This window comes from Bacillus sp. PK3-037 (assembly GCF_054161355.1).
In genome coordinates, this window is record NZ_CP096408.1 from 230,685 (window position 1) to 288,355 (window position 57,671).

Genomic DNA, 57,671 nt, shown 5'->3' on the forward strand with positions numbered 1-57,671 from the left:
GACGAAAAGCGACAACACGTTTCATGTGGATCTTCCGAATGGTCTTTATGAGGTGAAGGTGACGCTGGGCAATACGGCGAGGGCAAGCGTGGCGGCGGAGGGTGTGTATCAGGTCATCAATATGACGGGGGACGGTGCGGAGGATACGTTCCAAATCCCTGTCACCGACGGGCAGCTGAATCTGCTGGTGACTGAAGGCAAGGTGGGTACGGCTTTTACGCTCAGTGCCCTGAAGATCAAGAAATTGTCTGATCAGCCGGTGACAAACCGAACGATCTATATCGGCGGCGATTCGACGGTGTGCAATTATTATCCGCTCAACAGCAGCAAGCAGGCGGGCTGGGGGCAGATGCTGCCTCACTATGTCGACAAGCATACCTTTCAAGTGAGAAACATGGCGTCAGGCGGACAGATTGCGAGAGGGTTTCGAAATGACGGACAGCTTGAGGCGATCTTGAAGTACATTAAACCGGGAGATTACTTTATGTTGCAGCTCGGCATTAACGATACAAACCCGAAGCATAATGAATCTGAAGCTGAGTTTAAGGAGATTATGCGTGATATGATTCGCCAGGTGAAAGCGAAGGGCGCGGACGTGATTCTTTCAACACCGCAAGGCCGGGCGACAGACTTTACTTCTGAAGGCGTCCATTCGTCTGTAAACCGATGGTACAGGGCTTCTATTTTGGCTTTGGCCGAAGAGGAAAAAACAAGGCTTATTGACCTGAATGTCCTCAGTTCATCTTACTTTACATCGATCGGTCCGGAAAAAACGCTCGCGCTTTATATGGATGGCGATACGCTTCATCCGAACCGATCGGGGGCCGATGCACTGGCGCGATTGGCCGTTCAGGAATTAAAAAGACAGGGAATTGATGGCTTCTAAAACGTCATTTTTCGGCAAAACACATACACCGCCGTTAATTAGAGTATAATGAGAACATCTGCAAGAGACAGGAGTTTATACATGAGTCATTTTAAAAACTATCAAATCAGTCACGACATTTTACGAGCATTGGAAGGACTGGGGTATACAGAACCGACTGAGGTGCAGCGAAACGTGATTCCGGCAGCCCTTGAACGAAAAGATCTTGTCGTCAAATCACAGACGGGAAGCGGGAAAACGGCTGCGTTTGGCATTCCTCTCTGCGAGCTGGCGGATTGGGACGAAAACAAGCCGCAGGCGCTTATTTTAACTCCGACCCGTGAGCTTGCCGTGCAAGTAAAAGAGGATATCACGAACATCGGAAGATTTAAACGAATCAAAGCGACAGCTGTATTTGGAAAATCATCCTTTGATAAACAAAAAGCCGAGCTGAAGCAAAAAAGCCATATCGTTGTCGGCACACCGGGACGCGTCCTGGATCATATTGAAAAAGGCACGCTGCCGCTGGATCGCCTTTCCTATCTGGTCATTGATGAAGCGGATGAGATGCTGAATATGGGCTTCATTGATCAGGTGGAGGCGATTATCAAGCATCTCCCGACCGAGCGCACAACGATGCTGTTTTCTGCGACGCTGCCAGAGGATATTGAGAAATTAAGCCGTCAATATATGCAAAAACCAGAGCATATCGAAATCAAAGCGGCCGGCCTTACCACAAGGAATATTGAACATGCGGTGATTCAAGTCAGAGAAGAGCATAAATTTTCTTTGCTGAAGGATGTGCTCGTCACTGAGAACCCGGACAGCTGTATCATTTTCTGCCGGACGAAAGAGCATGTGAATCAGCTGACCGATGAATTGGATGACTTAGGATATCCATGCGATAAAATTCACGGCGGGATGATTCAGGAAGACCGTTTTGACGTCATGAATGAATTTAAAAGAGGCGAGTACCGTTATTTAGTCGCGACAGACGTCGCCGCGCGGGGGATCGATATTGAAAATATCGCCCTTGTCATCAACTATGATTTGCCACTTGAGAAAGAAAGCTACGTACACCGTACAGGACGGACAGGGCGAGCCGGAAATCAGGGAAAAGCGATTTCATTTGTGGCGCCGTTTGAAAAGCGGTTCCTGACTGAAATAGAAGACTATATCGGATTTGGGATTCAGAAATTGGAAGCCCCATCCCAAGAGGATGTCGCAAAAAAGAAACCGGATTTTCTCGCTAAACTGAAAGACCGTCCGGCGATCAAAAAAGACAAGAGCGAAGAGCTGAATAAAGACATTATGAAGCTGTATTTTAACGGCGGAAAGAAAAAGAAAATCAGAGCCGTTGATTTTGTCGGAACGATCGCTAAAATCGACGGGGTTTCTGCCGATGACATTGGCATCATTACAATCATGGATAACGCCTCGTACGTGGAAATTTTAAACGGAAAAGGCCCTCATGTTCTCAAAGCCATGAAGAATACAACTGTCAAAGGGAAAAAGCTTAAGGTGAATAAAGCGAATAAATGATGAATGACCTGCTCCAGTTAAAGGGGCAGGTCGTTTTCGTGATGGCTGACATTGGTGCTGTTTTCTTCCGGAACAAAGGCAAGAATCACAATGCCAATCACAAACAAAATGATCAGGCTGAACACCGCGGTCGATGATTTTCCGGTAAGCTGGGCGGTAACGGCGATGAGCAGCGGCCCCATAATCGAGGCGAATTTTCCGAAAATGTTGTAGAAGCCGAAGAATTCATTTGCATGGTGTTTCGGGACGAGCTTGGCGAAATAGGAGCGGCTTAATGCTTGAATACCGCCCTGTGAGGTGGCGACAAGCATGGCCAGTATCCAAAAATCAATCGTTGTCTCCATAAAATAGGCATACACGCAGACGATCATATAAATGACGATCCCAACGTACAACATTGTTTTCCCCGTGAATCGTTCCGCCAGTCTTCCGTATAAAATGGCAAACGGCGCGGCGACGACCTGAGTGACAAACAGGATGATCAGGAGACTTGTGGAGCTGATGCCCAAATCTGACCCGTAGGAGGTCGACATCGTAATAATGGTGCCGACTCCATCGATATAAAAGAAATAAGCGAGCAGAAAGAGGAACAGCGCCCGGTACTGCCGGATCCGTTTCATCGTTTGCCCGAGGCGTTTAAAGCTGTTGGCTATGATGCGGGGTTCTCTTTTGATGTAATAGCGCTGATGAACGTGTTTCAGCATCGGAATGGTAAACAGTCCCCACCAAGCGGCCGTTATAAAAAAGGACAGCTGGCTTGCGCCAGACACAGACATCGGAATCGTTTCTGCTTGTGCGAGCAGGATGACGGCGATGCTGAGGATAAATGGGATCGTGCTGCCGATATAGCCTAAGCCAAAGCCGCGAGCGGAAACAAGATTCATTCGCTCCTCAGGCGTGACGTCAACGAGGAAGGCGTCGTAGAATACATTGGCGCCGGAAAAACCGACAGCCGATATGGTGTAGAACAGCAGCAAAAGCAGCCAATGTTCACTTGGAATAAAGGCAAGCGCCGCGGTGCTGGCGACACCCGCTGACACAAAGAAGCCGAAGAACTTTTTTTTGCAGCCTTCATAGTCGGCGATGGTTCCTAAAATCGGGCCCAGCATGGCGAGAATAAAGGTAGAAATCGCTATCGTATAACCTAAATAAGCAGTTGATTGAGCAGCGCTGACACCGCCTTCCGCAGCGGCTGATTTATAAAACAACGGAAATACCGCGGTTGTGACGACAATTGAATAAGCAGAGTTTGCCCAGTCATATACAACCCAGCTGTTTTCTTGTTTCGTAAAACGTTTCATCTGCAGAGCCCCTCCCCAGTAACGATACTTCTATTGTACGAGAAACCGCATAGAAAAGGATGGAACCGCGGTCAATTTTTACAAAATGTTTATGTTCTATAAAGGTCAAATAATACTTTTGGTTTATTGCTGACACATCATATATCTGGTACGATTTAACTATATTTTGCCGTATTTTCCAGAAGAGTTTCAGTAGAGAGGAGACAGAGCATGAGGCGAATAGGCTTGTTGAAAAGCCTGCTGGTCGCTGTTCTTGCGATGAGCGCATGTGAAAGCGAAAGCAATGTTCAGAACGCCGCCCATCATGATCAAAAGACGATCAAACAAAGCATGATAAAATCACTGGGCAGCAAGAAAAAGCAAGACTTTCAGACCCTATCAAACGATATGCAGCTGGCGGTTGTTTTCAGTTCTATGATATACGTAAGCGAGACGTTTGATTATGGGATCGGCAACCCTGAATATTTCATTCGCAGCAGCATGACAGAAGAGGAAGCAGATATAGCGAAGAAAAATCTTGAATCCATTAAACTCGAAAACGGCCGGCTCAAAAAACAAAACAGCGAGGCATTCGCAATGCTTCAGAAAACCCGCAATCAAGAAAAGAGCCGCAATGAGAATCAGCAGCTTTAAGACAATAGAGACACCTTTTTTGAGATTACCGGCAGCATGATCGCGCTCATCAATCAGGTCACACCGAAAAACGCTAAACAAACAAGAAAACAGCTGGATCAGCTGAAAAAACAATATACGAAATACAATGCCGAAAGCATCAACCTAATGAATGGCATAGTCAAGAAGCAGGGGGCAGATAAGGAATCCTTTGAACGCCATCTTGAGGCGCTGCTTCAGAAACAGAGCGGGCAGACGGTGCTGAGTGAAGTATATTGACCGGATCGCTGCTCTTTCCCTGAAGATATTGACCTAGTACATAAAGAATGTACAATCAAGGTGTAGTCCACCGTTATAAAGAAGACGTGGCGCTGTTTGCTGAAATGGGCTTTACAGCATACCGTTTTTCTATCGCCTGGACGCGCATTTTCCTGATGGCGACGGAGACATCAATCCAAAGGGGATTGAATTTTACAGCAATCTGATTGATGAGCTGCTCAAATATAAGATTGAACCGATCGTCACGATGTATCACTTTGATCTGCCGAATGCATTGCAGGAAAAAGGAGGATGGTCAAAGCGATCTGCAATTGAGAACGTTATTCGAAGGTGCTGTTTGAACAATTCGGTGACCGTGTCAAGTACTGGCTGACAATCAATGAACAAAACATGATGATCCTGCATGGAAGTGCGCTGGGCACACTTGATCCGAATCTGAAAAACCCGAAAAAAGAACTGTATCAGCAAAATCACCACATGCTGGTGGCACAGGCGAAGGCTATGAATCTATGCCATGAGATGCTGCCGGAAGCCAAGATCGGTCCAGCTCCGAACATTGCGCTGATTTACCCGGCATCTTCAAAACCGGAAGATATTGTCGCAGCCTTCAACTACAATGCAATCCGCAACTGGCTCTATTTTAGATATGGCGGTTCACGGGCGTTATAACACGACAGCGTGGGCATATATGAAAGAATAAGGCTATACGCCAGTCATTGAAGATGGTGATATGGAGATTCTGCGATCTGCGAAGCCTGATTTTATCGCATTTAACTACTACACATCTCAAACGGCGGAAGCAAGCAAAGGCGACGGCTCGGACGAAGCAGCGCGCGGAGGAGACCAGCATTTGAAAACGGGAGAAGACGGCGTCTACCGCGGCAGCGCCAACCCGAACCTGAAGAAAAACGATTTCGGCTGGGAAATTGATCCGGTTGGCTTCCGTTCCACACTTCGTGAAATCTATGACCGCTACCAACTGCCATTGATCATCACAGAAAACGGGTTAGTCGCTTTCGAACAACTCGAAGAAAACGATACGGTTAATGACGATTACCGGATTGATTATGTAAAGCAGCACATTGAACAAATTCAATGGGCGATGACAGACGGCGTTGACGTATTCGGCTACTCACCGTGGTCTGCGATTGACTTAATTTCCACCCACCAGGGCTGTTCTAAACGATACGGCTTCATCTATGTCAATCGTAATGAATTCGACCTGAAAGACCTGCGCCGTATTCGCAAGAAAAGCTTTTATTGGTATAAAGAGCTGATTGCTTCAAATGGCGCGTTATTGATCCGATAGAAAAAATAAACAATTTATGAAAATAAATATATTTATGTAAATGATCCGAGCCCCTTGCCGATATGTATAGTATAAAATTGGGAAGGGGTTTGTATATGAAGAACAAAAAAATTGTTTCACTGCCTTTTTTTTGTACTGTGTTGCTTGTTGTTTTTAGTTTATGTCTGAATTCAAATGCTGCCTCAGCGCAAAGTGTGTTAAAAGATAAACCAATTATGGAGCAGCAGGAAAAACTGAAAAAACAAAAGGAAACTGAGGGTGTTTCATTAAATCAAGCGAAGCAAGTAAGCTTTAAAACGGACAATAAAACAGAAAAGATGAAAGTGAAGAAACCTTCGAATGAGAATGGTTTTAAAACAAGTTCCATGTACAGCTCCGATGACCAGGTTTTCAATACAACCTCTGTCCTTGATGAAAATAATCCTGATGATATGTACTTTTTCAGTACTTCGTCAGATCGTACCCTTATCACAAGAATTCTTTCAGACAACAGCGATTACCATCTGAAATTGTACGTTGTCAATTGGGATACAGGAGAAGCTCAGCCGTCTAATATATCAATGGAAGCAGGAAACTTAGTGCTTTTAAAAGAGCTTCCCGCTGGCGATTATATGATCCGGGTTTACTCTGAAGGAACGACGGGAGATTCATATAACATTCAGTTAAACGCGAAAAACCCTTCAAATTATTCAAGTGTAAAATCGGTAACGTCTAATTTACAAGCCTTTGTTGCTGAGTATGGAGACGGTTCCGTTTATGCTAATGGTACACTGCTGTACAATTCTAATACGAAAACATCTTCATTAGACTGGGAAAGAGAATATTATTTTTCCTATGGAGGCGGGTATAATCAGCGCACCCATTCCATTTCTGATGTGAAGGTTAAAAATATTTCTGACCCTGTCACTTATCATTCGAGTTATGCAAGTTCAAGCTCAGCCATCATGGTTTACTTAGACACAGGCACGCTTTTTATGCATCATGTATCAGCTTATCAGTCCGGGATAGGTTATGATGATTCTTTCCTTGATACGTTAGGTAAAAAAACACCTAGAAGGCTTGATGCGGATGATCAAAACTATGGTGATCATATTTTAATCGTTGATGTAAAAACCGGAAAAGCAATCGACTTTTTCAGTGTTTTAAATTACTACTACGCATCAGGCGTTGAAAGCTTGCCAGTCATTTCGTATATTCAATAAGAATTCACTTGGCTATTTCATTACAATGAAATAGCCTTATTTTAATTTGCCAGCGGAATGACTAGTGTTTTTGAACTCTTCAAAAATGTTATCTTGCTTATCAGGTTCAGGCTGATTCATTGTATTTGGAGCTGGGACATTCATCATTTTCTTAAAATCACCCATGGTTAGCGGCTTCTTGTCATCACGTAATTCATATCCTAATTGGCCGTTTGCCTCAATCGTTGCATTCTTAATGTCCTTTATGCTGGAGATTCCGTGAAGCCTCATTCGCATTTCAAGCTGATCAACTGTCAGCCTCAGTTTTTTCATATTTTCTATATTGAGTTTACCATCTTCAACGACTAATTTTGCTTTGCCGGTTATGAACTTTTCCATCCAATTGGCCTTCACCTGAAACCATTCCATGAGTATTAGCGCCACAGTAAAAATACTGGCTGCCACAAGGGTTTTCCATAAACTTGTCTCTATAATCGGCTGGACAATAATTGTTCCAATTGAAATCATCACCACAGTTTGTGCTAACGTCATTTGAGAGATTGACTTTCTCCCCGATATTCTGAGCAATATGATCCCGGATATAATTAAAATGAGTGCTTCCCAAGCAAAATTCATGCAATCACCTTTTTGATTTTTCCATAGTATGATCCAGGCTTTTCGTATTATACAGAACAAAAGGATTTCCGCTAGCGGAAATCCCTTCTCGTTAAAACGAAATAATCCCAATCAAAAGCGCCGCAATCGTCATCACAATGGTTGTTCCCACGGCCCATTTGATCGTGAATTTTTGATGGTCGCCAAAGCTGACGCCCGCCATTCCGACCAATAAATAAGTGGAAGGAACGAGAGGACTGAGCAAATGCACAGGCTGGCCCAGCAAAGAGGCTCTGCCGATTTCTGCGGCATCTATTCCGTAAGTGGCGGCGGCTTCTGTGATGATCGGCAGAACACCGAAGTAAAAGGCGTCATTCGACATAAAAAAGGTAAATGGCATGCTGACGATGGCTGTAATCAAGGGCAGATGCGGGCCCATGGCGTCAGGGATGAGTGATACGAGAGAATGCGCCATCGCGTCTACCATTTTTGTGCCCGACAAAATGCCTGTGAAAATGCCGGCGGCAAACACCATGGAGACAACGTTTAACGCATTTCCTGCATGCGCTGAGATCCGCTTTTGCTGCTCTTTTACATTTGGATAGTTCACCATCAAGGCGATAGCAAATGCGATCATAAAAAGAACAGGAAGCGGGAGCAGGCTGGTGATCAAAGCCGCCATCAGCACGACAGTCAGCAGCAGATTAAACCACTGGAGAGCGGGGCGTTTGAGCGGCGCTGTATCCGGATCGGACGCGTGCTGGTGTTCAATTGAAATGACGCCGAGCCGTTTCCGTTCTTTTTTTCCAAGAATATAGGCTACGGCAAGCACCCAGAAAATGCCGGCGATCATAGCAGGAATCAGCGGCGTGAAGACTTCTGACGTGTCCAATTTTAGAGAAGCCAACACCCTTGCAGTCGGCCCTCCCCACGGAATAATATTCATGACTCCCGACCCGAGCATTGCAATTCCCGCCAACACCAGCCGGTTCATGCCGAGCCGTTTGTATAGCGGAAGCATCGCAGCAATGGTAATCATGTACGTTGTTGTCCCATCTCCGTCCAGCGAAATGGTCATCGTCAACACCGCTGTGCCGACAGCGATTTTTAATGGATCTCCTTTGACAAGGGATAAGATTTTGGCAATAAGCGGATCGAACAAACCTGAATCAATCATGATGCCGAAATACAGGATCGCAAATAATAGCATGATGCCTGTCGGAGCGAGGCCTGTTACACCCTGAATCATCATATCGCCTAGGTCTTTGCCGAATCCGCTGATCAGGGCAAACACAACAGGAACGACAATCAAGGCAATAAGAGCGGAAAGCCGGTTGGACATAATAAGGTACATGAAGACAATGATCATCACAAAACCAAGTATGGCAAGCACGATATGACCTCCCCATTCAACAGCACAATTTTAGTAAGCGCTTCCACCTTTCAAGAAGGCTTATTTCAAATATTTATGACCTCATGTTGACAAGTAGACCTAAAAACCTAGAGAGCAGATGAGCAGTTTATATGCAGATCACCACGGGTAAATGTGCTGTAGAATGTTTATTTTTTGAGATCTGGAATAGGAAAAGGGGGAGCAGACATGAGTGATGATCAAAACAAACGAGTCAATGAACACTCAAAAGACGAGCAGCTCGAACAGTACAGGGTCGATAACAGCGGAAAGAAAATGACGACAAACCAAGGCCTACGGGTGTCTGAGGACGAACATTCGTTAAAAGCCGGAGTTCGCGGCCCGACGTTGATGGAGGATTTTCACTTTCGGGAGAAGATGACCCATTTTGACCATGAGAGAATCCCTGAACGGATCGTGCACGCGCGCGGGTATGGCGTGCATGGTTTTTTTCAGGTTTACGAGCCGATGACAGAATTCACCCGGGCGAAATTTCTTCAGGACCCTTCGGTGAAGACACCCGTATTTGTCCGGTTTTCAACAGTTGCGGGCTCCAAAGGCTCCGCTGACACGGTGCGTGACGCCAGAGGCTTTGCGACGAAATTCTATACCGAAGAGGGAAACTATGATCTAGTAGGCAATAATATTCCGGTGTTCTTTATTCAGGATGCGATCAAGTTCCCTGATTTGGTGCATGCGTTTAAGCCTGAACCTCACAATGAAATGCCTCAGGCCGCGACTGCCCATGATACGTTTTGGGATTTTGTCGCCAATAACCCTGAGTCGGCTCACATGGTGATGTGGACGATGTCTGACAGAGGCATCCCTCGCAGCTACAGAATGATGGAAGGCTTCGGCGTTCACACGTTCCGATTTGTCAATGAACAAGGAAAGGCGCGTTTTGTGAAATTCCACTGGAAGCCGGTGCTCGGCGTGCATTCTCTCGTATGGGATGAAGCGCAGAAAATTGCCGGAAAAGATCCTGATTTCCACCGCCGAGACCTGTGGGAAACGATTGAAAACGGCGGCGTTGTTGAATATGAGCTAGGCGTGCAGATGATAGATGAAGAAGATGAATTCAACTTTGATTTTGATATTCTTGATCCGACGAAGCTTTGGCCGGAAGAGCTTGTACCGGTGAAGATCATTGGGAAAATGACGCTGAACCGTAACCAGGATAATGTGTTTGCGGAAACGGAACAAGTCGCATTCCACCCGGGAAATGTCGTGCCGGGCATCGATTTTACCAATGACCCGCTATTGCAGGGACGGCTTTTCTCTTATACCGACACACAGCTCATCCGTCTTGGCGGCCCGAACTTTCATGAGATTCCGATTAACCGGCCGGTATGTCCGTTCCATAACAATCAATATGACGGCTATCACCGGATGACAATCAATAAGGGGCCGGTCGCTTATCATAAAAACTCTCTGCAAAACAATGACCCGTCGCCTGCTACAGCCGAAGAAGGCGGCTACGTCCACTATCAGGAGAAAGTCGAGGGCAAAAAAATCCGCCAGCGGAGCGACAGCTTCAACAATTATTACTCACAGGCGAAGCTGTTCTGGAACAGTATGTCTCCTGTCGAGAAGCAGCACATCATCTCTGCTTTCTGCTTCGAGGTCGGGAAGGTCAAAAGCAAGGACGTGCAGCGGAAGGTCGTTGACGTCTTCAGCAATGTGGATACAGGCTTAGCAGAAGAAATCGCCAAAGGAGTGGGCGTGGCGCCGCCGGCGAAACGGAAAGCATCAAAAGAAATTCTTACCTCACCTGCGTTAAGCCAAGCCCGTACAGTGAAAACAGCGTCAACAAGAAAAGTCGCCGTTCTCGCCGGCAATGGTTTTGATGAAAAAGAACTGCAAACAGTGCTGGACGCCTTAAAACAAGAAGGGATCACAGCGGATATCATCAGTCAAACGCTGGGATACATCACAAGCGGCGCCGGACAGCAGCTTGAGGTCAGCGGCACCTTCCTGACGACAGACTCTGTTCTGTATGACGCGGTTTATGCCGCAGGAGGACCTGAATTAAAAGAAGATAAACAAGCGATGGCGTTTATCAGAGAAGCCTACAATCACTATAAGGCGGTCGGCGCGGCAAACGAAGGAGTTGACCTCCTCAAATCGGCTGTCGGCACAACAGAGGGGCCGGGCGTTGTGTCAGCAAAAGACGAAGATGATTACACCAGCTTCAGCAAAGCGTTTATCGAAGCAGTTGCCGCCCACCGCCATTGGGATAGACGAATTTGATTCGCTCCTGTATCTTAGAGGAAGATACTTTTCATAAGGAGCATGACATATGAACGAAAAACAGCTCGCAGAGGCTTACGAGCGCGACGAAAATATGATGATATTAGTGTTCGCCCAATGGTGTGTGAACCATGATCTTGATCCGTTGGAGCTATATGCCAAAGCATATCCGCAGCAAAAGCTGAATGAAAGCTTGAAAAAAACAGTGGAAGAACTGATCGTGCCGAAGAACGAATCAGAACACATACCTGACCAGACCGTCATCGCTGTGTTGGAGATGTTTGGGAATATTGATTTGGCACAAGCGGTTCACGAAGTGATTGCCGGGCGTAACTAGTAAAAAAGAGACAATATATTGTCTCTTTTTTTATTGGGGAAAATCGAGCAGATAGACCTAGAAACTTCTTTTCACTTCTGCAGAAAAAAGGGAATGATAAACAAAGAAGATCAAAAAGGAGGAGATTGTATGAGGTGGAACAAAATGATGAAATTCGCGGTAGCTGCTGCTGTTTTGCTTTTTAGTGTATTTGCATATGCGGCCCCATCTTTACAAGCGGTTCAAGCGAAAACGCCGACTGTCGGCAGCCATACGTACAAAAAGATCAAGGAATTAAAGTATCCTCAGGTGTATCACATCGGGAATGCCGCGTTTGAAAAGAGCATCAATCAAGAGCTGAAAGCCTACATTGAACAATCGTATCAGGAATACCTGAAAAACAAAAAAGCAGGCGAACAGCAGGGATTCAACGCGGAATATCAAACATCCTTCAGCGTCAAATATAATGCGGCGGGCAAGCTCAGCATTCAAACGCTCAATTATATCTATTCAGGCGGCGCCCATGGTTTCACGTCTGTTCAGTCCTTCAACTATGACCTGAAAGCACAAAAGCGGGTGACGCTGAATCAGATTCTGAACACCAAAACAAAAGTCAGCAAAACGAAAGATTACCTATACAGCTATATCAAAAAACATGACACGCTGTTTTTTCCTGATGTAAAGAAAGAGGATATTACCCTTAACCAAGACACAACGTTTTACTTTACGAAAAACGGGATCGCCATCGTCTTCGGCCAGTATGACTTGGGACCTTATGCAGCCGGAATCCGTGATGTGCAGGTGCCTTCCTCTGTTTATCAATAATCAAAAGAGCCATATCCTCTAAAGGGATATGGCTCCATGTTTCTACCACACAAACAGGCCGACAATCGCAGCACTTAGTAAAGATACCGCAATTCCGCTGACGAGTAATTTCCACACGTTTTTCCCGATCACGGTTGACTTTTCGCCGTCAAGGATCGAGTTATACGTTCCGTAAATCATGCCGACTGTACTAAAGTTGGCAAATGACGTCAGGAATGTCGTCGCCACCGCAACTGTGTGAGGCGGTAGTGTTTTTAGATTGTTTTTCAAGTCAAGCATCGCAACAAACTCGTTCGTCGCCAATTTCATTCCCATCAGCTGCGCGACATACATCGCGTCGTGTACCGGCAGCCCAAGCAGGAATGCGAACGGACTGAAGAGATAAGCAAAAATCGTCTGGATGGTCAGGCCGTGCACGAAAACGCCAAGAATGCCATTGACTGCTGACGTTAATGCGACATATCCGATCACCATTGCCAAAATAACGATTACCATGTTCATGCCGACAAGCATACTGTTAGAAATCGTAGAGAAAAAGTCTTTCTTCTCTTCTTTAGGCGGCGTATAGATAATGTCTTCATCCTCCGGCACGTGGACAGGATTCAGCAGGTTTGCGATAATCAGCGCGTTTAAGCAGTTTAAAGGAATCGCTGTAAACACGTATGTCGCCGGCACCATGGACAGGTAAGATCCAATAATGGAGCCGCTGATGCTGCTCATGCTCATTAAGCCGAATGTGAGCAGGCGGTTGTTGTTTAATACTGTGAGCTGCTGGCGAATGACTGCCAGAGCTTCTGTATTTCCCAAAAACATCATTTGAATAGAGAAAAAGCTTTCTAATTTCGGTAAGCGGGAAGCCTTTGAGATCACCCAGCCGATTTTATCGATCAGCCAAGGCAAAATGCCGAAATATGTTAAAATATCAAAGAATGTGACGATAAAGATTATTGGAAGAAGTGCACTAAAGAAAAAGTCTACTGTTTCATTCGCCATGACAGATGGGAAGGCAAACGCGATCCCGTCACTGGCACAAGCAATCAGCCAAGTGAAGAAATTTCCAATTTGTCCGATGGCCCAGCTGCCGACTTTTGTCCCCAGCATAAACCAAGTAATCAAAAGCTCCAGAACAATTAACGTAATAATCGGACGCCACTGGATTTTCTTTTTCTGCGGGGAGCATAGGAACACAACTGCCATAATCACAATGAGACCGGCAAGGTTTAATAAAAAGTACATGATAGCAACTCCTATGAGGTTTATTATGGAAATGAAAAAAGCTCTTATCCTTCACAAATTCTGGAAGTGCAGAAAGTGTGAAAAATAAGAGCAAACAGAAAAGAACTTGTCCTTTTCAACTCGTTCAAATTTATTCAAACTTTCTTGTAGTCTAGTTTTTTACGGTTACTAGGTAGAAACAATCAGACCATATTACTGATCATATACAAGAATGTCTTTTTCTAAGATGATAGCAGTATTTTATCCTTTCACTTTTTGAAAATCAACCTTTTTAACTATTTTCAAAATAATAAATTTATATTTCGAAGTCGAGAAAATAAAGGGAAATCATATTGGATTGCTATGCTGAAATTGTGATCAGGAGGGACAAAAATGAAGCATATCATTATCACCGGCACGTCAAGAGGGATTGGGGAAGCATTAGTTCAGAAACTAATACATGCTGACCATCGGCTTTACTGTATTTCAAGACAGCCTAATCAAAAGCTGATCGACTTGGACAGCGGCTTGCAATATTACTCATTTGATTTGAGAGATAGCCGCGGGATCGAGGCGCTCTGTGATGAATTGTTTCAGCACATTAGCCTTGATACGGAGCCGGAAGGCATTTATGTAATCAATAATGCCGGTGTACTGGCGCCAATTGGGCCGATCGATCAAAATAAAACGGAGGACATGATAGAAAACCTGCAGGTCAACTTAATTGCACCTATGGTGATCACTTCCCATTTTGTGAAGCACACGAAGCACATCAAAACGGATAAGCGAATCATGAATATCTCGTCAGCTTCAGCTAAATATCTGCTGCCTTCACAAAGCTGCTACAGCACGTCAAAAGCGGCGCTGGATTCATTTTCTAAAAGCATCAGTCTGGAGCAGGCGGATCAGCCGTATCCAGTTAAAATCGCAGCGGTGTATCCCGGGGTAATTGATACCCAGCTGCAAACTGAAATCCGATCCGTTCGTAAAGAGGATTTTCCTACTGTTGATCAATTTATTCAGTTAGAGAAAGAAGGAAGATTGCAATCTGCTGAAGAAACAGCCCGCTTATTAATTGACCTTCTAAACAGCGAGGAGTTCGGGCAGCCGCCTGTCGTTGAGAATCTGGTTCCTATTTCTGGATGATTGATGTATCATAATAGCGGGGAAACCCTCTATGCAGCAAAAAGGAGTTCTTTTTTATGATTATTCAATTCATTCGTTATAGATAATGACAGGTATAGACGACTTTCCAGACCTGGCCAAAAAGTGAGATAGGCCCAGGTTTATTTGTCTATGCCTTTTTCATTTATTTAAAAACGAATGAATGAGGTGTTTTTTGTGTCAAACATAAAGAAGCATGCTGCTTATATGAAACAATTTGTCTCTCAATTTCGATGCCCGATTTGTGATTCTTCTATGAAAGTCATATCATGGAAAAGTTTGATTTGTTTAACGAGCGGACACACGTTTGATATATCCCGGCATGGGTACGTGAATTTCCTGACAAAGCCGGTCAAAAGCAGCTATCGGGCGGGGCTTTTCGAAGCAAGAAGCCGGCTGATGGCAGAGTATCATTTTTTTGCACCGCTTCATCAGGCAATAGCTGACTTGATCAGTGACCGGAAGTCTGAAAAAGAGACGTTAACCATTTTAGACTGCGGATGCGGTGAGGGGACCCACTTGAAAGCGGTTTGCGATCTGCTTCAAGAGAAGAAAACAGTTCACGGAATTGGGATTGATATTGCCAAGGATGGCATTTTACGGGCTTCAAAAAATAGTGGCGGAATGCTGTGGGCCGTAGCCGATGTAGCTAATGCGCCCTTTCAAGACCGGCAATTTGATGTCATTCTATCGATTTTCTCACCTTCAAATTATGCAGAGTTTCACAGACTGCTGAAAAAAGATGGTTTGGTTATAAAGGTTGTTCCTCAAAAGGAGTATTTAACAGAACTAAGGCGGGTTTTATACGCAGATTCAGATAGACGAACCTATTCCAATACCCCTGCAATTGAGCGCTTTACAACACATTTTCAGCTCGATCATCTGATGAGGCTGCGCTATACCAAAACGCTTCATCAGCAAGGCATAGAATGGCTTCTGAACATGACACCGTTAGCCTGGTCCGCATCGGCTGAAAACATCAACCAGTTTAGAAAAATGGAATCGGCTCAACTGACAGTTGATGTCGATGTATTAATCGGAACAAAATGAGTGAAAGAGGAAAGCTTCCAAAAAGGAGCTTTCCTTTCTTGTTTTCCGCAAAAACGGAAATTTCCACCGGATTGGAATAGTTATCTCGCATTTTCCGTAAATATGGAAGGGGAAAGGCTTGAAATGGTGTTCTGGCAACTGGCACAGAACTTGCATGAGAAATGACGGAAAGGGAGGGGATATTTTGTAAACGCTTTCCTTTTCTCAGACAAGCGGAAAAGAGGGATGTTTGTGGACATTATTATTATTCTTTTGGCTTTGGGTTTGCTGATGTTTGTCGCCTATCGGGGATTTTCAGTCATTTTGTTTGCTCCGATTTGCGCCTTATTTGCTGTGCTGCTGACAGATCCAAGCTTTGTGCTTCCTTTTTTCTCAACCATATTTATGGAAAAGATGGCGGGGTTTATTAAGCTGTACTTTCCAGTATTTCTGCTTGGCGCCATTTTCGGAAAGGTTGTCGAGATGTCCGGCTTGGCGGCTTCCATTGCAAAGACTATTGTCAGACTGGTCGGGGCGAAACGAGCGACACTCGCTATCGTATTGATGGGCGCCATTTTAACGTACAGCGGAGTCAGCCTGTTTGTTGTCGTCTTTGCTGTATACCCCTTTGCGAAAAATATGTTCAAAGAAGCCGACATCCCGAAGCGTCTCATACCGGGAACGATTGCTCTCGGGGCATTTACTTTTACAATGGACGCACTGCCGGGTACACCGCAAATCCAAAATGTAATTCCTACGACGTTTTTCAAAACAGACATTTACGCCGCCCCTTGGCTTGGTATGATCGGTGCGGTGTTTGTGCTGGCGGCGGGTATGTTCTACTTGGAATCGAGGCGCAAAAAAGCAGAGAAATCGGGCGAAGGCTACGCCGGTTTTCAATCGGAGATTTCTGCCGCGCGTGAGCCATCTGATCTTGCCCCGGAACAAAGCCGACCGGTCTTAGAGCCTGACACAAGTAAGGTCCGGCACGCACTCGCTTTTGTTCCTCTTATTCTCGTTGGTGTGATGAATAAATGTTTCACCACGTTCCTTCCCAAATGGTATCCGAATGAATTTGATTTTTCCGCCATAGGATTGGGAGAGTTCGGGAAACTTGATATCTCCTCCGCGGTTGCCATTTGGTCAGTGGAGCTGGCCCTCCTGATCGGAATCATCGCAACCATTTTGTTTGATTGGAGAAAAGTGTTTGGACAGCTAAAGGAAGGGCTGAATGAAGGGATCGGCGGCGCTTTGCTTGCATCGATGAATACAGGCGCCGAGTATGGTTTCGGCGGAATCATTGCTGCGCTGCCGGGGTTTCATAAGCTGAGCAGCGGCATTTCACATACGTTTACGGATCCGCTTGTAAACGGAGCTGTGACGACAACAACGCTGGCAGGGATCACCGGATCGGCCTCAGGGGGAATGGGAATCGCGTTAAGCGCGATGTCTGATCAATATTTGAAAGCGATTCAGACCTATCACATACCGCCTGAAGTGATGCACCGGGTTATTTCGATGGCGTCAGGAGGCATGGATACGCTTCCGCATAATGGGGCGGTGATCACCCTGCTGGCTGTGACGGGTCTGACCCATCGCCAATCGTATCGGGATATTTTTGCGATTACTCTCATCAAAACCGCAGCCCTATTTGTGATTATCGCGATTTACAGTTTGACGGGCCTTGTATAGGACAAAACGAAAGGGGAATCAGATATGGGAAAAGTGCTGTCATCGAGTAAGGAAGCCGCAGAACTCATTCGGGAGGGGGATACACTGATCGCGGGCGGATTCGGCCTGTGCGGAATACCCGAGCAGCTCATTCTGGCGATAAGGGATAAAGGGGTAAAGGATTTAACAGTCGTCAGCAATAATTGCGGAGTTGATGATTGGGGGCTCGGCCTGCTGCTGGCAAACAAGCAAATCAAAAAAATGATCGCCTCCTACGTCGGCGAAAACAAAATTTTTGAAAAGCAATTTTTAAGCGGAGAATTGGAAGTGGAATTGGTTCCCCAAGGGACACTCGCTGAAAGAATCCGAGCAGGAGGAGCAGGCATACCGGGATTTTATACAGCCACAGGCGTCGGAACCACCATCGCTGACGGGAAAGAGCTTAAAACCTTTGACGGACGCACATATGTGTTAGAAAAAGGAATTACTGGGGACGTCGCCATTGTAAAAGCGTGGAAAGCGGACACCATGGGAAATTTAGTTTTTCGGAAAACGGCAAGAAACTTCAATCCGGTTGCCGCCATGGCGGGAAAGATCACAATTGCCGAGGCAGAAGAAATTGTTGAGGCGGGAGAGCTCGATCCCGACCACATCCACACGCCTGGTATTTACGTACAGCATGTTGTGCTCGGCACACATGAAAAGCGGATTGAAAAACGAACTGTTCAGCAAGCGAAGGGAAAGGAGGCGGCACAATGAAGGAAGCCAGAAAACGAATGGTCAAACGTGCTGTAAAGGAAATAAAAGACGGTATGAACGTCAATCTTGGGATAGGGATGCCGACACTTGTCGCAAATGAGATACCGGAGGGCGTGCATGTGATGCTTCAATCAGAAAACGGTTTGCTCGGGATCGGCCCGTATCCGCTGGAAGGAACGGAAGACCCGGATCTGATAAATGCGGGGAAAGAAACGATCACCGCCGTAACAGGCGCATCCTATTTTGACAGCGCGGAATCCTTTGCGATGATACGAGGCGGGCATATCGACCTGGCCATCCTCGGGGGCATGGAGGTTTCTGAGCAAGGGGATTTGGCGAACTGGATGATTCCGGGCAAAATGGTGAAGGGAATGGGCGGCGCTATGGACTTGGTCAACGGGGCTAAGCGAATCGTCGTCATCATGGAGCACGTCAATAAATATGGGGAATCGAAGGTAAAAAAACAATGCTCCCTCCCGCTGACAGGACAGAAAGTCGTTCATCGGCTGATTACTGATTTAGCTGTTTTTGATTTTGATAATGGACATATGACACTGACTGAGCTCCAGGACGGCATCACGCTGGAAGAGGTATATGAGAAAACTGAAGCTGACTTCGTCGTAAGCCAGTCAGTCATCCGGTAAAAATCTTGAGCAGGAAGGTGTATGACATGAAAAAACAAGTCGCTCTTGTGACAGGCGCAGCTGGCGGAATCGGATTTGAAATCGCAAAGGAATTCGCCCGGGAAGGCGCCGATGTCATAATTTCAGATCTAAATCCAAAAGCGTGCGGTGAGGCAGCCGCCAAGCTGAACGAGGAAGGCTTTAGCGCCACGGGCATTCCATGTGACGTGACAAAGGAAGAGCAAATCGCTGATATCGTCCATACTATCAAGACCCGATACGGACGTTTGGATACTCTGGTGAATAACGCAGGCATGCAGCATGTCGCGCCGATTGAAGAGTTTCCGACAGAACGGTTTGAACAGCTTATTCGCGTCATGCTGACCGCGCCATTCATCGCAATGAAGCATGTCTTTCCCCTTATGAAAAAACAGCAGTTCGGCAGGATCATCAATATCGCGTCTGTGAACGGACTGGTGGGGTTTGCGGGAAAAGCCGCTTATAACAGCGCAAAGCATGGGGTCATTGGGCTGACAAAGGTGGGGGCGCTGGAAGGCGCGCCCCACGGGATTACGGTGAATGCACTCTGCCCGGGATATGTGGACACACAGCTTGTCCGCAATCAGCTGAGCGATCTTTCTAAAACAAGACATGTTCCCTATGAATCGGTTCTGGAAGAGGTGATTTTTCCGCTCGTGCCGCAAAAACGCCTTCTCTCGGTTAAAGAAATTGCTGATTATGCCGTCTTTTTGGCGAGTGAAAAGGCGAAAGGCGTCACAGGGCAGGCGGTCGTGCTGGATGGAGGCTACACAGCTCAATAATAGATTGTTGTATTCATAGGAGGCTCTCGTTTATCATAAGATTGAAAGCGATTACAAAATGTGACGGGAGCGACAGGGAGATGAAACATTCTATTAAAAGATTACCCTATGAATGGCTGGATGAAATCATCAACCTTGCGGCGGAATGTATTGTTGTGGTTGATCATGAGGGGAACATTCTCTATATCAATCAGGCGTACTGTGACTTTCTTAAAAAAACAGAAGAAGAAGCGATAGGAAAACCCGTTCAGGACGTGATTGAAAACTCGAGAATGCACATCGTGGCGAAGACGGGGCGGACAGAGGCTGCCGCTATTCATCCGATTAACGGCAGCGAAATGATCGCCAACCGGTATCCGCTCTATGTGAACCGGCAGCTTGTAGGAGCGGTCGGAACCGTTATGTTCCGCAATCCGCAGGAATGGATGGATTATTCAAGAAAAATTAAACCCCTCCTCAATGAACTCAATTACTACAAAAATAGATACGAAAAAGAGCTTTTCAGTAAATACCACTTTGGCGACTTGATTGGAAACAGCTCTCTCTTTATGGAAGCGAAACGGCTGGCTGAACGGGTATCTGACAGCCAATCGGCCGTTTTGCTTTTAGGAGAATCAGGCACGGGAAAAGAGCTGTTTGCCCACGCCATCCATCAGAACAGCCGCCGCAGGTATGCTCCCTTTCTGCGCGTCAACTGCGCCTCGATCCCAGAGCATTTGTTTGAATCAGAAATGTTCGGATACGAAGACGGCGCTTTTACGGGGGCAAAAAAAGGCGGGAAAAAAGGAAAATTCGAACTTGCGCATCAAGGAACCATTTTCCTTGATGAAGTAGGTGATATGCCGCTGCATATGCAAAGCAAAATCCTTCGCGTACTGCAAGAGAAAGAGATAGAGCGGATCGGCGCAAGAAGCCCGGTCCCAATAGATGTACGAGTGATTGCGGCGACACACCGAAACCTCGAAAAAATGGTCCGGGAAGGAGACTTCCGGCAAGACCTCTATTACCGACTGAACGTGATCAAAATTCAAATCCCGTCCCTAAGAGAGCGCATAGAGGATGTTGTGCCGATCGCGGGGCTTCTATTAAAAAAACTTGAACGGAAATTTGGCTTTGATGGCTTGGAGCTTTCTAAAGAAGCAATTGCAGTGCTTCAGAGCTATTCTTGGCCGGGAAACATACGAGAATTGGAAAATGTCTTAGAACGGGCTGTCAACGTCCTCGACGGCAAACGAATCGAACCGAAACACCTGAATCTCACTCCTGAAGATCAACCCATCCAAAGAACAATCAAAATCCGGGAATCTCAATCTATACTGCCATTAAAAGAGACAATCGCTGAGGCGGAAAAAAACGCGATCATCGAGGCGCTTGCCGCAGCAGACGGCAATAAAATAAAGGCAGCAAAGCTATTAGGCATAGGAAAAACAAGCTTATATGAAAAATGCAAAGCCTATCAAATTGAGCAGGCATAAAAAAAACACACTTGCCCCGCCCGGGAATCAAGTGTGTTTTTCTGTTCCTTATTTCCAAACATCGTTAGCGATCTCAACAACATGGCGCAGCTTCGCCCATTGCTGTTCCTCGGTCAGCTTGTTGCCTTCCTCAGTCGAAGCAAATCCGCATTGCGGGCTCAGGCACAACTGATCTAGGCTGACATAACGGGATGCCTCTTCGATACGGCGTTTCACGTCGTCCGGATGTTCAAGCTCACCGAATTTAGATGTCACCAAGCCTAGGACAAGCTGAAGATCAGAGCGTTTCACATAACGGAGCGGTTCGAATCCGCCTGAGCGTGAATCATCATACTCTAAGAAAAGCCCGTCCAGATTCAAGCCGTCAAAAATGGTTTCCGCCGCCGCATCATAACCGCCTTCAGCTGTCCATGTGGACTGGAAGTTGCCGCGGCAAATATGCATGGTAATGGTCATATCATCCGGACGGTCGGCAATTGCGTCATTGATTGACTTCGCAAACAGCTGGCGAAGCTCGTCAGGCGTTGTTCCGAATGCTTCCACTTGTTTCAAGCCTTTTTCAGATAAGAAAACAGCCCATGCCGTATCATCAAGCTGGAGGTAGCGGCAGCCTCTGTCATAAAACGCTTGAATCGCTTTTTTATACGCTTTTGATACATCATGCTGAAAAAGAGCATAATCGTTTTTGTATGCATCCTTTTCCAGTCTGCCGCGGAAAAAGAGCATATTCGGACTCGGAATTGTCATTTTTGGCGTTGCATCACCAGCGATGCCATGTAAAAATGAGTAATCTTCGAGCATTGGGTGATTTGAGAAATCAATATCGCCTGTCACTTTGATGCCGCGTGCTTTTGTCTGCACATTATGGAACTGGATACCCTGTTCAGGTATAAACGGCTCAACGCCATCCAGATTTTCAAGGAAATCAAAATGCCACCACGCTCTGCGGAATTCCCCGTCTGTCACGACGTTCAGGCCGGTTTCTTTTTGTTTTTCCACAATGCGGATGATTTCATCGTTTTCAATCTGGCGAAGCTGTTCGGCAGTGATTTCGCCGGCCGCCCTTTGCAGCCGCGCTTTTTTGACGGGCTCAGATCTCAGCAGGCTTCCGACTTGATCCGCGCGAAACGGCGTTTTTTTTCTCTGAAGCGATTGTTTTTGTTCTGCGGGTGTTGTTTGCTGTGACATGTTGTTCATTCCTTCTTTCCATTCGAATATAAAAAAGCTCTTCCTTTGGATAAGGAAGAGCTTGCGTGAACAATCTCAACCTTATCTTCAAGAGCAAAAATCTGCTCTTAAGGATTTAGCACCATTCTGTTAAACAGCGGTTGCCGGGTATCGCAGGGCCAGTCCCTCCACCTCTCTTGATAAGGAAAACCTTTTTATGAAATTTTCTGATAGTATCTATTATTCACACATTTCTCTTTTCTGTCAATGATAGATTATTTCCACACATCATTGGCAATATCGACCACATGACGGAGCTTCGCCCACTGCTGCTCCTCAGTCAAAAGGTTTCCTTCTTCTGTTGAAGCGAAACCGCACTGCGGGCTGAGGCACAGCTGATCTAAGCTGACAAAGCGCGCAGCTTCGCTGATTCGGCGTTTGACATCCTCTGGGTTCTCAAGCTCTCCGTATTTGGATGTAATCAAGCCCAAGACAATCTGCAGATCCTTGCGTTTGACAAAACGGAGCGGATCAAAGTTTCCGGAGCGGTCATCATCGTATTCCAGGAACAAGCCGTCAAGGTCTAAACCGTCAAGAATCGTTTCCGCTACAGCGTCATAGCCTCCTGATGCTGCCCAAGTCGAGCGGAAGTTGCCGCGGCAGATGTGCATCGTGACCGTTAAGTCGTCAGGACGGTCCCCCACTGCATCGTTAATCGTTTTGGCAAACAACGCAGGCAATGTTTCCGGATCACCGCCGAGGGCACGGACAACATCTCTGCCTTTTTCTTCAAAGAAGAGAGACCATGACGTATCATCGAGCTGAAGATAGCGGCAGCCCGCATCATAGAAAGCGTTAATCGCTTTTTTGTACGCCTGGGCCAGATCATGAAAATATTCCTCCTGATCGGGATATACGCCTTGATCAGCTTTTTCACCGAAAAACAGCATATTCGGGCTCGGAATCGTCAGCTTTGGTGTCGCGTCACCGGCAATCTCATGTAAAAATTGATAATCGGCAAGCGCTGGGGGGTTCGTAAAATCAAGTTTTCCCGTCACTTTGATGCTGCGTGCTTTTGTTTTCGCGTTATGGAACTGAATTCCTTCAGCGGGGATGAACGGTTCCACTCCGTCGAGCCCTTCCAGGAAATCGTAATGCCACCACGAACGGCGGAACTCTCCGTCGGTTACGACGTTTAGGCCGATTTCCTTTTGCTTTTCGACAATGCGGGTGATTTCTTTATTTTCGATATCACGAAGCTGTTCTGCCGTGATCTCGCCGGCCGCTTGTTTTTGCCGCGCCTCTTTTACTGGGGCGGATCGTAATAAACTGCCGACATGATCGGCGCGGAAAGGGGCTTTCTTCTGTTTTTCTGATTTCTGTGCTGCAAGGTTTACTTGTTGAACCATATCATTTCGCCTCTTTTCTAAAAAGTTTGCTGCATGAAAAAAGCTCTTCCTTTGTGCAAGGAAGAGCTTGAACGATCAAATCTCTGCCTCATCTGCAAGAACGCGATGTTCTTAAGGATTTAGCACCATTCTGTGTAAAACAGCGGTTGCCGGGTATCGTAGGGCCAGTCCCTCCACCTCTCTTGATAAGGTATAACTTCATATTTACATATTAATTATCTTAATATTATTACTTTTGGATCAACTGTCAATGCTTTTTAGAAAATACTTTCATCTTCATCGTTATATAAAACCATATCAAGCACGATAGCGATGGCAGTGCAAATCAGAACATCTTCCTCGTTTGCAATCTGCAAGTGATAGGAATCACCCCAGCTGAGCCACTTCTTGCTCACTGACATCCGGACATTTTCTCCGTCCGTCAGCTGGAATTCATCCCTCCATAAGTCACCATCGATTTCCCAGTTAAGGCCGGAAATCACAAATTTCGGTTTGAAAAACGTTACTTTCTTCGTTACCTCACAAACCGTTTTCCCGCCAATTGAAATCTCTTATCGCGGCAAAAATGACATCACTTTTTGCTCAATGGAAACGAGCGTTTTTCCGGATGAATCTGTCATTTGTAATGAGTCCCCTAACGAGAAAAAGCGCCCCTCCACCTTGAAGATTTCTTGTTCATCCCTGTCATAAATGTGAAATGCATCTTTAAGCGAGAACATTTTTTGTTTCATAAATAAATCGATCATTGCTGAAGTCTCCTTTTGGACTTGCCTTATATGAAATTACGGATAGAGGATAAAAAGGTTTCAGGCTCTATCTCAACACAATTTTAAAAGGCTGCGTCATTCAGCAGCCTTTTCGTTTGAAATATAGAATTAGGAAAGATGCATCCGGCGTTTTTGGCGGATGGCGTCAAGGTCGATTAGGTTATTATGATGAGGAACGGGTGCAGGAAGAGGGCTTGTCTTTTGCGGTTTTCGTCTATTGTCTTTGCTGAATGAGAAGAGAAGATAGCCACATAATGCGATGATAATAAATAGGATCATTTTACATACCTCCCAAAAAAAGTTTTGGTATTCTCTATTGTACGGATAAAACGTCTAAAAGTATTCAAAAAATTCTAAATCCACTAATAATAAATGCGTATCCCTCAAAAATCCTTTTCGCCGATGACCTGAAAATAGTCTTACATTAAGCTGGTGTTTTTCCTTTTTAATGGTTCTATAGTTACTATCGACGTTAAAATGAATTTCTTTATATAACTTTTAACCTAAATTTCTGTAATTCAAATTAACTATATATGGATAATGTGTTCTTCTTTGTTTGATGTATACCCTATTTTGAGGAATTGAACACAAAAAACCCAAATTACGGAGCATTTGGGCGGGAATTTGGACTGGTCGGCTGATTTGAGGGGAGTCCGGCGAAGGATCAGAAAAGGCGTTTGAACATTCTTCTTATTTTTTTAAATGGGTTTGATCGTTTTGTTTGCATTTTGAGCGGGCGGGAAATCATCCATTTTTTAAACAGGCTTTTTGCGGCAATTGTGTTCTTCATCTTTGCATTTCCTCCTCATCCTTTGATAGTTGTTTTACGGACAGAGCTTTTAAAATGTTTCATTTTCACGCGAAAAAACCAGTCCTTTTTTGGACTGGTTTTTCAGCTTACGCCTGTTCTTCAAACAGCTTTGCAATCTCAACGATGACATTTACGGCTTTGACCATGTTGTCGGCTGAGATGTATTCAAATTTGCCGTGGAAGTTTTCCCCGCCGGTAAAGATGTTCGGCGTTGGGAGTCCCATATAGGAAAGCTGCGAACCGTCCGTGCCGCCGCGGATCGGAGAGATTTTCGGTTCGATGCCGAGGTTTTCCATCGCTTGTTTGGCAATGTTGACGATTTCGATGACAGGCTCAATTTTTTCTCTCATGTTGTAGTATTGATCGTTCATATCAAGCTGAATGCGATTTTGTCCGTATTCGTTCTGGAGCTCTTCAACGATGCGCTGCATGGTTTCTTTTCTGTTTTGGAAGATGTTTTTGTCAAAGTCTCTGATAATGTAGTGGAGCTTGGTCTCTTCTACATCTCCCTGAATGGAAAGCAGGTGATAGAAGCCCTCGTAGCCCTCTGTATATTCAGGGGCCTCATCTGCCGGCAGCATGCTGTTCAGCTTCATTGCGATCTTCGCAGAGTTGACCATTTTGCCCTTTGCCGTGCCGGGGTGTACATTGTTGCCTTTGATCGTGATTTTCGCCGCGGCAGCATTGAAGCTTTCATATTCAAGCTCACCGAGCGGGCCGCCGTCAACGGTATAGGCAAAGGAGGCATTGAATCGCCCAACATCAAATTTGTGCGGGCCTCTGCCGATTTCTTCATCAGGTGTAAATGCAACTCTGATGGTGCCGTGCTTGATTTCAGGATGTTTGATGAGATAATCCATGGCTGTCATGATTTCAGCGATGCCAGCCTTATTGTCTGCGCCGAGAAGGGTTGTACCATCTGTGGTGATCAGGGTGTGGCCTTTGTAGCCCGATAGTTCAGGGAATTGATCAGGCGATAGGATGACCTGCAGCTTTTCGTTGAGCGTGATGTCTTTTCCATCGTAGCTTTCAACGATTTGCGGATTCACATTTTTGCCGGTAAAGTCTGTGGCGGTGTCGACGTGGGCGAGGAAGCCGATCGTCGGCACGTCTTTGTCAGTATTGGAAGGAAGAGTCGCCATGACATAGCCGTTTTCATCAATGGCTGCGTCTTCCATGCCGATTGACTTTAATTCCTCAACAAGCATGTTTCCTAACGTCAATTGGCCGGATGTGGAAGGGCAGGTGTCGACTGATTCATCGGACTGCGTGTCGACTTTTACGTATGTAGTAAACCGTTCAATGATGTCTTGTTTCATTTCCAATCATCTCCTTTGTTGTATTCTACCATGCCGGGATGAGAGATATCTATTTCACAATGCCGTTTCGGATGGCAAAAACGACTGCCTGAGTCCGGTCTTGGGCATTGCATTTTTGCAGAATTCGATGCACGTGGGTTTTGACGGTGCTTTCACTGACAAAAAGCTTTTCGGCAATATCCTCATTTCTCAAGCCATAGGCCATTTGCTGAAGAACCTCAAGCTCTCTTTTGGTAAATGGCTCTGCCAGCTCTTCAGCATGAGGCTGTTGCTTTGCGCGGAATGTCTCACTGATGATTTTAGCGGCTGTGACTGTTCGGAAAATCGCTTCGCCTCTGAAGGCAGCCCGAATGGCGTCTATCAGTTCTTCAGGAAGCGTGTCCTTCAGCAGGTAACCGACTGCGCCTGCGCGGATGCCTTCAAATACGTATTCTTCAGTGTCAAAGGTCGTTAAAATGACGATCTTTGTATCCGGAAGGGCGGACATAATGTCTTTGGCCGCTTCGATGCCTGAGCAATGTGGCATTTGGACATCCATCAGGATGACGTTGGGTTTTGTTTGCTTTGCCAGTGCAATAATGCCATGCCCGTCGCCTGCCTCACCAGATACGGCCATATCCGGCTGTGCGTTGATAACATAGCGGAAGCCTTCACGAACAAGCGGCTGATCATCGGCAAGTGCGACGCGTATTTTATCTTTGTTCATCTTTTTACTCCTTATTCGTTGTCGTGAGCGGCAATGCCAGCTCAATTTGCAGGCCGCTCGGCTGCACGACGCTGAAAGAAAGGGAACCGCCTGCTTTTTCAGCGCGCTCTTTCATTCCTGTCAGCCCAAATCCGCAAGTAAGATTGCCGGTGAAATGTCCGTCATCTGTGATTGTGACATAGAGGTGGGTTTCGTCGTTAGAAATGACGGCAGCCGCATGGGAAGCGTGAGCGTGACGGATGATATTGGTCAGCGCTTCTTGCAAGGTGCGGTAGATCGTTTCGCTTACGTATTGAGGCCAAGACTCTTCTGAAAGGCCGGCAGTGTCTAAAGAAACGTGCAGGCCGCTTCGTTCCTCCACTTGATGGATCAGCCCCCGCAAAGCGGTAAGGCCAACCATCGATTCACTTCGTCCCATTTGGTGAACGACAGACCGTACCTCCTGAAGACATTCTCTGGCGACAGTCAGTACATTTTGAATGACTTTTTCAGAATTCTCCTTACTGCTTTTCAGGATATAGGGAAGAGACTGAAGCTGAACAATCACAGAAGTCAGCTCGTGGCCGATGCTGTCATGAATGTCTCGGGCAATTCTTGTACGCTCCTCAAGGACCGCGTATCTTAAAGAAAGAACAGAAGCCTCCTGCAGCTCTGCATGCGCTTTCTGGAGTTCTTCATGCGCCTGCTCCAGCTGCAAGTGCATTTTCGCCAATTCAGCATGATTTCGATCAGCCTCTCTTCTCGCTTCTCGCCTGAAACGCATGGAGGAAAAGAAGACGTACAGTCCGATCATGATAGAGATGTTGCCAATGATGGTATTCAAGTTTCCCCCATGTGTGGATAGTACGAATATGTTGCCGCCAATTAAACATGCTGTAAATATCATAGAAAGCCGTGAAGGGAGCCTGAAGGCCGCATAAATCATTAAAAACACAATTAAAAAATAGGCGGCTCCCTGCTCTTGGCCTGAAACAGCCCAAAGGAAAACGGTCAGGAGCCAAAGCCCAATGAATATGCTCAAATTGACAGCAGCGGATGCCACATAGGGTATAATCCAAATGAATGCTAAGTACACTGCAAACACAAACGCTAACAAAATGGGATTAGCTTTGGCTGGGTGAGATAAAAATTGTATGCAATTCAAAATGAGAATAATGCTCGGCACAAGCTTCTTGTAGTGCCGAGCCGGAGATTGTCGGTTCATGCTGGTCCTTCTTTCAGTTATTGAATGGATACTTTGCCAGCGGCAAGCCGTCTGTATGCTTTGTAAAGCATGATATTACGGGCTGTGATAGTGCCGAGGGGAATGAAGAGCATAGAATGAATAATGGCAATAAAAATCTCGTTGCTCTCAGGCAGCCATGTTCTCGCAGCCATACGCAAAGAAAGTATCACTAAAATGAGGATAACACTTCCAAGGGAACCGCGTGAAGTGACCTTTCCGGTTTCCGGATGAATCCTCACGTTTACCATCTTCCCAATGCCAAACCCGCAGGCCAGCCCGATCAGTAATAAGATGCCGCTGATCACCACGTGTAAAACAGAATGAAAATACGCCGGCTGAAATGAAGCTGATACGCTCCATAAGAGCAGCAGCGGAATGATCAGCAACTTTCCGGGCTTTACCGTTCTTTCTCGATACATCGATAAAATAATAAGAATAAAGACAATAAAAATATATGGGCTCATCGCCATGTCATCAAATCCTTTCTGCATTAAGCATAGCGAAAATAGGAAAGAAAAACGTCAACCGACAGATTGATTTTTCAGCAGCTATACTTGTTCGCGCTGCATAAAGGTATGAAAATGCTAATAATATATGAAGAAACTATTAATAAACGATTAAACTTCTTAAAAATGGATGTAGCCCGGTTCTAAACACTATATAATAAAAATAGGTCATTTTTTAGGAGGGTTTACATCATGGCAATACTTGTTACAGGCGGCGCGGGATACATCGGAAGCCACACATGTGTGGAGTTATTGAACAGCGGCTATGAGATTGTCGTTCTCGATAATTTGTCCAACAGTTCAGCTGAGGCGCTGAATCGTGTCAAAGAGATTACGGGAAAAGAGTTAACGTTCTATGAAGCGGATCTATTGGATCGGGAAGCGGTAGATTCGGTTTTTGCAGAAAACGAGATTGAGGCTGTGATTCATTTTGCGGGGTTAAAAGCAGTCGGAGAGTCTGTTGCGATTCCGCTCAAATATTATCATAACAATCTCACGGGAACCTTTATTTTATGTGAAATCATGGAGAAATACGGCGTTAAGAAAATCGTATTCAGTTCTTCCGCAACGGTATACGGCGTACCGGAAACGTCACCGATTACGGAGGACTTTCCATTAGGTGCAACAAACCCTTATGGACAGACGAAGCTCATGCTTGAACAAATTTTGCGTGATTTGCATACGGCTGACAATGAGTGGAGCGTTGCCCTGCTGCGCTACTTTAATCCATTCGGCGCGCATCCGAGCGGACGGATCGGTGAAGACCCGAACGGAATTCCGAATAACCTGATGCCATATGTGGCGCAGGTTGCCGTCGGCAAGCTGGAGCAGTTAAGCGTATTCGGAAATGATTATCCGACCAAAGACGGGACAGGCGTACGCGATTATATTCATGTCGTCGATCTCGCAGAAGGCCACGTTAAGGCGCTGGAGAAAGTATTGAACTCCACCGGAGCTGATGCATACAACCTCGGAACAGGCACGGGCTACAGTGTGCTTGAAATGGTCAAAGCCTTTGAAAAAGTATCAGGGAAAGAGGTTCCGTATCAATTTGCGGACCGCCGCCCCGGAGACATTGCAACCTGCTTCGCAGACCCTGCAAAAGCCAAGCAGGAACTGGGCTGGGAAGCAAAAAGAGGCCTTGAAGAAATGTGTGCCGATTCTTGGAGATGGCAGTCTTCGAATGTGAATGGGTATAAGAGTGCGGAATAAAAATGAAGGCCTTCTCTATAGAGAAGGCCTTTTTTAAAGAACAAGGGTGCCTGTTAAGGGCACCCTTGTTAGCTGTTATTTGATTTTCACAATCACATCATTACTGAATTTAAGTTTCCAAGTTCCTTTTGCATAAGCATCCTTGTCGACTTCAAAAGCTTTCACATCTGTTACTTTAATATTAGGATTTAGATCACTCAATATTTTAGAGTTATCAACTTTTGTCTCAGTTGCATAGGTTGAAGAAGCATCAATATCAGAATCATAAGAAGTGCCATCACCATCAACCAATTTAACAGTTGGAATTGAAAAAGAACTTATCGGCTTTTTGGATACGTTTTTAATTGTATATTGAACAGCTACAATAGTACCTCCATCAGATGCTTTCTTTTCAATAAATTGAGTGCCAACAGAATCTCTGTCTTCTACTTTTGTAACTGTCACTTCAGTTTTCTCAGTCTTAACAGTATCACCGATATTGTATGTTTTTTCAGTTTCAGCTTTGCTGTTGCTTGATGTTTTGGAAGTGGCTTCTGAACCGCCTCCGCCGCCAATCATATTACCGATAATAATGATGACAACAACTGCCAGAATAAACGTAATAATCTTATGTCTCATAAAAAAGTTACGCTGATCCTTACCACAGTTAGGACATTTTTTTACACCTTTTGCAATTTCTTGACCGCAAGCTTTACAAGGGACTAGTTTTCCTGCCATTATATTTCCTCCTATGTCATTAAATACACAAAACATATGTACTATAATGCCTATATTATTTCACTTAGTCAATACAAAATTATCAATTTATTATATTATTTATCATTGTTAGTTATATTTTCTTATAAAAATATATGCTTATTTTCTTATCGTCTATATCATTCATATGTTAATAGCTAATTTGTATTTTCTTGAATTTTACTTGCACTTAAATCTCCGCAAATACCCCTTGAACCTATTTGCTCAGTCCTTTATAATGCTAATATTGGAAAGTGAAAAGGATATGCTAAAACATTGGTTTTCTAGGGTTCCGCAATGCATATTGGCCTGTGACCGAGAGAAAACACATAACAGTCTGGCTGTTATGACACGGTGGGATAAAAGCCCAGGAGTTTCTGCTCTTTTGCGAGAGCGTACTCCTGGGCTTTTTTGTTGATACTATCTGAAGAAGGAGTGTTCTGTGATGAAAAAGAAAATGCTTGATGTGCTGATGCTTGTGATTGGCGCTTTTTTCTTCGCGCTTGCTGTGAATTTATTCGCGATTCCCAATGACCTTGGGGAAGGCGGCGTTACTGGGATTACGCTGATTTTGTATTATGTGTTTCAATGGTCTCCCGGGGTGACAAACTTTATATTAAACGCTTTTCTGCTATTGATCGGATATAAATTTCTCGACGGGAAAACCACGGTTTATACGATTATCGCCGTGGCAGCAAACTCACTTTTCCTGCATTTGACACACGGGTGGAGCACACCGTCTGATGAGCTGATCATTAACACGATTTTCGCAGGGGTGTTTGCGGGTGTCGGCATCGGCATGATCATTCGGGTCGGCGGCACAACAGCCGGTTCCGCCATTCTGGCCAGAATTGCCAATAAATATTTAGATTGGAATATCAGTTATGCGCTGCTCTTTTTCGATTTAATTGTCGTTTTCAGCTCTTATTTTATTATTGGTGCGGAAAAAATGATGTTCACGATTGTGATGCTGTATATTGGAACAAAAGTGATGGACTTCATTATTGAAGGATTGAATACGAAAAAAGCGATTACTGTCATATCGGAAAATAAAGGTGAAATTGCCGAGCAGGTTAATACGCTGATGGACCGAGGCGTCACCATTTTATCAGGAAAGGGAAACTATACGGGCGAGTCAAAAGAGATTTTGTACATCGTCATTAACAAACAGGAGCTTTCTATGCTGAAGAAAATCATCAGAAGCTGTGACAAAAAAGCGTTTGTAATCGTTCATGATGTGCGCGATGTGTTTGGTGAAGGGTTTGTGGATATTTCAAAATAAGGAGGTCCCTCTGCGCAGACGCAGAGGGATCTATTTGTTTAGAACCATTGCTTCTGTATCGCGCTTTATTGCCGTTGCTGTAAACGAAAGAGGACCATCTAATACGAAAAGAAGCTGGAGAACATGTGCATTTCGCCTTATACTGAAAATACATATCCTTACATAGGAGAGGAGACCATATGAAGTCGCTGCTGGCTATTTATCCCGGTTCGATTGTGTCTGACAGGCTTTGTACAAAGGAAGACTGCTTGTGTTTTTTTGATGAAAACAGTCAGAAATATATCTCGATCCCAAAAACGGAGATCAGCCAAAAGGAGACATTGCTGCTCCAGTCATTTTTAACGTTAGCGGAAGAGGCGGATCACATGTCTTTCAAATCGCCGGAAGAAAACAGGTGGTTTGCGTTTCTATTTTCGAAAGGAGAAGTGCCGCCGAATATCAAGAAGAGGACAAGGTTCATTCATTTTCATTTGATCGGCAAAACTGAACGGGCATCATTTGCGGAAGCGATGCGCCATTTTTGGCCGGTGTCTTTTGTGATTGTTTGGATGCATGAGGACAGAGGCGTGATTGTCGAGCAGGAAAGTGAAGCGGCAGCGGGGAAAGACGAATTGGAGTCGCTCGCCAGGGTTCTTGAAAGTGATTTCTACTTCAGTGTCCGTTTTTACGCCGGGAGGTTTTATGAAACAGATGAGCGCTTACGGAAACATTATGCCCGTGAACAAACGTATTTTCTATTCGCTGAAAAGCGGCTGCCGCAGGTTCAGCGTGTGACGTTTGATATCATGTTCCCTTTTTTATTATTAGAAGAAGAAAAGGAACAGCTGAAATCACTGCTTAGTGAAGAAGCTGAGCTATTATTTGAAAATGAACCTGAGCTGAGAAAAACAATCAAGCTGTTTATTGAAAATAGCTCAAACGTGACATTAACAGCGAAAAAACTGCATCTGCACCGCAACAGCCTGCAGTACCGAATTGATAAATTTATCGAGCGGTCAGGAATAGACATTAAAACGTATACAGGCGCTCTGCTTGCGTATTTTATCTGCCTGCAAAGCGAAGGTTCAGAATAAACTGGAAATATGCACGAAAACGGCCGTGTGATTTTATGAATGCTGCCCATTTCAGTGTCGGATAAATGCTGATACACTTGATTTAAGAAAGCGTTTACAATAACAAAGGGGGATGTTAGATGGCTGAATTGCGGATGGAGCACATTTATAAATATTATGATCAGAAGGAAGCGGCGGTAGACGACTTTAATCTTCACATTGCGGATAAGGAATTTATCGTATTTGTCGGCCCGTCCGGCTGCGGAAAATCAACGACACTGCGGATGGTCGCAGGACTTGAGGAAATTTCGAAAGGCGATTTTTATATTGAAGGAAAACGGGTAAATGATGTGGCGCCAAAGGACAGGGATATCGCGATGGTGTTCCAAAACTACGCGCTCTATCCGCATATGACGGTATACGATAATATCGCATTCGGGCTGAAGCTCCGCAAAATGCCGAAGCCTGAAATCAAAAAAAGAGTGGAGGAAGCCGCTAAAATTCTCGGGCTGGAAGAATATTTGCACCGCAAACCTAAAGCGCTCTCAGGCGGGCAGAGACAGCGGGTTGCGCTGGGAAGGGCGATCGTTCGGGATGCAAAGGTATTCTTGATGGATGAGCCTTTGTCGAACCTGGATGCAAAGCTTCGAGTGCAAATGAGAGCGGAAATTATTAAACTCCACCAGAGGCTGCAAACCACTACGATTTATGTCACGCATGATCAGACTGAAGCACTGACGATGGCGACTCGGATTGTGGTCATGAAGGACGGCAAAATCCAGCAGATCGGGACGCCGAAGGATGTATACGAATTCCCTGAAAATGTATTCGTTGGCGGTTTTATCGGGTCACCAGCGATGAACTTTTTCAAAGGGAAGCTGTCTGACGGCACAATCAAAATCGGTTCTTCCGTGTTGAGCGTGCCGGAGGGGAAAATGAAGGCGCTTCGTGAAAAAGGCTACATTGGCAAAGAAGTCATTTTCGGCATCCGCCCTGAGGATATTCATGATGAATTGATTGTCGTGGAATCCTATAAGAGCTCTTCAATTAAAGCGAAAATCAATGTTGCGGAGCTGCTGGGATCTGAGATCATGATTTATTCGCAAATCGATAACCAGGATTTTATTGCGAGGATCGACGCCCGTCTCGATATTCAGTCAGGGGATGAGCTGACAGTTGCGTTTGATATGAATAAAGGGCATTTCTTTGACAGTGAAACTGAAATCAGAATCCGTTAAGCTGGAGAACCGGACATGGAGCGATGTCCGGTTTTTTGCATTTCCTCTCTATCTCAAGGTTTACAGCAAAAACCGCGGCGGGTAGTGGTTTGTAGAAAGGAGAGATAGAAATGTGGAATGCGGCGATGTGGGGCGGGATTTCCGGCTCTGCTGTTTTGCTGGGCGCGCTGGCGTCGATGTTTCTTCCGATTCGCAAGCGTATCATCGGTTATATCATGGCTTTTGGCACAGGGGTATTAATCGGCGCTGCCGCCTATGAACTTCTTGAGGACGCGGTGAAGGATGGCGGAATGGTCTCGACAGGCGCCGGATTTATAGCAGGAGCTGCCGTGTTTACCCTTTTTGACTACACGGTTTCAAAAAGAGGCGCGTCACAAAGAAAAAGATCGGGACAAGCAGCTGCAGGCAGCGGGGGGATCGCGATTTTTATCGGCACCATCATGGATGCTGTTCCCGAATCTATTATGATTGGAGCCAGCCTTCTTGAAAAACAATCCGTCAGCTTCCTTTTGGTGATTGCGATTTTTATCAGCAATATACCTGAAGGGCTGTCCAGCACGGCCGGCATGAAGAACAGCGGATATTCAAAGGCGAAAATCTTGCTGCTTTGGGCGGCGGTACTGATGATTTCTATTTTTGCCTCATGGTCAGGATATTACTTCCTCGATGGCGCTCCTGAGGAGATGATGTCGGCAATCGCCGCTTTTGCGGGCGGAGGAATCATCGCAATGATTGCATCCACGATGATGCCCGAGGCTTATGAAGACAGCGGTCCGATGACAGGGTTAATTGCTGCTCTTGGTCTTTTAACGTCTTTGATTTTGAATCAGTTTTCCTGATCTGCACCGGACATGGCTACATGTCTGGTTTTTTTACTTGAAAATCCCGCAAATCAACCGATGAAAAGGAGGAAGAAATAGACAGAAAGCAGGAAAACGATGAAACGATTTATCTTAAGCGGTTTTCTTTTGGCTAGTTGTTTGGCTCTGGCCGCTTGCGCTGATAAAGAGGCGAATGCGGGGCAGCAGATGCCAAAAGCGGAACAAAAGAAGCCGGAAGAAAAGACAGTTCATGTCCAGAAAAAACAAGATGATACATCCGCATGGATCAAAACAGAGAAACCGGCAAAGCTGCCGATTTTGATGTACCACAGCATTTCTTCAGGCAACAGTCTCCGTGTGCCAAAGAAAGAATTTGAGGCACATATGAAATGGCTGCATGATAACGGCTACCAGACATTAACCCCAAAAGAGGCGTATCTCATGCTGACTCAGGACAAGAAGCCGAGTGAGAAATGTGTGCTCATCACGTTTGATGACGGCTACACCGATAATTACAAAGACGCGTATCCGGTATTAAAGAAGTATGGCATGAAGGCGACGATTTTTATGATCGGCAAATCGATTGGACATAAACATCATCTGACAGAGGATCAAATGAAGGAAATGTCACAGCATGGCATATCGATTGAAAGCCATACGATTGACCACCTTGAGCTGAACGGTTTAACGCCAAAACAGCAGCATAGCGAAATGGCAGATTCAAAAAAGCTGTTTGACAGGATGTTCGATCAGCAAACGGCCATCATCAGCTATCCGGTTGGGCGCTACAACGAAGATACCCTGAAGGCCGCTGAAAAAACCGGTTATCAAATGGGAGTGACGACTGAACCGGGAGCGGCCTCCAGAGATCAGGGGATGTACGCCCTCCATCGCGTACGTGTATCCCCGGGAATGTCAGGGGCGTCATTTGGCGCGTATATCGAGTCGATGAAATAAAAATGGCGGCGATTAATCGCCGCCGCCCCCTCCGCCGTCACAGCCGGAATCCCCGATGCCTCCGTCACTGCCGCATCCTTCATGGCGGGAATCGCCATCGGAAAATCCGAAAAAACCACTGTCCGCCCGCTGGCGTCCTTTGTTTTCTGAAGCGGTTGATCGAGCCGATTGATAAATGACGATCATACCGAAGATCAAAGCGATAAGAATCACAATCATATGGCGTCCCCCTTTAAACAGTTATTTTTCATACGTTTTGAAGCATGAAAAGTTTCATTTAAGGGAGATGGATTCTTTCAGCCGATCTCTCAGCCAGCGCTTGACCATGCCGTGTCCTTTGTTTGAAAGCAATGCGCTGACACGCCAATACATAGGCGGATGAGGAGAAAACTGAAAATCTATGATTCTGAAAAGCCAGCTGTTATCCCGGGTGAGAGAGTTCACCTTAACTTCGTCTTCATCTATATCAGAGCAGTAGGTGTTTTGTTTTTGCAGATCTTCATCTTGGCGAACCGCCAGGACCTTTAGGGATTCGGCCATCTGCCTGTATCCGCCCTCCAGCAATGAAGCGCCAATGTGATCGGCGCGCACCTCCATCCATTGGGAACAAAATGACTGATAAAGCTGAAATAGAATGATGACTCCCATGATCAGCGTCCAAAGTGCGATTTTGTAAGCGCCGGGATGAGCGATGTAATGCTCAAGTAAAAGAATGATCCCGATAACTGCCCCAAGGTATAAAAAGCGCAACAGCTGCATGGACAGCACATCACGTTTTTTAATATGAACAGCTTCATGAGCAAGAATACCTTCAATGACATGCGGCGGAAGGGTTAATGTAGCGCTTGTCAGAATCACCATTGATCTTCCTACATTCATTCCGACGGCCATGCCGTTGTATTCATCACTATCCGTTTCGTAAATCTCCACATGCGAAATGCCTGCTTTTCTAAAAATCTTATCTGCCGCTGCCTGAACGTCTGAATTCAGACAAGGCCTGGCATCCATTGCCGTCCGCAGCACCCGGTCAGATAGATACATATTCAAAACCCAGTACAACATCACGGCACCAGCCATAACCCAAGGGGAGGCGTGTAAGGCATATAATCCGAGAACCAATATGGCGTATGCAGATATCCCTTTTACGCTTACGGCAAAATAAAATTTACCTAAAAGCCGTTTCACATTTTTCCGATGATAAATCGGCAGGACAGCAATAACCGTTTCCTCTTTGGTTTCGGAAGCTAGAAATTCCCCGAGAACCGATTTCCACTTTTTAGGATCTTTCACGGTCAGAAACACCGTTTCTCCGGGAAGAGAGAGCCTTATGACTTGCTGAAAGCTTGTTGTCATATCGAGCCGGGATGAATACATGGTCAAAAGCGGATGAAGCTTTAATAGATCTGCCGTCGATTCAAGCCGGATGTCTTTCAGGTCTGAAAGCGGGTAGGTGCGGCTTTCATATCGGGAACTGATATGCCATGTTTCTAAAGACGATGAATAAAAGACTTTTACACTTAGAAAATTTAATATGCGTTTTGCCAGTGCCGCACCGCCCGAGATGAAACCGAACAGGATCACATATTTTAGAGCACTGGTGTCAGGACCGTAAATGAAGAAAGTAATAGCGCCCGCAAACACAATGACAGTCAGAGCAATGTCCGAGAGGAGGCGTGTGTGGTCTCTTGCAAGCTCAATTTCCTGCCATTCGCCTGATGGTTTTTCAACACGGCTGGGGACAGTCAGATCCAATGCGGTCCAGTAGCTGGTGAACATCAATGCCAGAGAGACGATGCCATCTAAGAAAGGCTGTTGAGAGAAGATAAAGCTAGCAGCACCGATCCAAAGAACAATATCAATCCAGAGTTCTAATGCCGGAAGAAGCTTTGCTGCAAGGGCTGATATCAGCTGAATGCCCAGCCCGAGAATGATAAAGAGAAAAAGACTAGTTTCCATAGGCATGCTAGAGTCCTTTCTATCGTAATCTTTCCAACTATTACTATAGCATGCGGCAGGAACTTGTAAAAACACGGAAATGCAAAAAAGCAAGCTCTTTCGTTATACGAAGAACTTGCTTGCAGCGTATCAATAAAACTGGTGTAACAGCAATAAGGTCAAGGACACTGTGATGGCCCCGCCGATTCTAGTGGACACCTGGGCAAATGGCATCAGCTCAAGCCTTTCAGCGGCACTTAATATCGCGACGTCACCGGTGCCTCCTTGCCCTGAATGGCACGCGTTAATAATGGCTGTTTCGATCGGATACATGTTCAGCCATTTTCCTGTGAAAAAGCCGACCGTCATCATTGTGACTACGACAGACAGAATCGTAATGATATTGCTGAAATTAAAGGCGGCAACAAGCTTGTCCCACGGCGTCATAGACACGCCGATTGCAAAGAGCAGCGGATAGGTGACTGCCGTTGAAAAGAAGCGGGACACGCCAAACGCGCCGTTTTCAATTGAGGCAGGGACCAGTCTGAACAGCTTGATCAAAACAGCTAACAGCAGCATGGCAACAGGAGCCGGAAAACCGAAAAAATCGTGGGCGAGCATACCGACCAAATACAAGGAAACGGCAAGGATTCCGCCGGACGCAAACAGAGAAAGGTTGAACATGTGCTGGCCGTTTTGCGATTCCTCCAGCGCAGGTGAATCTTCTGAACGGTCAACTTTACCGTTGCCGGTCCATGCCGGTTTTTTCTTGCCGATTCTGTTGAGCAGGCCCGCTAAGATGATCGCACACAGGCTGCCGAGCATGATCGAGGGAAGAACAAGTGCGAACGCTTCCCCTTGAGACATCGGCATGATATCGGAATAACCGATGGACAGAGGGATGGCGCCTTCTCCGACGCCGCCAGCCATAATAGGAATCACGACGTACAGAAGAGTGTGCTGAAATCCGAGGCCGAGCAATGTACCGACAGCCAGTCCGACAATAGCAGCCGCGACAGAACCGGCGATAAGCGGTATAAAAATTTTCATAAATGCTTTTACAAGTGTTTCTCTTTTCATGCCGAGGATGCTTCCGACAACAATTCCGGCAATAAACAAATAAAGAAAGTTTGAGTTTTCTGTAAATTCTGTGGTGGATTTGACGATATCATTGGGCAGCAGGTGATAGTAGACAACAGCGGACGGAATAAAAGTAGCAAGGATCGCCGGGCCTCCGATAGAACGAACAATCGGTATCGATTTTCCGATTTGGGCAAAGGTAAACCCGAAAAACGCCATGACGGCAATGGATGTCAAGATGTCACTTTTTACTTCGTGATGCATTACAAAAACAGTGATTAATATAAACAGCAAGACATACACAGGAAGCGGTATGATGCCTACTTTTATATTCATAGCTTTCGCAAACCAATTCTCTTTTCGAACCCCTTCGTGAATTGTATCCGTTTGCAATTGCAATTGAGTTTGAAGCTCTCCCATTGAAAAACCTCCCCTATTCTTGTTGCAGTGAAATTGTTCACTATGTTAAGTATACTAAAAAATTCAAATTATTAATATATTAAAAATTTACTATTCAATTTATTCGCCTCTTCCCGTTTCAAATGGAAAGAGGAATTCTGACTAAAGTCGATCTATGACAGAGTGCCGAGAAACGAGTGCTGATGCCGGTCAAGCATTTTATTCGCAAGGAGCGAGGCATTGATGTACGATAATAAAGGGTCATTTATCCTAGCAGCCGTCATAAATCAGCAACAAAATAGACAATAATCCGTCACATAGTGTGGGACTTTTTAGGTGTTTCGGGCTTTATTTTTGAAGTGGATCGTTGTAAAGTACTTAATATGAACCATTTGGAGATCGTGCCATTCGTCAGTCTGGCAATCTTGAATCATATTTGATGACTTTTTGGCGTATTTGTGAAACATTGAACAATATTTTTTTCGTCTATTTTGTGAAATACTGATCAAAGTTTCGGTTCTGCTTGTGAAGTAGTAAACAATATAACGCTCAACCGGAAATGGAGGATAAAGCATGAGTGAATTAGTATTAGCTCGCATTCAATTTGCATCAACAACGTTGTTTCATTTCTTGTTTGTGCCAATGTCTATCGGGCTTGTGTTTATGGTTGCATTGATGGAGACTCTTTATCTTGTGAAGAAAAATGAGCTGTACCTCAAAATGGCGAAGTTTTGGGGACACTTATTCTTAATAAATTTCGCAGTCGGTGTTGTTACGGGGATTTTGCAAGAATTCCAGTTTGGACTGAACTGGTCTGATTATTCCCGTTTTGTCGGAGATGTATTTGGCGCGCCGCTTGCGATTGAAGCATTATTGGCGTTTTTCATGGAATCTATTTTTATCGGATTATGGATTTTCGGGTGGGACCGCCTGCCTAAAAAAATTCATGCGCTCTGCATTTGGCTCGTGTCATTCGGAACGATTATGTCGTCTTTCTGGATCTTAACAGCGAACTCCTTTATGCAGGAACCGGTCGGCTTTACGATCAAAAACGGCCGCGCGGAAATGAATGACTTTGGCGCGCTGATTACAAATCCGCAGCTTTGGGTTGAATTTCCGCACGTCATTTTCGGTGCGCTTGCCACCGGGGCTTTCTTTATTGCCGGAGTGAGTGCTTTTAAACTATTGAAGAAAAAAGAAGTGCCGTTCTTTAAACAATCTTTTAAACTCGCAATGATCGTCGGCCTTTGTGCCGGTCTTGGCGTCGGCCTTAGCGGACACATGCAGGCTGAGCACTTGATGGAATCACAGCCGATGAAAATGGCTGCCAGTGAAGGACTTTGGGAAGACAGCGGCGACCCTGCTGCTTGGACGGCTTTTGCTACGATTGATACAAAAAATGAAAAAAGCTCAAACGAAATCAAAGTTCCTTATGCATTGAGCTACTTGGCTTATCAAAAATTCAGCGGCAGTGTCAAAGGAATGAAAACACTTCAGGCAGAGTACGAAAAAGTGTACGGAAAAGGCGACTATATTCCGCCTGTCAAAACGACGTTCTGGAGTTTCCGCATTATGGTTGGAGCAGGTGTTGTCATGATTCTTGCTGCGTTAGGCGGCCTTTGGTTAAACCGGCGCAAAAAGCTTGAAAACAGCAAATGGTATTTGCGCATTATGATCGCATTGATTTCCTTCCCGTTTCTTGCGAACTCCGCGGGCTGGATAATGACAGAAATCGGGCGTCAGCCGTGGACGGTCATGGGCTTGATGACAACTGCTCAATCCGTGTCGCCTAACGTAACGGCGGGCTCCCTGTTATTCTCAATCATCGCATTTGGTGTGATGTACTTGATTCTGGGTGCACTGCTTGTCTTCTTGTTCATCCGTGAGATTAAAAAAGGTGCGGAGCATAGTGATCATCACGATGTTCCTGTAACAACAGATCCATTTAGTCAGGAGGTATACCATGGCATCTCTTCATGATCTTTGGTTTATACTCGTTGCTGTATTGTTTGTAGGATTTTTCTTTTTGGAAGGCTTTGATTTCGGGGTCGGCATGGCGACCCGTTTTCTTGGCCATAATGAGTTAGAACGCAGAGTGCTGATCAACACGATCGGGCCGTTTTGGGACGCGAATGAAGTATGGCTTTTGACTGGTGCAGGCGCCATTTTCGCGGCGTTTCCGAACTGGTATGCAACGATGCTGAGCGGTTATTACATTCCGTTTGTCATTGTGCTGCTTGCGTTAATGGGCCGCGGGGTCGCGTTTGAGTTCCGCGGTAAGGTTGATCATTTAAAATGGGTAAAGGTTTGGGACTGGGTCGTTTTCTTCGGCAGTCTGATTCCTCCATTTGTGCTTGGTGTGCTGTTCACGACATTATTCCGCGGGATGCCGATTGATGCCGATATGAACATTCACGCACATCTATCCGATTATATCAATGTATACTCTGTACTTGGCGGTGTGACTGTAACACTTCTTTGCTTCCAGCATGGATTAATGTTTATCACACTGCGTACGATTGGTGATTTGCAAAATCGCGCCCGGAAAATGGCGCAAAAGATAATGGGTGTTGTTTTTGTAGCGGTTCTTGCCTTCGCGGCCCTTTCTGCCTATCAGACAGACATGTTTACTCGCCGCGGCGAGATTACCATTCCGCTCGTTGTTTTGATTGTCATCTGCTTTATGCTCGCGGCTGTATTTATCCGTAAGAAAAAAGACGGCTGGACATTTGGGATGACAGGCGCGGGGCTGGCGCTGACTGTAGGAATGATCTTTATTTCATTATTCCCTCGGGTGATGGTCAGCTCGCTTCAAAGCGCGTACGATTTAACAGTAGCTAACGCTTCTTCCGGTGATTATTCGCTTAAAGTCATGTCAATTGCAGCATTAACGCTATTGCCGTTTGTCATCGGCAGCCAGATCTGGAGCTATTATGTCTTCCGGAAGCGCGTCAGCCATAAGGAGCCTATGACTTATTAATGGGAAAAGACCTGTTTCGATATAAAGGAATGAAGCGGATTCTCACCGTGATTACTTGTTTAACGCTGATTCAGACAGCCGCTATTATTATGCAGGCAGAGTGGCTGAGTGAAGCCGTAACCGGACTGTTCAACGGGAAGAGCATTGCCTCCCTGTTTCCGGTGATCGGCTTTTTCCTTATCGCTTTTGCCGCCCGGCACGGGGTGACGGTGGCGCGCCAGAAAATCGTCTATCAATATGCCGCCCGGACAGGGGCAGATTTGAGAAAAAGTTTTCTTGATCAGCTGTTCCGATTAGGCCCCCGCTTTGCAAAGAAAGAGGGGACGGGGCAAATGGTGACCCTAGCGATGGAAGGCATCAGCCAGTTCCGCCGCTACCTGGAGCTGTTTCTGCCGAAAATGGTCAGCATGGCGATTGTGCCTGCGGCGGTTGTCATTTATGTATTTTTTCAGGATCGCACATCAGCCATCATTTTAGTCGCTGCTATGCCAATTCTGATTCTTTTTATGATTCTTCTTGGCCTTGTCGCACAGCGAAAAGCGGACCGCCAGTGGAAATCATACCAGACATTGTCCAACCATTTCGTTGATTCTCTTCGCGGATTGGAGACTTTGCGTTTTTTAGGATTGAGCAAATCGCATAGCAAAAACATTTTCCACGTCAGTGAGCGGTATCGCAAAGCGACAATGAGCACACTGCGGGTGGCGTTTTTATCTTCATTTGCCCTCGATTTTTTCACGATGCTGTCGGTGGCGACAGTTGCTGTGTTTTTAGGCCTGCGTTTGATTGACGGCGGTATTTTGCTTGGCCCCGCTTTAACAGCGCTTATTCTGGCACCTGAATATTTTCTGCCGGTGCGGGAAGTGGGAAATGATTATCATGCGACGCTTAATGGACAGGAAGCGGGCAAGACGATTCAGGGCATATTATCTCAACCGGGATTCAAAGAAGAGGCCCCGCTTCAGCTTGAAACATGGTCCGATCACGATGAACTGAAGCTGTCAGGCGTCTCAGCCGGCCGAGCGATGTCTGATATGACTCTTTCATTTAAAGGGAAGAAAAAAATCGGCATCATTGGTGCAAGCGGTGCCGGAAAATCAACTTTAATCGATATTCTCGGAGGATTTTTGGAGCCGGATGACGGTGTTATCAGTGTGAATGGTTCAAGCCGTTCGCATCTGCAGGACGGGAACTGGCAGAAAAACCTTCTCTATATTCCGCAGCATCCTTATATTTTTGATGATACGCTGGCGAACAATATCCGGTTTTATCACCCAAGCGCTTCTGCTGAAGATACAGCCCGCGCTGCTTCCTCAGCGGGATTGACGGAGTTTGTAAACACCCTTCCTGAAGGATTAGAGGGACGGATCGGAGAAGGCGGCCGGGCACTCAGCGGCGGTCAGGCTCAGCGTGTCGCGCTGGCCCGCGCCTTTTTGGGTAACCGGCCGATTCTGCTGCTGGATGAGCCGACCGCCCATCTGGATATCGAAACAGAATATGAAATAAAAGAAACGATGCTGGATTTATTTGATGACAAGCTCGTCTTTCTCGCGACACACCGCCTCCATTGGATGCTCGATATGGATGAAATTATCGTGCTGGACGGAGGCAGGGCAGCAGAAATCGGGACTCACGATGAATTGCTGGCGAAAAACGGTGTGTACACCAAACTCGTGAAGGCACAACTGGGGGAAAGAGCATGAAGAAAGAAGAATGGATTCTGCCGTATATCAAGCAAAATGCCCGTCTGTTTGTTCTTGTTGTCTTTTTGGGCGCGGTGACGATTTTTTCCGCTGCTTTTCTCATGTTTACTTCAGGTTTTTTAATTTCAAAGGCGGCGACAAGGCCGGAGAACATCCTGCTCATTTATGTGCCGATTGTCGCCGTTCGAACCTTTGGGATCGCCCGGTCTGTGTCACGTTATGTGGAGCGCCTGATCGGGCATCATATCATTTTGAAAATCGTGTCCGACATGCGCGTCCGCCTATACAACATGCTTGAGCCTGGCGCTTTGATGCTGCGGTCCCATTTTCGAACGGGAGATATGCTCGGCATTTTGTCTGAGGATATTGAGCATTTGCAGGATGCCTTCTTAAAAACCATTTTCCCTGCCATCTCAGCCTTGCTTTTGTATGCTGTTTCAGTGATTGCGCTCGGCTTTTTCTCCTGGCCGTTTGCCATTTTGCTGGCGCTTTATTTGTTTGTTCTGGTTGTGCTGTTTCCGGTCGTGTCTTTGCTTGTGACACGGGCGAAGAATGCCAAGCTGAAAAGCGGGCGAAATGTGCTGTACAGCCGTCTCACAGATGCCGTGATGGGTGTCAGCGACTGGATGTTCAGCGGACGCCGGCATGCTTTTATTGATTCCTATGAAAGAGAAGAAAACGCTTGGTTTGAGCTGGAACGCAAAAAACATCGTTTTACAAGATGGCGGGATTTTGCCGCGCAATGCCTTGTCGCCGGCCTTATTTTGCTGATGCTGTTTTGGACGGCGGGGCAGCATGCAAATGGCGAACTCGCCAAAACGATGATTGCTGCCTTTGTGCTTGTTGTGTTCCCGCTGACAGAAGCTTTTCTGCCGCTTTCTGATGCGTTGGGTGAAGTGCCGGGTTATCAGGATTCTATCAGAAGAATGAACAAGGTGGCTCCTCAGCCAGAGGCTTCACAAACAGAGTCTGCGGCTGACAGGCTTGATCTCAAAGACGTCACTTTGGCGTTTCGAGATGTGACGTTTTCTTATGACAACAGCAGCCAAGTACTGAACCATTTTTCCTTTACGCTGCGCCAAGGAGAAAAAATGGCGCTTCTCGGCCGGAGCGGCTCAGGAAAATCAACATCACTCGCATTAATTGAGGGCGCATTGAAGCCTGACTCAGGCTCTGTAACGTTAAACGGAATGGAAACGGCTCTTGTAAAGGATCAGATTGCTGATGCGGTGGCTGTGTTAAATCAAAAGCCTCACTTGTTTGATACAAGCATTTTGAATAACATCAGGCTCGGAAACGGAAAGGCGAGCGACGAGGATGTGCGCCGCGCCGCAAAGCAGGTGAAGCTGCATGATTACATTGAGTCGCTGCCTGACGGATATCATACTTCAGTTCAGGAAACCGGAATCCGATTTTCAGGAGGAGAGCGGCAGCGGATCGCGCTCGCCCGGATTTTGCTTCAGGATACGCCGATCATTATACTTGATGAGCCTACAGTAGGCTTAGACCCTATCACGGAACGCGAACTGATGGAAACCGTGTTTGAGGTGCTGAAAGGTAAAACGATTCTTTGGATTACGCATCACTTGGCGGGAGTGGAAGCGGCCGATAAAATCGTCTTTCTGGAAAACGGAAAAACAGAAATGGAAGGAACACACGAGGAACTGCTGGCGACGAACGAACGGTATCGCCGGCTTTATCATCTCGACGTTCCTGTAAAATAAAAGACAGTCTCTGAGGCTGTCTTTTTTTGTTTGAAAAAGAAGAAGTGCAGGAAAAATAAGAAGAGAGATAGGAGGTATGGATATGAATGTTCCGATTTGGACGGAAAAGCATGTGAGGGCTGCGCTCCCTGAAAGAGATGCGGTGAGCCATAAAGGTACGTACGGTACGGCTTTGCTGCTGGCGGGAAGCGACGACATGCCGGGCGCTGCGCTTTTAGCCGGGCTTGGTGCCATGCGGAGCGGTCTCGGCAAGCTTGTCATCGGCACGTCTGAAAGCGTGATCCCGCTGATCGTTCCGGTTCTGCCGGAGGCCACGTATTGGCGTGACGGCTGGGAAAAAGCGGCGGGCTCTCGCCTCGAAGAGACATACCGGGCAATTGCGATCGGTTCGGGGCTTCCGCAAACAGAGAGGGTGCAGCAGGCCGTTAATCATGTCCTTGAGAAGGATTGCCCCGTTATTTTGGATGCCGGGGCGCTGACAAAGCGCACGTATCCGAAAAGGAAGGCGCCCGTCATCCTTACGCCGCACCCAGGTGAGTTTTCCCGAATGACAGGGGTTCCGGTGAAAGACTTACAAAATAAAAGAGCGGAATATGCCAAGGAGTGGGCGGTTCAGCTGCAAACGGTGATCGTGTTAAAAGGAAATCAAACCATCATCGCGTTTCCCGATGGCGACTGCTGGAGCAACCCGACCGGAAACGGGGCACTCGCCAAAGGAGGCACCGGCGACACACTGACGGGAATGATATTGGGCATGCTTTGCTGCCACAAAGACCCGAAACATGCCGTATTAAATGCCGTATACTTGCACGGTGCATGCGCCGAGCATTGGACTGACGAACACTCTGTCCATACGCTGCTCGCCCGCGAGCTCTCTGACATGTTGCCTCGTGTGTGGAAACGATTTGAATGAAAAAAGCTGTCTTCATAGGGAAGACAGCTTTTCTTGATAGCCCGCTCGTTTTTTCAGGCGCGGTTTCATGAGTACATAATATAGAACAGAAGGCACGGCTAAGCCGATAATCCATGCGATATCCCCGCCGCCAAACATTTTTGCCAATGGCCCGATGTAAAAGGATGTATTGATAAACGGAATTTCTAACAAGATGGACAGAATGAAAGCAATCGTAGTGATCCAATTGACTCTTCCATATGGCCCGTTGACATCAAACATCGCTTTGACCTCATAGTTCCCGTGGCGGACGAAGTAGTAATCCACTAAATTGATCGCCGTCCATGGAATTAAGAAATAACTGATAAAAAAGATAAAATTCAAAAACAGCTCCATAAAATTACTTTGCCCGAGAAGGCTTAGGACTGTTCCGACGACGGTGACGCCAAGGATCATGATGATTCTGATTTTCGGTGTGACTTTTAATTTCAGAAACGGCTCAAGCGTAGTCGTCGTGGACATAAAAGCTCCATACAAGTTAAAGACATTAATCGCCATCTGGCCAAATAAAACAATGATCAGCATAATGAACGAGAAGGGGCCGAACAATTGCACAATCTGGGTCCCTGAGTTTGTCGTAAAATCAGGAAGTGCCGTGGTCAGCAGCGCGCCGAGCAGCATCATCCAGATGGAGCTGACAGATGTTCCTGCATAGCTGTACCAAAACGTTTGGGACGCCGGTGTTTTAATTGGCAGATATCTGGAATAATCGGCGACATAAGGCGCATAGGCAAGCTGCCAAGTTGCTACGGCGCTGACTGCCACCAAGAAAACGGGCAAGTCGACCGTCCCGGGCATCCAGCTGCCTGCCGGAATCGGTAATTGGAAAATGAGTATCGTTGCAGCAAAAAATACGGCAAAAGAAGTCCAAGAAAGGATTTTTTGCATTTTGTGAATCAAATCATGACCGAAAATGGTGAGTAAAAAACATGCGGCGCTTAAGCCTATAATGCTCCATGATCCCGGGATGGGAACAAAGCTGCTTAAGGTCCCGGCCGCCAGAATTGTACTGCTTGCGAAGAAACCAAGGTAGATAAACATGACTAAGAAGAGGGGAAGAATCGCTCCGATTACGCCGAATTGGGCACGGCTTTGAATCATTTGCGGGATGCCGAGCTGGGGTCCTTGCGCGGAATGAGAAGCCATAAATATGGCACCGATTAAGGTTCCGCAAATAATAGCGGCAACACTCCAAAACAGATTAAGTCCCATTGCAACGGGAAGAGTACCGGTCACTAACGTGGTGATATGCATATTGGCCCCGAACCATACGGGAAATAAATCTTTTGCTTTACCATGTCTTTCTTCATTCGGAATATATTCAATCGTTCGCCTTTCTACTTTCAATGCATCGTCCTCCATATATAATGAAATTTTGAAATAGACATAAAAATATAGCTTAACAGACTGTACTTCGCTTTACAAATTTAGATGTTCACGAAAACTGATGAGAGGCCAGTGAAGTCAATAGATCAAAAGAATTATAAAAAAAGTTGAACGCTCTGGAATCCGGTGTCGTCTCATAAGGCAAGATAACAAAAAAAGGGGGGATCGCGGCCGTTGGATACAAATGAAGAACAGCAATTGATTCAGCAGGCGAAAGAGGGAAGCGACGAGGCGTTTACAGCCCTATTTCAGCACTATTATTCTTTTCTATACAAATACTTGTTAAAGCTTTCCCTTCACCCTGACATCAGCGAGGATCTTGTTCAGGAAACCTTTCTGAAAGGGTACATCCATCTGGGGAGTTTTCAAGGCCGATCCAAATTCTCCACTTGGCTGATCTCTATCGCGTCAAGACTCTACCTTGATCACCAGAAAAAGAGGAAGAGAGAATGGAAACGAAATCAGGCTGTTACAGAGGAAACGATACGCAAGATCAAATGGGATGTGTCAATGAAAGGCTCTGAGTGGAGCGAGACGCTTGATCTCTTTTCTCAGCTTGACCCGAAGCTGCGCACGCCCGTTTTATTAAGGCACTATTACGGCTATACCTATGCTGATATCGGGATGATGCTGCATATCAAAGAAGGCACGGTAAAGTCCAGAGTCCATAAAGGGCTCCAGCAAATCAGAAAGGAGTGGACTGATGAATAAAGAAAAGCGATCTGTTCATTTAAAATCGGAATTGCAGAAAATTGACCAATGCGCCAACCCGAATATACCGAGTCAAAAAGAATTGCTTGATCAGCTGTTACAAATGAAAGCCGAACGAAGAAAAAGCGTGCTGAAAGAAGTTATCTTATTTGTGTTCTGTGCACTGATGGTGGTAAGCGCGGCGACTCTGGCATTTACTCAAGTTCCCGCTGCTTTTGTCGTGTTTCAGGTCTGTGCGCTGGCAGTCCTGCCGATTTTGATTGCGGCTGAGAAAAAACGATACCTTGGCGAACGTGAGGTGAAGCGCTGATGTCCCAAACAGATTTGACGATTTTTGTGTTTGCTTATCTGATTGCATTGGCACAGGGAATCTTTTTATTCATTGATGCGAAAAAACGGGATCGTCTGGCATGGGTGTGGGGAATTGTCGGACTGATTCAAGTGCCGATGCCTCTGATTTGCTATTACTTTTTTGTGATAAGGCCTGACCGAAAAAATAGGAGGATCAGCTAATGAATATTTCTTGGGAAATGATTGTACCGCTGATTGTGTTACAGGCCGTGCTGGCAGTGTTTGCCCTGATCAGCTGTGTGAAAGAAGAGCGGACAAACGGGCCGAAATGGATGTGGGCAGCAGTGATTATATGCATCAATATTATTGGGCCGATTTTATTTTTTACCGTCGGCAGAAAGCAAAGGTGAGCGAGCGTGCTATCTATTGAGTCATTATGCAAATCATACCGGCATCATCAAGCTGTACGGAATGTCAGCTTTCAAGTCAAGGAGAACGAGTGTGTTGCTCTATTAGGACCGAATGGGGCTGGTAAAACCACAACGCTTCAAATGCTGTCCGGACTGCTGTCACCCACCTCAGGGAGGGTCAAGCTGTACGGGGAGAAAAAGGCAGATCGCAGTATGATCGGCTACCTTCCGCAGTACCCGGCTTTTTATTCATGGATGACGGCAAATGAATTTTTAACCTTTGCCGGGAGACTGTCTGGCCTTTCAAAGAAAAAATTCCAAGAGAAAATAGGCGAAATGCTGGCGTTTGTCGGTTTGCAGGACGCGGCAAACAAAAGAATCGGCGGTTATTCTGGCGGCATGAAACAAAGGCTCGGTCTGGCTCAGGCTCTGCTTCATAAACCGAAGCTTTTGATTTTGGATGAACCGGTTTCTGCCCTGGACCCTTCAGGGCGTATCGAGGTGCTGGATATGATGCGGGAGCTGAAAAAACATATGGCTGTTCTGTTTTCTACTCATGTTTTGCACGATGCGGAGCAGGTGTGTGATCAAGTCGTGATCATGAAAAACGGCGAGATTTCATGGAAAGGCGCTTTACAGCAGCTCAAAGAACAGCATCAAACGAATGTTTTCACTCTTACTGTGAAAGAGAAACTGAAGGGCTGGCTTGAAGAGAAGCCTTATATATCCAATGTTGTCTATATGAATCCGTCCCAAGCTGTTTTTGAGCTAAGCGATACAGGCTCTGGCAGGATATTGCTGAGTGATTGTATCCAAATGGGATTGACAGTCACCCGTTTTGAACAGAAAACGGAGTCTCTCGAAGACGTCTATCTTAAGGTGGTGCACGCATGAATGTCACGATGACGCTATTACAAAAGGAATGGCTGGAAGGCTGGAGAAGCGGAAAGCTGATCTGGCTGCCCATTGCGATGATGATCGTGGGGCTGACGCAGCCGCTGACCATTTATTATATGCCGGAAATCATTGCGCATGGGGGGAATCTTCCAGACGGTATGAAAATCAGTTTTACCATGCCTTCCGGATCTGAGGTGATGGTGAGCACGCTTTCCCAATTCAACACGCTTGGCATGGCGCTGATCATCTTCAGTGTCATGGGCAGTGTGGCGAATGAAAGAAATCAAGGTGTAACGGCTCTGATTATGTCGCGGCCTGTGACGGCAGCCCAGTATATATTGAACAAATGGATCACCCAAAGCATGATCGGAATCGCGTCGTTTGCAGCTGGGTACGGACTTGCTTATTATTACGTCCGGATATTGTTTGAGCACGCATCGTTCAGCCGCTTTGCAGCAAGCCTCGGCCTCTACTCTCTTTGGATGATGTTTATTGTTACTGCAGGGCTTGCCGGCAGCACGATGTTTCGGTCTCTCGGAGCAGCCGCGGCAGCCGGAATTGGACTGACGGCTGCCGTTTCCTTTGCTGTCTCGCTTTTTCCTGATGGTGCGAAATGGCTGCCGGCTGAGCTTTGCAAGCAGGCGGAGCATATTCTGCTTCATGGAGAGCGGGCGGACTTTTTCGGATGGTCGCTCACATTCTCCATTCTGTGCATCATGCTTCTGGCCGTTTTTTCTGTGTGGCGCTTCCGTCGGTATGAAAGCTATTAACTGATCAGTTTTCGCTTTGTGGCCAGCATCATCATCAAAGCGGCCAATGCCATTAATCCGGCTCCATAAAATACCTCCGCCAAACCGAAAACCTGTGCGATTTTTCCGGCGAGAAGGGGGCCGGTAAAGATGCCCAGCGCATAAAACGATTGATAAAATCCCATGGCTGACATTTTTAAACGCGCTGAACTGATATCGACGACCCGGCTTAACAATAGGGGAAACACAAAGCCAAGCGCCAGGCCGATGAAAGCATGGGTCATGCAAACCGTGAGCAATGAAGCTGAAAAAGGAACGAACATTAAACAGACTCCAATGACAGCAAAACAGATCAGCAAGGTGCCATAGGCGATTCTTCCGGTAAAACGCATAAACAAAAAGCTCAGGGTAGCCGCTGCATGAGGGAGAAAAAAGGCGCTCATCACCCAAAGCAGTTCGATGTCTCCCATTCCGAGCTGATTCGTGTAAAGCGGCGTAAAACCAAATACCGTCATAAATAGCACGGCATGTGCGGTCATAGATAGAATCGTGAAAAGCTTCAGCTTCGGCAGCCGCAATGTGTCTTTGATGTATTGCGGCATACGGACCGTTTTGTGATTAGCGGGAAAAGTCGACGGATCTTTCATAAAACAGCATATCACAAGGCCGATGCCCGAAGCAGCCAGTGCCATCCAAAACGGAACCTGCCTGCCTAAATGCGTTGCTGCAAGCCCGCAGAACACAATGCTGACAAACTGAGGCATGACGGTAAAAAACTGCATGATGCCCATTGCTTTTGAGGCACTGCCATCATTGAAATAATGAGCGTATAGAATCGTCGCCATCACCCACATGGATGCTGTAAGCCCCGCGAGAAGCCGGGCGGTCAGGACGAAGAAAAAAGAATCAAACGCAAGAAAAAGCACGCTGCTGAGAATGGAACATCCAAAGCCGGCGATTAACAATGGCTTGCGCAGAGAAAAAAGAATTTCTGACAGAAGCCCAAGCGGGAACCGCAGCAGGATTTGGGTCACCCCGTAGCTTCCGAGAATCATGCCGATCGCTCCGTATGAAAAGTGCAGATCCTCCAAATACAGGCTGAAAACAGGGACGTAAATATAGCCCGAAAACCAAAAACAAAATACCATGCATAAGAAAACGGCGTGATCTAAAGCGCCGATTGTTTTTTGCTGAGGAATCAGCGGCTGCTGTATCTCCATGCTCTCACCACCTCTTTTATTCCAGTACAACACAATGAGTGAAAACGTTTCAATAGGGAAATAAAAAACAGGACTTTTTGAAGTCCTGTTCTTGGTGTTAATACGGATCAGACGGATGGCTTTCTTGTTCAGCCTGCTCGGCGGCTTGAGCCGTTTCTGTCGTGCCGATCGGTCCGTTGCTGTTAGTTTCTGAAGCCTTTTTCAGCCCTTCCGCAACGCGTTTTCCGTAGTCCGGATCGGCTTTTGTGAAATTCTCAATCATTTGCTCCTGAATTTCTTTTCTGCAGGTTGAAAGGGTATTGACCAGATTTGTGATGAGTTCAGTGCGCTCAAGCTCAGTAAATCTCCGGTACGTTTCACCGGCTTGTCCGAAATTGTTCGTTCTGTCGATCGCTTCCCGCTTCAGGTTACCTTCGACATGCGGGGTGTGGTCTTTACCATCTTGCTTCGCTTCCTTCAGCCCGCCCATAATCGACGGTTCATAGTTGACATGCGGATTTTGACCTTCGCCGATATCCACGCGGTACTGCATTTGACCCCCTTGCTGGTTGGTCGCGACGTGTTTTTTCGGTGAGTTGATTGGCAGCTGCAGGTAGTTTGCGCCAACTCTGTACCGCTGCGTATCGGAATAGGCAAACGTCCGGCCTTGAAGCAATTTGTCATGAGAAAAATCAAGCCCGTCGACAAGGACCCCTGTACCGAATGAAGCCTGTTCTACTTCAGAATGGTAATTCTCAGGGTTTTTGTTTAGCACTAATTTGCCGATCGGCTTCCACGGGAAGTCCTCTTTATACCACAGCTTAGTCGGATCTAGCGGATCAAAGTCGAGCTCCGGATGCTCGTCATCACTCATGATTTGGGCATACACCTCCCACTCAGGATAATCGCCGTTTTCAATCGCTTCATACAAATCCTGTGTCGCGTGGTTGAAGTTTTTCCCCTGAATCTCTTCCGCTTCCTTCTGTGTCAGGTTGCGAATACCCTGTTTCGGTTCAAAATGGTATTTCACGAGAACGGCCTTGCCTTCCTCATTCACCCACTTATAGGCGTGTACGCCTGAACCCTGCATCTGCCGGTAGTTGGCGGGAATGCCCCAAGGCGAAAACAAGAATGTGATCATATGTGTCGCTTCAGGAGATTGAGAAATGAAGTCGAAAATACGTTCACCATCTTGGATATTGGTCACCGGATCAGGCTGAAACGCGTGTACAAGATCCGGGAATTTCAGCGGATCGCGAATAAAAAAGATTTTCAGGTTGTTCCCGACCAAATCCCAGTTTCCGTCTTCAGTATAAAGCTTAACGGCAAAGCCGCGCGGGTCCCGTAAGGTTTCAGGTGAATGTTTTCCGTGATTTACCGTGGAAAAACGGACAAATGCCGGCGTTTTCTTGCCTTTTTCCTGGAAAAGCTTCGCTCGTGTGTACTTCGAAATCGGCTCGTCTCCAAAACTGCCATAGGCTTCGAAATACCCATGTGCGCCTGCACCCCTGGCATGAACAACACGTTCGGGAATGCGTTCCCGGTCAAAGTGGCTGATTTTTTCGAGAAAATCGTAATTTTCCAGCGTTGTCGGCCCTCTGTTCCCGACCGTCCTCACATTTTGGTTGTCGGTGACGGGATGCCCCTGTCTGTTCGTCAAGGTATCCTCTGACTCGTTTTTCCCGGATGTCTTATGAGAAAGCGCATCCTCACTTCCTTCGACATTTGTGCCGTGATACTCTTTTTGATGATCATCTTTCATTGGTTGAGCCTCCTTTTTGAACGGTAACAATATGCCCTTAATGGAAGAATTTTAAAACTGAAGTTTTTTTTTAGCTTCTTCGGGAATGGTACAATTACCAAAACGAAAAAAGGAGAGTACGACATTCGTGACCAGAAAAAAAAATCCGCTGCCCATCGAGTTCTATCAAAAAACGGCTCTAGAACTGGCTCCTTCTCTTCTCGGCTGTCTTTTGGTAAAGGAAACGGATGAAGGGACAGCATCAGGTTTTATTGTGGAAACAGAGGCCTATATGGGAGCCGGGGACAGAGCAGCCCACAGCTTTAACAACCGCCGGACGAAGCGGACTGAGATTATGTTTGCTAAAGCTGGCCGTGTGTATACGTATGTGATGCACACCCATACATTGCTGAACGTCGTTGCCGCAGAAGAGGATGTTCCGCAAGCGGTATTAATCAGGGCAATTGAGCCTCATGAAGGCCAGCTGTTAATGGAGGAAAGAAGGCCTGGCCGGCGTCCAAGAGAATGGACAAATGGTCCCGGAAAGTTAACGAAAGCGCTTGGCGTCACGATGAATGACTACGGACGCTGGATCACGGAACAGCCGCTTTACATTGAAAGCGGGTACACACCGGAAAACATGTCAACCGGTCCGCGCATCGGCATCGACAACAGCGGAGAGGCGCGCGATTATCCGTGGCGTTTCTGGGTGACCGGAAACAGGTACGTGTCGCGTTAGCATGTTTAAGCAAAGGGGAATCAGGGGAATGGTTGAGAAAAAAGAAGGGAGAATCGGAGCTTTGAAAAAAATGATCAAAACCGTTATCAAATGGGCGCCGGTCATTTACCCGGTTGTTCGAAAAATCATGAAGGACCGCAAAGCGTCTAAACAAAAGAACATGTCCGCATCCCGAACAGCCGGCTGATCCCGGCTGTTTTTTTATGGGTCTCTTTTCCTCCTGTTCTTCCGATGTTCATTGACTTGCATTTCTCCCCATTATAGAATTTATATACATTTCGCTTTCCCTTCACCACATCCTTTCTGCCTACTTATGTAATTCCTGCATCTATCTTGATAGGAGGTTTTTCTCATGCTGCATGGGCGACTTCGTGAAATTCTGCGCTTATTGATGGCGGCTGAAGTTCCGGTGACAAGCTCGGTATTTGCCGCACATTTACATGTGACGACGCGGACGGTCCGCAATGATATAAAGGAACTCCAAGATGTGATAAGCGGCCATGGCGCTTTGGTTCAATCGGTAAGAGGCTCGGGATACAAGCTGCGCATTCATGACGAGCAGACCTTTAGAAAACTGCTGCAAGACGCATTTCAGCAGAAAAAGGGGCTGCCGGTATTTCCCGAGGAGAGGATTACATATCTCATGAAACGGCTGCTGCTGGCGGAGCATTATCTCAAGCTGGATGAGCTGGCCGAAGAACTTTTTATCTCAAAATCTACACTCCAAACCGATTTAAAGGAAGTGAAGAAACGGCTGCTTCCTTATCGCATTGTCATGGAAACACGCCCGAATTACGGCTTCAAGCTGCGCGGAGACGAGGTGCAGATGAGGTACTGTATGGCGGAGTACATTGTTGATGAAAGAGAAACAGAGATTGATGTTCTGAATGAAAAGGCTGATATTTTGCCAAAGGAAGAAATCGAGATCATCCATTCTGTGATTATGAGAAAGATTAAAAACGACCGGATTCCTCTGTCTAACCTTGGATTGAATAACCTCATCATTCATATCGCCATCGCCTGTAAGCGGATCAGAACGGAACACTATGTTTCTCTTTTCCCGGAAGATATGGATCACATTCTGCATCAAAAAGAATACCAGGCTGCTGAAGCCATTGTGAAAGAACTGGAATCAGCCCTTAGCGTCACGTTTCCGGAAAATGAAACGGCTTATATCGCCATGCATCTTCTTGGCACGAAACGAATGACACAGCCGCAGTGCGGAGAAGTCGAATTTTCAATCGATGAAGAAACTGATCGGCTGACTGCCGCCATGATCGAAGCGGTCGACCGAGAATTAAAGCTCGGCATCCTGCATGATCAAGAGCTGAAAATTGGCTTGGCACTGCATGTCAAACCCGCCGTCACCCGCAACCGGTATGGCATGAATCTGAGAAATCCGATGCTGGCAGCGATCAAAGAAAATTATCCTCTCGCCTTTGAGGCCGGAATCATCGCCGGAATCGTCATAAAAGAAAAAACGGGCATCGATATTCACGAAAATGAAGTCGGTTATTTAGCGCTGCACTTCGGCGCCGCAATTGAACGGAAGAAAACAGAAAGCCCGCCGAAGCGCTGCATCATCGTTTGTGCGTCAGGTGCGGGAAGCGCCCAGCTTCTGAGGGAAAAACTTCGCTCCCACTTCGGCAAACGGATCGATATTCTCGGCACGGCTGAATATTACAGTCTTGACCAGTTGTCTTATGAATCGATTGATTTTGTCGTCAGCACCATTCCGATCAAAAAAGAACTCCCTGTGCCTGTACTGAAGGTAAACACCATCTTAGGCGGAACCGATTTTACAAAAATAGAATCCATCCTGAATGATGAGAAAGAAAAAGCTGTCAGCTATCTCAAAAAGGATCTCGTTTTTTTCCAGAAGGATCTGCGTTCGAAAGAAGAAGTGATTCAATTTTTAGGTCAGAAAGCAGTGGACGGCGGCTATGCGAATAAGGAAATCATAGATTCTATATTTGATAGAGAAGAAATGTCGCCAACGTGCTTCGGCAACCTCGTGGCCATTCCGCACCCGCTCGTCCCGCAGACGCAAACGACATTTTGGGCCGTCTGTACGCTCAAAAAGCCGATAGACTGGGAGAATAAACGGGTTCAATTTGTTTGCCTGCTTTGTGTCGAAAAGGAAAACAAAGCGGATTTGCAAAGCATGTATAAACTGCTCGGCAGCATTTTGGATGATCCGGCAGCGGTAAGCCAGCTGTTAAAAAGCCGCACGTACCAAGAGCTCTCCGATGTGTTTGACAAAGAACGATAAACTGACAGCCTGGATATACCTTTTTTCCGTTTC

The 57,671-nt window shown here is 46.2% G+C and carries 51 protein-coding genes, 4 pseudogenes and 4 riboswitches (1 of these 59 only partly in view); of the genes and pseudogenes, 35 read left to right on the forward strand and 20 right to left on the reverse strand.

What is annotated here, in order from left to right; genetic code table 11:
• Together M1D69_RS01235 and dbpA are read left to right on the forward strand one after the other, a co-directional pair.
• Positions 1-886, forward strand: partial view of a rhamnogalacturonan acetylesterase gene (locus tag M1D69_RS01235; protein WP_458104835.1) — the 3' portion only. It extends 263 nt beyond the left edge of the window; 886 of the gene's 1,149 nt are visible here — the last part of the coding sequence; the start codon falls outside the window, past its left edge; it ends in the stop codon at positions 884-886.
• An 81-nt stretch (positions 887-967) separates the two neighbouring features.
• Positions 968-2,407 carry an ATP-dependent RNA helicase DbpA gene (gene dbpA / locus M1D69_RS01240; protein WP_458104834.1) on the forward strand — a complete coding sequence of 480 codons (1,440 nt, stop codon included), beginning with the start codon at positions 968-970 and terminating at the stop codon, positions 2,405-2,407.
• A gap of 17 nt (positions 2,408-2,424) precedes the next feature.
• Here the strand turns inward: dbpA and M1D69_RS01245 are convergent, their stop codons facing one another.
• Positions 2,425-3,708, reverse strand: a complete 1,284-nt coding sequence (locus M1D69_RS01245; RefSeq protein WP_458104833.1) for an MFS transporter — start codon at positions 3,706-3,708, stop codon at positions 2,425-2,427.
• 210 nt (positions 3,709-3,918) lie between these two features.
• Between M1D69_RS01245 and M1D69_RS01250 the strand changes: the two are divergent.
• The 3 genes and pseudogenes from M1D69_RS01250 to M1D69_RS01260 all read left to right on the forward strand — a co-directional run bounded on the left by M1D69_RS01250 (position 3,919) and on the right by M1D69_RS01260 (position 7,110).
• Positions 3,919-4,599, forward strand: a pseudogene (locus tag M1D69_RS01250) (hypothetical protein).
• Between the two features lie 68 nt (positions 4,600-4,667).
• A pseudogene (locus tag M1D69_RS01255) lies at positions 4,668-5,908 on the forward strand (glycoside hydrolase family 1 protein); the annotation flags it as partial.
• Between the two features lie 95 nt (positions 5,909-6,003).
• Positions 6,004-7,110, forward strand: coding sequence for a hypothetical protein (locus M1D69_RS01260; protein ID WP_458104831.1), 1,107 nt, complete (start codon positions 6,004-6,006; stop codon positions 7,108-7,110).
• A gap of 36 nt (positions 7,111-7,146) precedes the next feature.
• Here M1D69_RS01260 and M1D69_RS01265 read toward each other — a convergent pair whose 3' ends face one another.
• Positions 7,147-7,725, reverse strand: a complete 579-nt coding sequence (locus tag M1D69_RS01265) for a DUF421 domain-containing protein (RefSeq protein ID WP_458104830.1) — start codon at positions 7,723-7,725, stop codon at positions 7,147-7,149.
• Between the two features lie 91 nt (positions 7,726-7,816).
• Positions 7,817-9,097: a citrate transporter CitH gene (citH, locus tag M1D69_RS01270; protein ID WP_458104829.1), complete on the reverse strand. Its 1,281-nt coding sequence runs from the start codon at positions 9,095-9,097 to the stop codon at positions 7,817-7,819.
• A gap of 207 nt (positions 9,098-9,304) precedes the next feature.
• On the opposite strand from citH, the gene M1D69_RS01275 reads away from it, so the two are divergent.
• The 3 genes from M1D69_RS01275 (at position 9,305) to M1D69_RS01285 (ending at position 12,506) form a co-directional block, all read left to right on the forward strand.
• Positions 9,305-11,365 carry a catalase gene (locus M1D69_RS01275; RefSeq protein ID WP_458104828.1) on the forward strand — a complete coding sequence of 687 codons (2,061 nt, stop codon included), beginning with the start codon at positions 9,305-9,307 and terminating at the stop codon, positions 11,363-11,365.
• Positions 11,366-11,414: 49 nt separating this feature from the next.
• Complete coding sequence (locus M1D69_RS01280; protein WP_202656471.1) at positions 11,415-11,702, forward strand: hypothetical protein; 288 nt, start codon at positions 11,415-11,417, stop codon at positions 11,700-11,702.
• Between the two features lie 129 nt (positions 11,703-11,831).
• A complete protein-coding gene (locus M1D69_RS01285) occupies positions 11,832-12,506 on the forward strand; it encodes a DUF3298 and DUF4163 domain-containing protein (RefSeq protein WP_458104827.1) in 675 nt (224 codons plus the stop codon).
• Between the two features lie 42 nt (positions 12,507-12,548).
• Here the strand turns inward: M1D69_RS01285 and M1D69_RS01290 are convergent, their stop codons facing one another.
• Entirely contained in the window at positions 12,549-13,742 is a 1,194-nt protein-coding gene (locus tag M1D69_RS01290) for a NupC/NupG family nucleoside CNT transporter (RefSeq protein ID WP_439024589.1), read from the reverse strand.
• 127 nt (positions 13,743-13,869) lie between these two features.
• A riboswitch (purine riboswitch) is annotated at positions 13,870-13,971 on the reverse strand.
• A gap of 143 nt (positions 13,972-14,114) precedes the next feature.
• Here M1D69_RS01290 and M1D69_RS01295 point away from each other — a divergent pair.
• From M1D69_RS01295 to M1D69_RS01325, 7 genes are all read left to right on the forward strand, one after another.
• Positions 14,115-14,867 (forward strand): (S)-benzoin forming benzil reductase, encoded by a 753-nt coding sequence (locus M1D69_RS01295; protein ID WP_458104826.1) that lies wholly within the window; start codon positions 14,115-14,117, stop codon positions 14,865-14,867.
• A 225-nt stretch (positions 14,868-15,092) separates the two neighbouring features.
• A complete protein-coding gene (locus M1D69_RS01300; RefSeq protein ID WP_458106227.1) occupies positions 15,093-15,935 on the forward strand; it encodes a methyltransferase domain-containing protein in 843 nt (280 codons plus the stop codon).
• A gap of 231 nt (positions 15,936-16,166) precedes the next feature.
• Complete coding sequence (locus M1D69_RS01305) at positions 16,167-17,606, forward strand: GntP family permease (RefSeq protein ID WP_458104825.1); 1,440 nt, start codon at positions 16,167-16,169, stop codon at positions 17,604-17,606.
• A gap of 24 nt (positions 17,607-17,630) precedes the next feature.
• Positions 17,631-18,344, forward strand: a complete 714-nt coding sequence (locus M1D69_RS01310; RefSeq protein ID WP_458104824.1) for a CoA transferase subunit A — start codon at positions 17,631-17,633, stop codon at positions 18,342-18,344.
• On the forward strand, positions 18,341-18,988 hold the full coding sequence (locus tag M1D69_RS01315) for a CoA transferase subunit B (protein ID WP_458104823.1): 648 nt from the start codon (positions 18,341-18,343) through the stop codon (positions 18,986-18,988). Before M1D69_RS01310 ends, M1D69_RS01315 begins: the two co-directional genes overlap by 4 nt.
• 26 nt (positions 18,989-19,014) lie before the next feature.
• Positions 19,015-19,788, forward strand: a complete 774-nt coding sequence (locus M1D69_RS01320) for a 3-hydroxybutyrate dehydrogenase (RefSeq protein WP_059292226.1) — start codon at positions 19,015-19,017, stop codon at positions 19,786-19,788.
• Between the two features lie 80 nt (positions 19,789-19,868).
• Complete coding sequence (locus tag M1D69_RS01325; RefSeq protein ID WP_458104822.1) at positions 19,869-21,263, forward strand: sigma-54 interaction domain-containing protein; 1,395 nt, start codon at positions 19,869-19,871, stop codon at positions 21,261-21,263.
• Between the two features lie 48 nt (positions 21,264-21,311).
• Here the strand turns inward: M1D69_RS01325 and M1D69_RS01330 are convergent, their stop codons facing one another.
• The 9 genes and pseudogenes from M1D69_RS01330 to M1D69_RS01370 all read right to left on the reverse strand — a co-directional run bounded on the left by M1D69_RS01330 (position 21,312) and on the right by M1D69_RS01370 (position 29,137).
• Complete coding sequence (locus M1D69_RS01330) at positions 21,312-22,451, reverse strand: 5-methyltetrahydropteroyltriglutamate--homocysteine S-methyltransferase (RefSeq protein ID WP_411983115.1); 1,140 nt, start codon at positions 22,449-22,451, stop codon at positions 21,312-21,314.
• Positions 22,452-22,529: 78 nt separating this feature from the next.
• Positions 22,530-22,637, reverse strand: a riboswitch (SAM riboswitch).
• A 68-nt stretch (positions 22,638-22,705) separates the two neighbouring features.
• Entirely contained in the window at positions 22,706-23,839 is a 1,134-nt protein-coding gene (locus M1D69_RS01335; protein ID WP_458104821.1) for a 5-methyltetrahydropteroyltriglutamate--homocysteine S-methyltransferase, read from the reverse strand.
• A gap of 85 nt (positions 23,840-23,924) precedes the next feature.
• Positions 23,925-24,031, reverse strand: a riboswitch (SAM riboswitch).
• Between the two features lie 65 nt (positions 24,032-24,096).
• A pseudogene (locus M1D69_RS01340) lies at positions 24,097-24,585 on the reverse strand (LURP-one-related/scramblase family protein).
• 129 nt (positions 24,586-24,714) lie between these two features.
• Positions 24,715-24,993, reverse strand: a pseudogene (locus M1D69_RS01345) (hypothetical protein).
• Positions 24,994-25,270: 277 nt separating this feature from the next.
• Positions 25,271-25,396, reverse strand: a complete 126-nt coding sequence (locus M1D69_RS01350) for a hypothetical protein (protein WP_458104820.1) — start codon at positions 25,394-25,396, stop codon at positions 25,271-25,273.
• A gap of 107 nt (positions 25,397-25,503) precedes the next feature.
• Entirely contained in the window at positions 25,504-26,736 is a 1,233-nt protein-coding gene (pepT, locus tag M1D69_RS01355) for a peptidase T (RefSeq protein WP_458104819.1), read from the reverse strand.
• Between the two features lie 49 nt (positions 26,737-26,785).
• Positions 26,786-27,442: a two-component system response regulator YxJL gene (gene yxjL, locus M1D69_RS01360; RefSeq protein ID WP_458104818.1), complete on the reverse strand. Its 657-nt coding sequence runs from the start codon at positions 27,440-27,442 to the stop codon at positions 26,786-26,788.
• A 4-nt stretch (positions 27,443-27,446) separates the two neighbouring features.
• Positions 27,447-28,646, reverse strand: coding sequence for a sensor histidine kinase (locus tag M1D69_RS01365; RefSeq protein WP_458104817.1), 1,200 nt, complete (start codon positions 28,644-28,646; stop codon positions 27,447-27,449).
• A gap of 17 nt (positions 28,647-28,663) precedes the next feature.
• Entirely contained in the window at positions 28,664-29,137 is a 474-nt protein-coding gene (locus M1D69_RS01370; protein WP_458104816.1) for a DUF1453 domain-containing protein, read from the reverse strand.
• Between the two features lie 228 nt (positions 29,138-29,365).
• On the opposite strand from M1D69_RS01370, the gene galE reads away from it, so the two are divergent.
• Positions 29,366-30,385 carry a UDP-glucose 4-epimerase GalE gene (galE, locus tag M1D69_RS01375; protein ID WP_458104815.1) on the forward strand — a complete coding sequence of 340 codons (1,020 nt, stop codon included), beginning with the start codon at positions 29,366-29,368 and terminating at the stop codon, positions 30,383-30,385.
• 75 nt (positions 30,386-30,460) lie between these two features.
• On the opposite strand, the gene M1D69_RS01380 is transcribed toward galE, so the two are convergent.
• Positions 30,461-31,003, reverse strand: coding sequence for a DUF4352 domain-containing protein (locus M1D69_RS01380; protein WP_458106226.1), 543 nt, complete (start codon positions 31,001-31,003; stop codon positions 30,461-30,463).
• A gap of 390 nt (positions 31,004-31,393) precedes the next feature.
• A riboswitch (guanidine-I (ykkC/yxkD leader) is annotated at positions 31,394-31,496 on the forward strand.
• 69 nt (positions 31,497-31,565) lie between these two features.
• Here M1D69_RS01380 and M1D69_RS01385 point away from each other — a divergent pair.
• The 5 genes from M1D69_RS01385 to M1D69_RS01405 all read left to right on the forward strand — a co-directional run bounded on the left by M1D69_RS01385 (position 31,566) and on the right by M1D69_RS01405 (position 36,470).
• On the forward strand, positions 31,566-32,402 hold the full coding sequence (locus tag M1D69_RS01385; RefSeq protein ID WP_003218811.1) for a YitT family protein: 837 nt from the start codon (positions 31,566-31,568) through the stop codon (positions 32,400-32,402).
• Positions 32,403-32,581: 179 nt separating this feature from the next.
• Positions 32,582-33,475, forward strand: a complete 894-nt coding sequence (locus tag M1D69_RS01390; protein ID WP_458104814.1) for a PucR family transcriptional regulator — start codon at positions 32,582-32,584, stop codon at positions 33,473-33,475.
• Positions 33,476-33,594: 119 nt separating this feature from the next.
• Positions 33,595-34,692, forward strand: a complete 1,098-nt coding sequence (msmX, locus tag M1D69_RS01395; protein WP_268510236.1) for a maltodextrin ABC transporter ATP-binding protein MsmX — start codon at positions 33,595-33,597, stop codon at positions 34,690-34,692.
• Between the two features lie 110 nt (positions 34,693-34,802).
• Positions 34,803-35,531 (forward strand): ZIP family metal transporter, encoded by a 729-nt coding sequence (locus tag M1D69_RS01400; protein ID WP_458104813.1) that lies wholly within the window; start codon positions 34,803-34,805, stop codon positions 35,529-35,531.
• A gap of 99 nt (positions 35,532-35,630) precedes the next feature.
• A complete protein-coding gene (locus tag M1D69_RS01405) occupies positions 35,631-36,470 on the forward strand; it encodes a polysaccharide deacetylase family protein (RefSeq protein WP_458104812.1) in 840 nt (279 codons plus the stop codon).
• A gap of 12 nt (positions 36,471-36,482) precedes the next feature.
• On the opposite strand, the gene M1D69_RS01410 is transcribed toward M1D69_RS01405, so the two are convergent.
• The 3 genes from M1D69_RS01410 to cimH form a co-directional block, all read right to left on the reverse strand.
• On the reverse strand, positions 36,483-36,686 hold the full coding sequence (locus tag M1D69_RS01410; protein ID WP_458106225.1) for a hypothetical protein: 204 nt from the start codon (positions 36,684-36,686) through the stop codon (positions 36,483-36,485).
• 57 nt (positions 36,687-36,743) lie between these two features.
• A complete protein-coding gene (locus M1D69_RS01415) occupies positions 36,744-38,432 on the reverse strand; it encodes a M56 family metallopeptidase (protein ID WP_458104811.1) in 1,689 nt (562 codons plus the stop codon).
• Positions 38,433-38,555: 123 nt separating this feature from the next.
• Entirely contained in the window at positions 38,556-39,905 is a 1,350-nt protein-coding gene (cimH, locus tag M1D69_RS01420) for a citrate/malate transporter CimH (RefSeq protein WP_458104810.1), read from the reverse strand.
• Between the two features lie 552 nt (positions 39,906-40,457).
• On the opposite strand from cimH, the gene cydA reads away from it, so the two are divergent.
• The 5 genes from cydA to M1D69_RS01445 all read left to right on the forward strand — a co-directional run bounded on the left by cydA (position 40,458) and on the right by M1D69_RS01445 (position 47,204).
• Positions 40,458-41,864 (forward strand): cytochrome ubiquinol oxidase subunit I, encoded by a 1,407-nt coding sequence (gene cydA, locus M1D69_RS01425; RefSeq protein WP_458104809.1) that lies wholly within the window; start codon positions 40,458-40,460, stop codon positions 41,862-41,864.
• Entirely contained in the window at positions 41,848-42,864 is a 1,017-nt protein-coding gene (cydB, locus tag M1D69_RS01430) for a cytochrome d ubiquinol oxidase subunit II (RefSeq protein WP_014115673.1), read from the forward strand. The genes cydA and cydB overlap by 17 nt, the downstream gene beginning before the upstream one ends.
• Positions 42,864-44,567 (forward strand): thiol reductant ABC exporter subunit CydD, encoded by a 1,704-nt coding sequence (gene cydD, locus M1D69_RS01435; protein ID WP_458104808.1) that lies wholly within the window; start codon positions 42,864-42,866, stop codon positions 44,565-44,567. The genes cydB and cydD overlap by 1 nt, the downstream gene beginning before the upstream one ends.
• The gene (gene cydC, locus M1D69_RS01440; protein WP_458104807.1) at positions 44,564-46,291 is read left to right on the forward strand and encodes a thiol reductant ABC exporter subunit CydC; all 1,728 of its coding nucleotides are present in this window, start codon (positions 44,564-44,566) and stop codon (positions 46,289-46,291) included. The genes cydD and cydC overlap by 4 nt, the downstream gene beginning before the upstream one ends.
• 82 nt (positions 46,292-46,373) lie before the next feature.
• Complete coding sequence (locus M1D69_RS01445) at positions 46,374-47,204, forward strand: NAD(P)H-hydrate dehydratase (RefSeq protein ID WP_458104806.1); 831 nt, start codon at positions 46,374-46,376, stop codon at positions 47,202-47,204.
• Positions 47,205-47,216: 12 nt separating this feature from the next.
• On the opposite strand, the gene M1D69_RS01450 is transcribed toward M1D69_RS01445, so the two are convergent.
• The gene (locus tag M1D69_RS01450; protein ID WP_202853722.1) at positions 47,217-48,590 is read right to left on the reverse strand and encodes a purine-cytosine permease family protein; all 1,374 of its coding nucleotides are present in this window, start codon (positions 48,588-48,590) and stop codon (positions 47,217-47,219) included.
• Positions 48,591-48,803: 213 nt separating this feature from the next.
• Here M1D69_RS01450 and sigY point away from each other — a divergent pair, with 213 nt between their 5' ends.
• From sigY to M1D69_RS01480, 6 genes are read left to right on the forward strand one after another with little or no spacing between them, the layout of a single operon-like run.
• A complete protein-coding gene (sigY, locus tag M1D69_RS01455) occupies positions 48,804-49,340 on the forward strand; it encodes an RNA polymerase sigma factor SigY (RefSeq protein WP_458104805.1) in 537 nt (178 codons plus the stop codon).
• The gene (locus M1D69_RS01460; protein WP_458104804.1) at positions 49,333-49,650 is read left to right on the forward strand and encodes a YxlC family protein; all 318 of its coding nucleotides are present in this window, start codon (positions 49,333-49,335) and stop codon (positions 49,648-49,650) included. Before sigY ends, M1D69_RS01460 begins: the two co-directional genes overlap by 8 nt.
• Entirely contained in the window at positions 49,650-49,853 is a 204-nt protein-coding gene (locus tag M1D69_RS01465; RefSeq protein ID WP_185848467.1) for a transcriptional regulator, read from the forward strand. Before M1D69_RS01460 ends, M1D69_RS01465 begins: the two co-directional genes overlap by 1 nt.
• Positions 49,853-50,041, forward strand: coding sequence for a sigma Y negative regulator YxlE (gene yxlE, locus M1D69_RS01470; protein ID WP_024123344.1), 189 nt, complete (start codon positions 49,853-49,855; stop codon positions 50,039-50,041). The genes M1D69_RS01465 and yxlE overlap by 1 nt, the downstream gene beginning before the upstream one ends.
• Before the next feature lie 6 nt (positions 50,042-50,047).
• A complete protein-coding gene (locus M1D69_RS01475) occupies positions 50,048-50,935 on the forward strand; it encodes an ABC transporter ATP-binding protein (protein WP_458104803.1) in 888 nt (295 codons plus the stop codon).
• A complete protein-coding gene (locus M1D69_RS01480; protein ID WP_458104802.1) occupies positions 50,932-51,708 on the forward strand; it encodes an ABC transporter permease in 777 nt (258 codons plus the stop codon). The genes M1D69_RS01475 and M1D69_RS01480 overlap by 4 nt, the downstream gene beginning before the upstream one ends.
• Here M1D69_RS01480 and M1D69_RS01485 read toward each other — a convergent pair.
• A complete protein-coding gene (locus M1D69_RS01485; RefSeq protein WP_458104801.1) occupies positions 51,705-52,907 on the reverse strand; it encodes an MFS transporter in 1,203 nt (400 codons plus the stop codon). The two genes, M1D69_RS01480 and M1D69_RS01485, sit on opposite strands and share 4 nt — an antisense overlap.
• A 97-nt stretch (positions 52,908-53,004) precedes the next feature.
• Positions 53,005-54,648 (reverse strand): catalase KatX, encoded by a 1,644-nt coding sequence (gene katX / locus M1D69_RS01490; protein ID WP_458104800.1) that lies wholly within the window; start codon positions 54,646-54,648, stop codon positions 53,005-53,007.
• Positions 54,649-54,775: 127 nt separating this feature from the next.
• Here katX and M1D69_RS01495 point away from each other — a divergent pair, with 127 nt between their 5' ends.
• The 3 genes from M1D69_RS01495 (at position 54,776) to licR (ending at position 57,638) form a co-directional block, all read left to right on the forward strand.
• On the forward strand, positions 54,776-55,366 hold the full coding sequence (locus tag M1D69_RS01495) for a DNA-3-methyladenine glycosylase (protein WP_458104799.1): 591 nt from the start codon (positions 54,776-54,778) through the stop codon (positions 55,364-55,366).
• 28 nt (positions 55,367-55,394) lie between these two features.
• Positions 55,395-55,553, forward strand: coding sequence for a hypothetical protein (locus M1D69_RS01500; RefSeq protein WP_044159993.1), 159 nt, complete (start codon positions 55,395-55,397; stop codon positions 55,551-55,553).
• A gap of 165 nt (positions 55,554-55,718) precedes the next feature.
• Positions 55,719-57,638: a transcriptional regulator LicR gene (licR, locus tag M1D69_RS01505; protein WP_458104798.1), complete on the forward strand. Its 1,920-nt coding sequence runs from the start codon at positions 55,719-55,721 to the stop codon at positions 57,636-57,638.
• Positions 57,639-57,671: the final 33 nt, after the last annotated feature.

Excerpts from the sequence above, each read along its gene's own strand:
- katX (WP_458104800.1), bottom strand. The coding sequence starts at position 54,648 with ATGAAAGATGATCATCAAAAAGAGTATCACGGCACAAATGTCGAAGGA.
- M1D69_RS01320 (WP_059292226.1), top strand. The coding sequence starts at position 19,015 with ATGAAAAAACAAGTCGCTCTTGTGACAGGCGCAGCTGGCGGAATCGGA.
- M1D69_RS01390 (WP_458104814.1), top strand. The coding sequence starts at position 32,582 with ATGAAGTCGCTGCTGGCTATTTATCCCGGTTCGATTGTGTCTGACAGG.
- M1D69_RS01400 (WP_458104813.1), top strand. The coding sequence starts at position 34,803 with ATGTGGAATGCGGCGATGTGGGGCGGGATTTCCGGCTCTGCTGTTTTG.
- M1D69_RS01315 (WP_458104823.1), top strand. The coding sequence starts at position 18,341 with ATGAAGGAAGCCAGAAAACGAATGGTCAAACGTGCTGTAAAGGAAATA.
- cimH (WP_458104810.1), bottom strand. The coding sequence starts at position 39,905 with ATGGGAGAGCTTCAAACTCAATTGCAATTGCAAACGGATACAATTCAC.
- M1D69_RS01280 (WP_202656471.1), top strand. The coding sequence starts at position 11,415 with ATGAACGAAAAACAGCTCGCAGAGGCTTACGAGCGCGACGAAAATATG.
- M1D69_RS01330 (WP_411983115.1), bottom strand. The coding sequence starts at position 22,451 with ATGTCACAGCAAACAACACCCGCAGAACAAAAACAATCGCTTCAGAGA.
- M1D69_RS01365 (WP_458104817.1), bottom strand. The coding sequence starts at position 28,646 with ATGAACCGACAATCTCCGGCTCGGCACTACAAGAAGCTTGTGCCGAGC.
- M1D69_RS01290 (WP_439024589.1), bottom strand. The coding sequence starts at position 13,742 with ATGTACTTTTTATTAAACCTTGCCGGTCTCATTGTGATTATGGCAGTT.
- cydB (WP_014115673.1), top strand. The coding sequence starts at position 41,848 with ATGGCATCTCTTCATGATCTTTGGTTTATACTCGTTGCTGTATTGTTT.
- M1D69_RS01480 (WP_458104802.1), top strand. The coding sequence starts at position 50,932 with ATGAATGTCACGATGACGCTATTACAAAAGGAATGGCTGGAAGGCTGG.
- M1D69_RS01325 (WP_458104822.1), top strand. The coding sequence starts at position 19,869 with ATGAAACATTCTATTAAAAGATTACCCTATGAATGGCTGGATGAAATC.
- M1D69_RS01460 (WP_458104804.1), top strand. The coding sequence starts at position 49,333 with ATGAATAAAGAAAAGCGATCTGTTCATTTAAAATCGGAATTGCAGAAA.
- licR (WP_458104798.1), top strand. The coding sequence starts at position 55,719 with ATGCTGCATGGGCGACTTCGTGAAATTCTGCGCTTATTGATGGCGGCT.
- M1D69_RS01275 (WP_458104828.1), top strand. The coding sequence starts at position 9,305 with ATGAGTGATGATCAAAACAAACGAGTCAATGAACACTCAAAAGACGAG.
- M1D69_RS01335 (WP_458104821.1), bottom strand. The coding sequence starts at position 23,839 with ATGGTTCAACAAGTAAACCTTGCAGCACAGAAATCAGAAAAACAGAAG.
- M1D69_RS01310 (WP_458104824.1), top strand. The coding sequence starts at position 17,631 with ATGGGAAAAGTGCTGTCATCGAGTAAGGAAGCCGCAGAACTCATTCGG.
- M1D69_RS01300 (WP_458106227.1), top strand. The coding sequence starts at position 15,093 with ATGAAACAATTTGTCTCTCAATTTCGATGCCCGATTTGTGATTCTTCT.
- yxlE (WP_024123344.1), top strand. The coding sequence starts at position 49,853 with ATGAATATTTCTTGGGAAATGATTGTACCGCTGATTGTGTTACAGGCC.
- cydC (WP_458104807.1), top strand. The coding sequence starts at position 44,564 with ATGAAGAAAGAAGAATGGATTCTGCCGTATATCAAGCAAAATGCCCGT.
- M1D69_RS01245 (WP_458104833.1), bottom strand. The coding sequence starts at position 3,708 with ATGAAACGTTTTACGAAACAAGAAAACAGCTGGGTTGTATATGACTGG.
- M1D69_RS01485 (WP_458104801.1), bottom strand. The coding sequence starts at position 52,907 with ATGGAGATACAGCAGCCGCTGATTCCTCAGCAAAAAACAATCGGCGCT.
- pepT (WP_458104819.1), bottom strand. The coding sequence starts at position 26,736 with ATGAAACAAGACATCATTGAACGGTTTACTACATACGTAAAAGTCGAC.
- dbpA (WP_458104834.1), top strand. The coding sequence starts at position 968 with ATGAGTCATTTTAAAAACTATCAAATCAGTCACGACATTTTACGAGCA.
- M1D69_RS01385 (WP_003218811.1), top strand. The coding sequence starts at position 31,566 with ATGAAAAAGAAAATGCTTGATGTGCTGATGCTTGTGATTGGCGCTTTT.
- M1D69_RS01350 (WP_458104820.1), bottom strand. The coding sequence starts at position 25,396 with ATGAAGAACACAATTGCCGCAAAAAGCCTGTTTAAAAAATGGATGATT.
- cydA (WP_458104809.1), top strand. The coding sequence starts at position 40,458 with ATGAGTGAATTAGTATTAGCTCGCATTCAATTTGCATCAACAACGTTG.
- M1D69_RS01415 (WP_458104811.1), bottom strand. The coding sequence starts at position 38,432 with ATGCCTATGGAAACTAGTCTTTTTCTCTTTATCATTCTCGGGCTGGGC.
- msmX (WP_268510236.1), top strand. The coding sequence starts at position 33,595 with ATGGCTGAATTGCGGATGGAGCACATTTATAAATATTATGATCAGAAG.
- M1D69_RS01380 (WP_458106226.1), bottom strand. The coding sequence starts at position 31,003 with ATGAGACATAAGATTATTACGTTTATTCTGGCAGTTGTTGTCATCATT.
- M1D69_RS01500 (WP_044159993.1), top strand. The coding sequence starts at position 55,395 with ATGGTTGAGAAAAAAGAAGGGAGAATCGGAGCTTTGAAAAAAATGATC.
- M1D69_RS01465 (WP_185848467.1), top strand. The coding sequence starts at position 49,650 with ATGTCCCAAACAGATTTGACGATTTTTGTGTTTGCTTATCTGATTGCA.
- galE (WP_458104815.1), top strand. The coding sequence starts at position 29,366 with ATGGCAATACTTGTTACAGGCGGCGCGGGATACATCGGAAGCCACACA.
- M1D69_RS01405 (WP_458104812.1), top strand. The coding sequence starts at position 35,631 with ATGAAACGATTTATCTTAAGCGGTTTTCTTTTGGCTAGTTGTTTGGCT.
- M1D69_RS01370 (WP_458104816.1), bottom strand. The coding sequence starts at position 29,137 with ATGGCGATGAGCCCATATATTTTTATTGTCTTTATTCTTATTATTTTA.
- M1D69_RS01265 (WP_458104830.1), bottom strand. The coding sequence starts at position 7,725 with ATGAATTTTGCTTGGGAAGCACTCATTTTAATTATATCCGGGATCATA.
- cydD (WP_458104808.1), top strand. The coding sequence starts at position 42,864 with ATGGGAAAAGACCTGTTTCGATATAAAGGAATGAAGCGGATTCTCACC.
- M1D69_RS01285 (WP_458104827.1), top strand. The coding sequence starts at position 11,832 with ATGAGGTGGAACAAAATGATGAAATTCGCGGTAGCTGCTGCTGTTTTG.
- M1D69_RS01445 (WP_458104806.1), top strand. The coding sequence starts at position 46,374 with ATGAATGTTCCGATTTGGACGGAAAAGCATGTGAGGGCTGCGCTCCCT.
- yxjL (WP_458104818.1), bottom strand. The coding sequence starts at position 27,442 with ATGAACAAAGATAAAATACGCGTCGCACTTGCCGATGATCAGCCGCTT.
- M1D69_RS01260 (WP_458104831.1), top strand. The coding sequence starts at position 6,004 with ATGAAGAACAAAAAAATTGTTTCACTGCCTTTTTTTTGTACTGTGTTG.
- M1D69_RS01295 (WP_458104826.1), top strand. The coding sequence starts at position 14,115 with ATGAAGCATATCATTATCACCGGCACGTCAAGAGGGATTGGGGAAGCA.